The organism is Micromonospora chersina (assembly GCF_900091475.1).
Classification (GTDB): domain Bacteria; phylum Actinomycetota; class Actinomycetes; order Mycobacteriales; family Micromonosporaceae; genus Micromonospora; species Micromonospora chersina.
In genome coordinates, this window is record NZ_FMIB01000002.1 from 899,271 (window position 1) to 954,659 (window position 55,389).

Annotated in this window: 55 protein-coding genes (2 of these 55 running past the window's edge); 26 read left to right on the forward strand and 29 right to left on the reverse strand. The window is 71.7% G+C overall.

Annotated features, from left to right (window positions below):
- A protein-coding gene (locus tag GA0070603_RS04105) for a response regulator (protein ID WP_091307338.1) crosses the window boundary here: on the forward strand, positions 1-402 show its 3' portion. Its footprint begins 261 nt before the window's first position; the window shows 402 of its 663 coding nt (coding positions 262-663); its start codon lies beyond the left edge, outside the window; the stop codon is at positions 400-402.
- 21 nt (positions 403-423) lie between these two features.
- Positions 424-1,134, forward strand: coding sequence for a DNA alkylation repair protein (locus GA0070603_RS04110; RefSeq protein ID WP_091307343.1), 711 nt, complete (start codon positions 424-426; stop codon positions 1,132-1,134).
- Here the strand turns inward: GA0070603_RS04110 and map are convergent.
- Positions 1,131-1,895 carry a type I methionyl aminopeptidase gene (gene map / locus GA0070603_RS04115; protein WP_091307345.1) on the reverse strand — a complete coding sequence of 255 codons (765 nt, stop codon included), beginning with the start codon at positions 1,893-1,895 and terminating at the stop codon, positions 1,131-1,133. The two genes, GA0070603_RS04110 and map, sit on opposite strands and share 4 nt — an antisense overlap.
- A 66-nt stretch (positions 1,896-1,961) precedes the next feature.
- Between map and GA0070603_RS04120 the strand changes: the two genes are divergently transcribed.
- Entirely contained in the window at positions 1,962-2,264 is a 303-nt protein-coding gene (locus GA0070603_RS04120) for a helix-turn-helix transcriptional regulator (RefSeq protein ID WP_091307349.1), read from the forward strand.
- A gap of 129 nt (positions 2,265-2,393) precedes the next feature.
- Positions 2,394-3,677 (forward strand): D-alanyl-D-alanine carboxypeptidase family protein, encoded by a 1,284-nt coding sequence (locus GA0070603_RS04125; protein ID WP_091307352.1) that lies wholly within the window; start codon positions 2,394-2,396, stop codon positions 3,675-3,677.
- Between the two features lie 26 nt (positions 3,678-3,703).
- Here GA0070603_RS04125 and GA0070603_RS04130 read toward each other — a convergent pair whose 3' ends face one another.
- Positions 3,704-4,231 carry a hypothetical protein gene (locus GA0070603_RS04130; RefSeq protein ID WP_091307356.1) on the reverse strand — a complete coding sequence of 176 codons (528 nt, stop codon included), beginning with the start codon at positions 4,229-4,231 and terminating at the stop codon, positions 3,704-3,706.
- A 179-nt stretch (positions 4,232-4,410) separates the two neighbouring features.
- Here GA0070603_RS04130 and GA0070603_RS04135 point away from each other — a divergent pair, with 179 nt between their 5' ends.
- Together GA0070603_RS04135 and rph are read left to right on the forward strand one after the other, a co-directional pair.
- Positions 4,411-5,055 carry a DNA alkylation repair protein gene (locus tag GA0070603_RS04135; protein WP_091321512.1) on the forward strand — a complete coding sequence of 215 codons (645 nt, stop codon included), beginning with the start codon at positions 4,411-4,413 and terminating at the stop codon, positions 5,053-5,055.
- A gap of 201 nt (positions 5,056-5,256) precedes the next feature.
- A complete protein-coding gene (gene rph / locus GA0070603_RS04140; protein WP_091307360.1) occupies positions 5,257-7,854 on the forward strand; it encodes a rifamycin-inactivating phosphotransferase in 2,598 nt (865 codons plus the stop codon).
- 21 nt (positions 7,855-7,875) lie between these two features.
- Here the strand turns inward: rph and GA0070603_RS04145 are convergent, their stop codons facing one another.
- Together GA0070603_RS04145 and GA0070603_RS04150 are read right to left on the reverse strand one after the other, a co-directional pair.
- The gene (locus GA0070603_RS04145; protein ID WP_091307363.1) at positions 7,876-8,319 is read right to left on the reverse strand and encodes an OsmC family protein; all 444 of its coding nucleotides are present in this window, start codon (positions 8,317-8,319) and stop codon (positions 7,876-7,878) included.
- Between the two features lie 81 nt (positions 8,320-8,400).
- Positions 8,401-8,988, reverse strand: a complete 588-nt coding sequence (locus tag GA0070603_RS04150) for a TetR/AcrR family transcriptional regulator (protein WP_091307366.1) — start codon at positions 8,986-8,988, stop codon at positions 8,401-8,403.
- A 145-nt stretch (positions 8,989-9,133) separates the two neighbouring features.
- Here GA0070603_RS04150 and GA0070603_RS04155 point away from each other — a divergent pair, with 145 nt between their 5' ends.
- The gene (locus GA0070603_RS04155) at positions 9,134-10,153 is read left to right on the forward strand and encodes an aldo/keto reductase (RefSeq protein ID WP_091307369.1); all 1,020 of its coding nucleotides are present in this window, start codon (positions 9,134-9,136) and stop codon (positions 10,151-10,153) included.
- 64 nt (positions 10,154-10,217) lie between these two features.
- On the opposite strand, the gene GA0070603_RS04160 is transcribed toward GA0070603_RS04155, so the two are convergent.
- Positions 10,218-11,216: a helix-turn-helix transcriptional regulator gene (locus tag GA0070603_RS04160; RefSeq protein WP_091321514.1), complete on the reverse strand. Its 999-nt coding sequence runs from the start codon at positions 11,214-11,216 to the stop codon at positions 10,218-10,220.
- Between the two features lie 91 nt (positions 11,217-11,307).
- Here GA0070603_RS04160 and GA0070603_RS04165 point away from each other — a divergent pair, with 91 nt between their 5' ends.
- Positions 11,308-11,826 (forward strand): VOC family protein, encoded by a 519-nt coding sequence (locus GA0070603_RS04165; RefSeq protein ID WP_091307372.1) that lies wholly within the window; start codon positions 11,308-11,310, stop codon positions 11,824-11,826.
- Between the two features lie 22 nt (positions 11,827-11,848).
- Here GA0070603_RS04165 and GA0070603_RS04170 read toward each other — a convergent pair whose 3' ends face one another.
- From GA0070603_RS04170 to GA0070603_RS04185, 4 genes are all read right to left on the reverse strand, one after another.
- Positions 11,849-12,151, reverse strand: a complete 303-nt coding sequence (locus GA0070603_RS04170) for a GNAT family N-acetyltransferase (protein WP_091307376.1) — start codon at positions 12,149-12,151, stop codon at positions 11,849-11,851.
- A gap of 32 nt (positions 12,152-12,183) precedes the next feature.
- Entirely contained in the window at positions 12,184-12,618 is a 435-nt protein-coding gene (locus GA0070603_RS04175) for a ChaB family protein (RefSeq protein ID WP_244282386.1), read from the reverse strand.
- A gap of 24 nt (positions 12,619-12,642) precedes the next feature.
- Complete coding sequence (locus tag GA0070603_RS04180) at positions 12,643-13,086, reverse strand: phage holin family protein (protein ID WP_091307380.1); 444 nt, start codon at positions 13,084-13,086, stop codon at positions 12,643-12,645.
- Between the two features lie 117 nt (positions 13,087-13,203).
- The gene (locus tag GA0070603_RS04185; protein ID WP_091307384.1) at positions 13,204-14,034 is read right to left on the reverse strand and encodes a PIG-L family deacetylase; all 831 of its coding nucleotides are present in this window, start codon (positions 14,032-14,034) and stop codon (positions 13,204-13,206) included.
- Between the two features lie 73 nt (positions 14,035-14,107).
- Between GA0070603_RS04185 and GA0070603_RS04190 the strand changes: the two genes are divergently transcribed.
- From GA0070603_RS04190 to GA0070603_RS04215, 6 genes are all read left to right on the forward strand, one after another.
- Positions 14,108-14,821, forward strand: a complete 714-nt coding sequence (locus tag GA0070603_RS04190) for a hypothetical protein (RefSeq protein WP_091307387.1) — start codon at positions 14,108-14,110, stop codon at positions 14,819-14,821.
- 94 nt (positions 14,822-14,915) lie between these two features.
- Complete coding sequence (locus tag GA0070603_RS04195) at positions 14,916-15,341, forward strand: MmcQ/YjbR family DNA-binding protein (protein ID WP_091321518.1); 426 nt, start codon at positions 14,916-14,918, stop codon at positions 15,339-15,341.
- A gap of 52 nt (positions 15,342-15,393) precedes the next feature.
- Positions 15,394-16,797 (forward strand): Si-specific NAD(P)(+) transhydrogenase, encoded by a 1,404-nt coding sequence (gene sthA / locus GA0070603_RS04200; RefSeq protein ID WP_091307391.1) that lies wholly within the window; start codon positions 15,394-15,396, stop codon positions 16,795-16,797.
- Between the two features lie 5 nt (positions 16,798-16,802).
- Positions 16,803-17,675, forward strand: a complete 873-nt coding sequence (locus GA0070603_RS04205) for a class I SAM-dependent methyltransferase (protein ID WP_091307395.1) — start codon at positions 16,803-16,805, stop codon at positions 17,673-17,675.
- 96 nt (positions 17,676-17,771) lie between these two features.
- Positions 17,772-18,110: an ArsR/SmtB family transcription factor gene (locus GA0070603_RS04210; protein WP_208862797.1), complete on the forward strand. Its 339-nt coding sequence runs from the start codon at positions 17,772-17,774 to the stop codon at positions 18,108-18,110.
- Entirely contained in the window at positions 18,107-18,589 is a 483-nt protein-coding gene (locus GA0070603_RS04215) for an SRPBCC family protein (protein WP_091307398.1), read from the forward strand. The genes GA0070603_RS04210 and GA0070603_RS04215 overlap by 4 nt, the downstream gene beginning before the upstream one ends.
- Before the next feature lie 62 nt (positions 18,590-18,651).
- Here the strand turns inward: GA0070603_RS04215 and GA0070603_RS04220 are convergent, their stop codons facing one another.
- The 6 genes from GA0070603_RS04220 to GA0070603_RS04245 all read right to left on the reverse strand — a co-directional run bounded on the left by GA0070603_RS04220 (position 18,652) and on the right by GA0070603_RS04245 (position 24,402).
- Positions 18,652-19,443, reverse strand: coding sequence for a S1 family peptidase (locus GA0070603_RS04220; RefSeq protein ID WP_091307403.1), 792 nt, complete (start codon positions 19,441-19,443; stop codon positions 18,652-18,654).
- Between the two features lie 129 nt (positions 19,444-19,572).
- A complete protein-coding gene (locus GA0070603_RS04225) occupies positions 19,573-20,469 on the reverse strand; it encodes a bifunctional helix-turn-helix transcriptional regulator/GNAT family N-acetyltransferase (protein ID WP_091307407.1) in 897 nt (298 codons plus the stop codon).
- A 14-nt stretch (positions 20,470-20,483) separates the two neighbouring features.
- Positions 20,484-21,278 (reverse strand): class I SAM-dependent methyltransferase, encoded by a 795-nt coding sequence (locus GA0070603_RS04230; protein WP_091307411.1) that lies wholly within the window; start codon positions 21,276-21,278, stop codon positions 20,484-20,486.
- Between the two features lie 36 nt (positions 21,279-21,314).
- The gene (locus GA0070603_RS04235) at positions 21,315-22,274 is read right to left on the reverse strand and encodes a ketopantoate reductase family protein (protein ID WP_091307413.1); all 960 of its coding nucleotides are present in this window, start codon (positions 22,272-22,274) and stop codon (positions 21,315-21,317) included.
- 87 nt (positions 22,275-22,361) lie between these two features.
- Positions 22,362-22,778 carry an ester cyclase gene (locus GA0070603_RS04240; RefSeq protein ID WP_091307416.1) on the reverse strand — a complete coding sequence of 139 codons (417 nt, stop codon included), beginning with the start codon at positions 22,776-22,778 and terminating at the stop codon, positions 22,362-22,364.
- A 151-nt stretch (positions 22,779-22,929) separates the two neighbouring features.
- A complete protein-coding gene (locus tag GA0070603_RS04245) occupies positions 22,930-24,402 on the reverse strand; it encodes a M1 family metallopeptidase (RefSeq protein ID WP_091307419.1) in 1,473 nt (490 codons plus the stop codon).
- A gap of 150 nt (positions 24,403-24,552) precedes the next feature.
- On the opposite strand from GA0070603_RS04245, the gene GA0070603_RS04250 reads away from it, so the two are divergent.
- Positions 24,553-25,698 carry a hypothetical protein gene (locus tag GA0070603_RS04250; RefSeq protein WP_091307422.1) on the forward strand — a complete coding sequence of 382 codons (1,146 nt, stop codon included), beginning with the start codon at positions 24,553-24,555 and terminating at the stop codon, positions 25,696-25,698.
- 5 nt (positions 25,699-25,703) lie between these two features.
- Here the strand turns inward: GA0070603_RS04250 and GA0070603_RS04255 are convergent, their stop codons facing one another.
- Positions 25,704-26,363 carry a helix-turn-helix transcriptional regulator gene (locus tag GA0070603_RS04255; protein WP_091307424.1) on the reverse strand — a complete coding sequence of 220 codons (660 nt, stop codon included), beginning with the start codon at positions 26,361-26,363 and terminating at the stop codon, positions 25,704-25,706.
- A gap of 126 nt (positions 26,364-26,489) precedes the next feature.
- On the opposite strand from GA0070603_RS04255, the gene folE reads away from it, so the two are divergent.
- Positions 26,490-27,065: a GTP cyclohydrolase I FolE gene (gene folE, locus GA0070603_RS04260; protein ID WP_244282387.1), complete on the forward strand. Its 576-nt coding sequence runs from the start codon at positions 26,490-26,492 to the stop codon at positions 27,063-27,065.
- A 28-nt stretch (positions 27,066-27,093) separates the two neighbouring features.
- Positions 27,094-28,314, forward strand: coding sequence for an NAD(P)/FAD-dependent oxidoreductase (locus tag GA0070603_RS04265; RefSeq protein ID WP_091307432.1), 1,221 nt, complete (start codon positions 27,094-27,096; stop codon positions 28,312-28,314).
- Positions 28,315-28,363: 49 nt separating this feature from the next.
- On the opposite strand, the gene pepN is transcribed toward GA0070603_RS04265, so the two are convergent.
- Positions 28,364-30,814, reverse strand: coding sequence for an aminopeptidase N (gene pepN, locus GA0070603_RS04270; RefSeq protein ID WP_091307436.1), 2,451 nt, complete (start codon positions 30,812-30,814; stop codon positions 28,364-28,366).
- Between the two features lie 255 nt (positions 30,815-31,069).
- Here pepN and GA0070603_RS04275 point away from each other — a divergent pair, with 255 nt between their 5' ends.
- Positions 31,070-32,335, forward strand: coding sequence for a glycerophosphodiester phosphodiesterase family protein (locus GA0070603_RS04275; RefSeq protein WP_091307440.1), 1,266 nt, complete (start codon positions 31,070-31,072; stop codon positions 32,333-32,335).
- Here GA0070603_RS04275 and GA0070603_RS04280 read toward each other — a convergent pair.
- From GA0070603_RS04280 to GA0070603_RS04290, 3 genes are read right to left on the reverse strand one after another with little or no spacing between them, the layout of a single operon-like run.
- On the reverse strand, positions 32,328-33,710 hold the full coding sequence (locus tag GA0070603_RS04280; protein WP_208862798.1) for an ABC transporter substrate-binding protein: 1,383 nt from the start codon (positions 33,708-33,710) through the stop codon (positions 32,328-32,330). The two genes, GA0070603_RS04275 and GA0070603_RS04280, sit on opposite strands and share 8 nt — an antisense overlap.
- A 47-nt stretch (positions 33,711-33,757) precedes the next feature.
- Positions 33,758-34,588 (reverse strand): carbohydrate ABC transporter permease, encoded by an 831-nt coding sequence (locus tag GA0070603_RS04285; protein WP_091307447.1) that lies wholly within the window; start codon positions 34,586-34,588, stop codon positions 33,758-33,760.
- Entirely contained in the window at positions 34,585-35,550 is a 966-nt protein-coding gene (locus GA0070603_RS04290; protein ID WP_208862799.1) for a carbohydrate ABC transporter permease, read from the reverse strand. Before GA0070603_RS04290 ends, GA0070603_RS04285 begins: the two co-directional genes overlap by 4 nt.
- 137 nt (positions 35,551-35,687) lie before the next feature.
- Here GA0070603_RS04290 and GA0070603_RS04295 point away from each other — a divergent pair, with 137 nt between their 5' ends.
- The gene (locus tag GA0070603_RS04295) at positions 35,688-36,560 is read left to right on the forward strand and encodes an LLM class F420-dependent oxidoreductase (RefSeq protein WP_091307455.1); all 873 of its coding nucleotides are present in this window, start codon (positions 35,688-35,690) and stop codon (positions 36,558-36,560) included.
- Positions 36,561-36,744: 184 nt separating this feature from the next.
- On the opposite strand, the gene GA0070603_RS04300 is transcribed toward GA0070603_RS04295, so the two are convergent.
- The 6 genes from GA0070603_RS04300 to GA0070603_RS04325 form a co-directional block, all read right to left on the reverse strand.
- Positions 36,745-37,038 carry a DUF1330 domain-containing protein gene (locus GA0070603_RS04300; RefSeq protein ID WP_091307458.1) on the reverse strand — a complete coding sequence of 98 codons (294 nt, stop codon included), beginning with the start codon at positions 37,036-37,038 and terminating at the stop codon, positions 36,745-36,747.
- Between the two features lie 58 nt (positions 37,039-37,096).
- Positions 37,097-37,813 (reverse strand): copper homeostasis protein CutC, encoded by a 717-nt coding sequence (locus tag GA0070603_RS04305; protein WP_091307460.1) that lies wholly within the window; start codon positions 37,811-37,813, stop codon positions 37,097-37,099.
- A complete protein-coding gene (locus tag GA0070603_RS04310; protein WP_091307463.1) occupies positions 37,810-39,927 on the reverse strand; it encodes an ABC transporter ATP-binding protein in 2,118 nt (705 codons plus the stop codon). The genes GA0070603_RS04305 and GA0070603_RS04310 overlap by 4 nt, the downstream gene beginning before the upstream one ends.
- A 13-nt stretch (positions 39,928-39,940) precedes the next feature.
- A complete protein-coding gene (locus GA0070603_RS04315) occupies positions 39,941-40,861 on the reverse strand; it encodes an ABC transporter permease (RefSeq protein WP_091307466.1) in 921 nt (306 codons plus the stop codon).
- Positions 40,858-41,817 carry an ABC transporter permease gene (locus tag GA0070603_RS04320; RefSeq protein ID WP_091307470.1) on the reverse strand — a complete coding sequence of 320 codons (960 nt, stop codon included), beginning with the start codon at positions 41,815-41,817 and terminating at the stop codon, positions 40,858-40,860. Before GA0070603_RS04320 ends, GA0070603_RS04315 begins: the two co-directional genes overlap by 4 nt.
- Positions 41,818-41,894: 77 nt before the next feature.
- Complete coding sequence (locus GA0070603_RS04325) at positions 41,895-43,700, reverse strand: peptide ABC transporter substrate-binding protein (RefSeq protein ID WP_091307474.1); 1,806 nt, start codon at positions 43,698-43,700, stop codon at positions 41,895-41,897.
- A gap of 288 nt (positions 43,701-43,988) precedes the next feature.
- On the opposite strand from GA0070603_RS04325, the gene GA0070603_RS04330 reads away from it, so the two are divergent.
- The 4 genes from GA0070603_RS04330 (at position 43,989) to GA0070603_RS04345 (ending at position 49,255) form a co-directional block, all read left to right on the forward strand.
- Positions 43,989-45,134, forward strand: a complete 1,146-nt coding sequence (locus GA0070603_RS04330; protein ID WP_091307478.1) for an ROK family transcriptional regulator — start codon at positions 43,989-43,991, stop codon at positions 45,132-45,134.
- Positions 45,135-45,146: 12 nt separating this feature from the next.
- On the forward strand, positions 45,147-46,616 hold the full coding sequence (locus tag GA0070603_RS04335) for a M81 family metallopeptidase (RefSeq protein WP_091307480.1): 1,470 nt from the start codon (positions 45,147-45,149) through the stop codon (positions 46,614-46,616).
- A 4-nt stretch (positions 46,617-46,620) separates the two neighbouring features.
- The gene (locus GA0070603_RS04340) at positions 46,621-47,580 is read left to right on the forward strand and encodes an ROK family protein (protein ID WP_091307483.1); all 960 of its coding nucleotides are present in this window, start codon (positions 46,621-46,623) and stop codon (positions 47,578-47,580) included.
- A 130-nt stretch (positions 47,581-47,710) separates the two neighbouring features.
- Positions 47,711-49,255, forward strand: a complete 1,545-nt coding sequence (locus GA0070603_RS04345; RefSeq protein ID WP_091307486.1) for a GH25 family lysozyme — start codon at positions 47,711-47,713, stop codon at positions 49,253-49,255.
- A 378-nt stretch (positions 49,256-49,633) separates the two neighbouring features.
- On the opposite strand, the gene GA0070603_RS04350 is transcribed toward GA0070603_RS04345, so the two are convergent.
- Entirely contained in the window at positions 49,634-49,921 is a 288-nt protein-coding gene (locus tag GA0070603_RS04350) for a DUF2277 domain-containing protein (protein ID WP_091307489.1), read from the reverse strand.
- Between the two features lie 155 nt (positions 49,922-50,076).
- On the opposite strand from GA0070603_RS04350, the gene GA0070603_RS04355 reads away from it, so the two are divergent.
- On the forward strand, positions 50,077-50,631 hold the full coding sequence (locus tag GA0070603_RS04355) for an ATP-binding transcription factor AbmR (protein WP_091307492.1): 555 nt from the start codon (positions 50,077-50,079) through the stop codon (positions 50,629-50,631).
- Between the two features lie 49 nt (positions 50,632-50,680).
- Here GA0070603_RS04355 and GA0070603_RS04360 read toward each other — a convergent pair whose 3' ends face one another.
- The gene (locus GA0070603_RS04360) at positions 50,681-51,379 is read right to left on the reverse strand and encodes an SDR family NAD(P)-dependent oxidoreductase (protein ID WP_091307496.1); all 699 of its coding nucleotides are present in this window, start codon (positions 51,377-51,379) and stop codon (positions 50,681-50,683) included.
- A 333-nt stretch (positions 51,380-51,712) separates the two neighbouring features.
- Between GA0070603_RS04360 and GA0070603_RS04365 the strand changes: the two genes are divergently transcribed.
- Positions 51,713-53,806 (forward strand): amylo-alpha-1,6-glucosidase, encoded by a 2,094-nt coding sequence (locus GA0070603_RS04365; protein ID WP_244282388.1) that lies wholly within the window; start codon positions 51,713-51,715, stop codon positions 53,804-53,806.
- 173 nt (positions 53,807-53,979) lie between these two features.
- On the opposite strand, the gene GA0070603_RS04370 is transcribed toward GA0070603_RS04365, so the two are convergent.
- Positions 53,980-55,254, reverse strand: a complete 1,275-nt coding sequence (locus GA0070603_RS04370; protein ID WP_244282389.1) for a DUF1479 domain-containing protein — start codon at positions 55,252-55,254, stop codon at positions 53,980-53,982.
- 93 nt (positions 55,255-55,347) lie between these two features.
- On the opposite strand from GA0070603_RS04370, the gene GA0070603_RS04375 reads away from it, so the two are divergent.
- Positions 55,348-55,389 carry the start of an ROK family transcriptional regulator gene (locus GA0070603_RS04375; protein ID WP_091307502.1) on the forward strand. 1,098 nt of this gene lie beyond the right edge of the window, so 42 of the gene's 1,140 nt are visible here — the first part of the coding sequence; its start codon is at positions 55,348-55,350; its stop codon lies beyond the right edge, outside the window.

Here is a 55,389-nt window from a genome sequence, read left to right on the forward strand (position 1 = left end):
CTCGACTCCTACGTCTTCGCCGCCCTCCGCGCGGGCGCCAGCGGGTTCCTCCTGAAGGACGCCGACCCCGCCGACCTGCTCCAGGCCATCGCCGTCGTGGCCCGCGGCGACGCGCTGCTCGCCCCCGCGGTCACCCGCACGCTCATCAGCGAGTTCGTCGCCGGTCCCCCACCGGCCGACCCGGCGGCCGGACGCGACGTGCTGACCGCCCGCGAACAGGAGATCGTCGAGCTGGTGGCCCAGGGGCTGGGCAACGACGAGATCGCCGAACGCATGGTGATCAGTCCGTTGACCGCCAAGACGCACGTCAACCGGGCCATGACGAAGCTGCACTGCCGCGACCGCGCCCAACTGGTCGTGTGGGCGTACGAGGCGGGGTTGATCACACCGCGCCGCCGGTGACAGCGGGTAGGTTGCTCAGTCATGGCCACGAGCACGGACGTCCGGCGGGACCTCGCCCGCCTCGCCGACCCGCGCCGGGCGGAGGCGTCGAGCCGGTTCCTGCAGATCGTCCCGGGCGGCTACGGCGAGGGCGACACGGCCATCGGCGTCCCGGTGCCGGACCAGCGCCGGGTGGCCGGCCGGTACTGGCGTGACCTCTCGCTGGCCGAGACCGCCGACCTGCTGACCGGCGGCGTGCACGAGGAGCGGCTCACGTCGCTGTTCATCCTCGTGCGCAAGTTCGCCAGGGCGGACGAGACCGAACGCGGCCGGATCGTCGACATCGTCCTGGCCAACACCTGCCACATCGACAACTGGGATCTGGTGGACTCCTCCGCCCCGTACATCCTCGGGCCCTGGCTCATCGACAAGGACCGGAGCGTCCTGGACCGGTTGGCCGGGTCGAGCCTGGTGTGGGACCGGCGCATCGCCGTCATGGCGACGTTCGCCTTCATCCGGGCCGGCGACTTCGACTGGACCTTCCGCCTCGCCGACCGGCTCCTGCGCGACCCGCACGACCTCGTCCACAAGGCCGTGGGCTGGATGCTGCGCGAGGTGGGCAACCGCGACCGGGCGGCCGAGGAGGAGTTCCTGGCCTCCCGGTACCGGGCGATGCCCCGGGTCATGCTGCGGTACGCGATCGAGAAGTTCGACCCGCGGCGGCGTGGCGAGTACCTGTCCGGCGCCGCCTAGCGGGTCAGCACCTCGGCGCCGTCCTCGGTGATGGCGATCGTGTGCTCGCTGTGCGCGGTCCGGCAGCCGGTCGCGCTGCGCAGCGTCCAGCCGTCGGCGTCGGTGACCAGCTCGGCGGTGTCCGCCATGACCCACGGCTCCAGCGCCAGCAGCAGCCCGGGGCGCAGCGGGTACCCGCGACCGGGCCGCCCCGTGTTGGCGACGTGCGGGTCCTGGTGCATCGTCGACCCGACGCCGTGACCGCCGAACTCGGTGTTGATCGAATACCCGGCCGCACGGAGGACCGAGCCGATGGCATGGGAGATGTCACCGACGCGCGCCCCCGGCCCGGCCGCGGCGATCCCCGCGGCCAGCGCCCGCTCGGTCGCATTGATCAGCGCCACGCTCTCCGCGGGCTTCGCGTCGCCCACGATGAAGCTGACGGCGGAGTCCGCGACAACTCCGCCCAGGGAGACGGCGAGGTCGAGCGACAGCAGGTCCCCGTCGGCAAGCGTGTAGTCGTACGGCCGCCCGTGGAGCACCGCGTCGTTGACCGACGTGCAGATGTAGTGGCCGAACGGCCCGCGCCCGAAGGACGGCTCGTAGTCGACGTAGCAGGACTGCGCCCCGGCCTCGATGATCATGGCCTGGGCCCACCGGTCGATGTCCCGGAGGTTCGTGCCCACCGCGCAGCGACCCCGCAGCGTGCGCAGGATGTGGGCGACCAGGGCACCGGCCTCCCGGGCGCGGGGCAGTTCGGTGGGGTCCAGGATCTCGATCATGCGGCGCCTCACTCGTGCGGCCAATAAGTATCCCGGCCATACTATCCCGGTACTAGAATCGGCGTCATGGTCAGGTTGCCGCTCACTCCCGCGGAGGTCGAACGCGGTCAGCGCCTCGGCGCCCTCCTGCGGCGCGCCCGCGGGGAGAGGTCGATGCTCCACACCGCGCTGGACGCGGGTGTCTCCCCGGAGACCCTCCGGAAGATCGAGTCCGGTCGCGTGGCCACCCCTGCCTTCCCGACCATCGCCGCGATCGCCGACGTCCTCGGCCTCTCCCTCGACGCCGTGTGGGCCGAGATCAACCCGTCGGACGGCCGGGTCGAACTCGCCGGCTCGGGTCGCCACGCGGGCGAGCGGTTGGCCTCGTAGGTCGTCCGCCCGGCCACACGTGGCCCCGCGACGCCGGCGCCGCCTTGACCGGGTGACCACAGCGGTGATACCGAGATCAGCACGCCGGCGCCTGCCGGGCCGCGCGGCGCACCACACGGGGGAGACAGCATGCTCGACTCTGCGACGACCCAGGTGATCCCGCGGGTCCCGCCACCGCCACGCCGCCGCCGGCGGCGTCTCCCGGCGCTGATCAGCATCCTGATGACCCTGCTCCTGCTCGCCGCCGCGCTGGTGGCGGTCGCACCGCTGCGCCACCCGCTGCCCGCGCCGACAGTCACGCGGACGCTGCCCGCGTCGACAGTCATCCCCGGCACGGCGCCGGCCCTGCCGTGGCCGCAGTCCGGGCAGGCCGCCCTCTACGTGGAGGGCATCGGATCCATCGGCGCCTCGGGCGGCAGCCGACCGCTGCCCATCGGCAGCGTGGCCAAGGTGATGACGGCGTACGTCATCCTGACCGAGCACCCCCTGGACCGCGGCGAGCACGGCCCGAAGCTGACCGTCAGCGCGGCGCAGGCCGCCGCGTACCCGAGCGAACTCGCGCGCGGCGAGTCCCTCATCCGCGTCACCGCGGGCGCGGTCTTCACCGAGCGCCAGGCCCTCCAGGCGGTGCTGCTGCCGTCGGCGAACAACATGGCGCGGATCCTCGCCGCCTGGGACGCCGGCAGCATCGAGGCGTTCGTCGACAAGATGAACGACACGGCCGCCGAGTTCGGCATGCGGAACACCCACTACACCGACCCGTCCGGGCTCAGCCCGGCGACCGTCAGCACCGCCGCCGACCAGGTGATCCTCGCCCGCAAGGCGATGGCCCTGCCCGCGTTCGCGGAGATCGTGGCCCAGAAGAAGGCCACCCTGCCCGTCGCCGGCGAGGTCAAGAACTACAACTCGCTCGTCGGCCGCAACGGCGTCGTGGGCATCAAGACCGGCTCCACCGACGAGGCCGGGGGGTGCCTGTCCTTCGCGTTCGTCGTCACCGTCGGCGGCCGGAAGATCACCGTCGTCGGGGCCGTCCTCGGGCAGCCCGGCGCGGACACCCCCGTCCAGTTGGAGCGGGTCTTCCGGGTGACCCGCTCGCTGATCCGCACCGCCACGTCGGCGATCGCGCTGCACCCCGTCGTCCGTGCCGGCGACCCGGTCGCCACCGTCCGCGGGCCGCTCGGCGCCCGGACCACGATCCACGCCGCGAACGACCTGTCCGTGGTCGGCTGGCCCGGTCTCCGCGTCAGGCTGGACGCCGACATCCCGGCCGTGCCGGCCGACCTGCCCGCCGGCGCCGAACACGGCCGGGTCACCGCCGTCGCCGGCGGCGGCAGGCCCGTCACGACCCCGCTCCGATCAGGGGTACGCCTCGAAGCCCCCAGCACCTGGGACCGCATCCGCAGGCACCGCTGACGCGGCGGCAACCGCGGTCGGGCGGGTCAGGGCGCGGTGGGCTCGCAGTCCGCCGCGAACGTGTCGAAGGCGACCGTCACGGTGCCGTCGGCGTTGAGGGTGGTGTGGTTCGTGATCCGGAGCGTGGCGTCGTTGCCCGGCCCCGGCCCGACGATCCCGAACACCAGTTGCTGGGTGGAGGTGATCGGCAGCCCACCCGATCCCTGGTTGTAGACGAAGAGGTTGACCCGGGTGCTGACGTACCGGTCGCCGGTCGTCGCGCCGACGCCGTGCACACTGGACTGAGTCTCGACGATGTGCACGTGGAAGCCGCCGGTCTCGTCGACGGTCACGTGGTACACCTCGGAGATCGTGCCGTCGAAGTTCACGACCTCGCCGAGACCGCCGTTGGCGCACGGCAGGACGACGGAGAGGTCCATCGGGGCCTGGAGGATCCGGGTGGTGGTCTCCGCGGCGTACGCCGGTGCCGGCCCCGCCACGAGCACGAGTGACGGCGCGAGCAGCGCCACCGCCGAGGCGGTCCGGGCCCGGCGGGTGAGCCTGATCTTGTGCATGGCGATCGTCCTTCCGCGTGGACGCCCCGGCCGCGACCGACCGGGCTCACCGGGAATGTCCTCGCGGTGGGTGAGGGTGTCAATACGGCCCCGCGTGTCGTGCGCGTTTCCGTCATAGGCTGCGTCTCGCACGCGACGGGCGGGAGGTTGAGGTGGCCGACACCAGGCTGGCCGAGGTGATGGCCGAGCTGGCCGCGCTGGAGGACCCGAAGGCGCGCCAGGTGAACGCCAGACACGGTGACGACCACGGCGTGAACCTCGGCAGGCTGCGCACGCTCGCGAAGCGGCTGAAGACGCAGCAGGACCTGGCGTGCCAGCTCTGGCAGACGGGCGACACGGCGGCGAGACTGCTGGCGATCCTGGTCTGCCGGCCGAAGGCGTTCGAGCGGGACGAGCTGGACGTCATGCTGCGCGAGGCGCGCACGCCCAAGGTGCACGACTGGCTCGTGAACAACGTGGTGAAGAAGAATCCGCACGCCGAAGAGCTGCGCGTGGCCTGGTCCGCCGACCCGGACCCGGTGGTCGCGAGCGCCGGTTGGGCGCTGACCGCCGAACGTGTGGCGAGGAGGCCCGAGGGCCTCGACCTCGCCGCCTTGCTCGACGTCATCGAGGCGGAGATGAAGGACGCCCCGGATCGCCTGCAGTGGGCGATGAACAACTGCCTGGCGCAGATCGGGATCGACCACGCCGAGCACCGCGCCCGCGCCATCGACATCGGCGAGCGGCTGGCGGTGCTCAAGGACTACCCGACCTCGCCGGGCTGCACCTCGCCGTACGCGCCCACCTGGATCGCCGAGATGGTGCGCCGCCAGCAGGACCACTAGGAGAGCGTCGCTCGCAGGAGGAAGAGCCGAATGCGCCGGTTCCGCTTCTGCGGGAAATGAATTCGGGCCGCGGCTGCGGAATGACGGCAGAAGATCGCTCCCACTTTAACGTATATCGCACCGGGGGTCTTGCCGCAAGGCCGGGGTCGTGACGCAGAATCGTCGGCCGGACCCGGGAACGGGCGAAGAAATGGGGCGCGAATGAGCGAGCGGTACGTGGTGGGTTTCCAGGAGGTCGACGAGACGTGGGTGGCGATCGTCGGTGGCAAGGGCGCGCACCTCGGGGCGTTGGCGCGGATCGACGGCCTCCGCGTGCCGGACGGCTTCTGCGTGACGACGGACGCCTTCCGCCGGGTCCTGGCCGACGTTCCGTCGGTCGACGACCGGCTCGCTGAACTGTCGCGCCTGAACCCGGACGACCGGGAGGCGATCCGAACGCTCAGTGCGGACATCCGCCGGAGCATCGCAGAGGCACCGGTCCCAAACGACGTGGCGGCGGCGATCACCCGGGCCCTTGCGGAACTCGGGGAGGACGCCGCGTACGCCGTCCGGTCCAGCGCGACGGCCGAGGACCTGCCGACGGCATCGTTCGCGGGCCAGCAGGACACGTACCTGAACGTCATCGGGGTGGCGGCGATCCTCCGGCACGTCAGCCGCTGCTGGGCCTCGCTGTTCACCGAGCGGGCCGTGACCTACCGCCAGCGCAACGGCATCGACCACCGCGCGGTCCACATGGCCGTTGTGGTGCAGGAGATGGTCTTCCCGCAGGCCGCCGGGGTCCTGTTCACGGCCGACCCCGTCACGTCGAACCGGACGGTCGCCTCCGTGGAGGCCAGCTTCGGCCTCGGGGAGGCTCTGGTCTCGGGGCTGGTGAACGCGGACGCCTACCGGGTGCGGGACGGTGAGATCATCCACAGGGCGATCGCCACCAAGCGGCTCGCCGTCCACGCCCTGCCGGACGGCGGCACGCGGGAACGGGCGATCGACCCGGAGCGGCAGGACAAGCCGGCGCTGACGGACGAGCAGGTCCGGCGACTGGTGCAGCTGGGCCGGCGGATCGAGACGCACTTCGGCCACCCCCAGGACATCGAGTGGTGCCTGGTCGACGACGGCTTCCAGGTCGTCCAGAGCCGGCCGATCACGACACTGTTCCCGATTCCCGAGGCCGGCGACGGAGAGAACCACGTCTACCTCTCCGTCGGTCACCAGCAGATGATGACCGACGCCATGAAGCCTCTGGGGCTGTCGATGTGGAAGATGACGGCCATGGCGCCGATGCACGAGGCCGGCGGCAGGCTGTTCGTGGACGTCACCCCACACCTGGCCTCGCCGGCGCGCCGCGCCGGTTTCCTGGAGATGGCGGGGCGGGGCGATCCGCTGACCAGGGACGCGCTGGAGACCGTCATCGACCGCGGCGACTTCATCCCGTCACTCCCCGACCAGGCTCCCCCGAGGCCGCCCGCCGGCGGCACGCCCGCCCCGATCGAGACCGATCCGGCCATCGTCGCCGACCTGATCGCACGCAGCCAGGCGTCCGTCGCCGCCCTGCGACGCGACATCGGGACGAAGTCCGGGCCCGCGCTGTTCGACTTCCTCCTGACTGCCTTCGCGGAACAGAAGCGGCTCCTCAGCGATCCGCGCAGCATGCAGGCGATCATGGCGGGGATGGACGCCACGTGGTGGCTCAACGACCAGTTGGAGGCGTGGCTGGGCGACAGGAACGCGGCGGACACGCTCACGTTGTCCGCGCCCCACAACATCACCTCGGAGATGGGGCTGGCGCTCCTGGACGTCGCCGACGTCATCCGCCCGCACCCGGAGGTGGTGGCCTTCCTCCAGGGGGTCGAGGACGAGAGCTTCCTCGACGAGCTGGCCAAGCTCCCGGGCGGTCCGGAAGCGCGCGACGCCATCGGGGCCTACCTCGACAGGTACGGCATGCGCTGCGTCGGCGAGATCGACATCACGAGGCCCCGCTGGAGCGAGCGCCCCAGTACCCTCGTGCCCGTCATCCTCGACAACGTCAGGAACTTCGCGCCGGGCGAGAGCACGCGGCGCTTCGAGCAGGGGCGCCGGGAGGCGGCGAAGAAGGAACAGGACGTCCTGGCGCGGCTGCGGGCCCTGCCGGACGGGCAGCGCAAGGCCGACGAGACCAAGCGGATGATCGACCGGGTCCGCACCTTCATCGGCTACCGGGAGTATCCGAAGTACGCCATCATCAGCCGCTACCTCGTCTACAAGCGGGCCCTGCTGGAGGAGGCCGAGCGCCTCGTGCGGGCCGGCGTGCTCGGCGCGCAGGAGGACATCTTCTACCTCACGTTCGCCGAGCTTCACGACGTCGTCCGCACGCACCGGGCGGATCACCGGCTCATCCAGCGGCGGAAGGACGAGTTCCGGTGGCATCAGACGCTCACACCGCCCCGGGTGCTCACCTCCGAGGGTGAGGGCATCGCCGGGGCGTACCGGCGCGACGGGGTGCCGGCCGGCGCGCTGGTCGGCCTGCCGGTCTCCGGCGGGATCGTCGAGGGTCGGGCCCGCGTCATCCTGGACCTGGCCGAGGCCGATCTCGGACCGGGTGACATCCTGGTCACCCCCTACACCGACCCGAGCTGGTCACCCCTGTTCGTGGCGGTCGAGGGACTGGTGACGGAGGTGGGCGGCCTCATGACCCACGGGGCGGTGATCGCCCGGGAGTACGGCCTGCCCGCCGTCGTCGGCGTGCAGGGTGCGACCAGGCTGATCCGGGACGGTCAGCGCATTCGCGTGCACGGCACCGACGGGTACGTGGAGCTCCTGCCCTGACCGCCCAGCACGTCCCGGCCCTCAGTCCTCGACGGAACCCGCAGTGTCGACGATCGTGACGGGAGTGCCGAGTTCGACGGTACGGGAGACGGTGCAGAGCCGGTCGTGCGACTGCTGCAACGATCGGGGCAGCGCCTCGCGTGCCCTGTCGCCGTCGGCGCCCGCCGGGAACGTCACGGTGAACTCGACCTTGAGGTTCTCCATCCGGTTCCCGCCGGCCTCGTCCCGGATCTTGTCGCCGGTGACCTCGACGGCGAACCGGGTGGGCTCGGCGCGGCGGCTGGTGATGTAGTCCACGTCGATGGCCGTGCAGCCGCCGATGGCAGCCAGAAGGAGCTCCACCGGCGTGAAGGCGCCGTCCTCGCCCGTGCCCATCGGCAGCGATCCGCCGCGGACGTTCCGTGCGACGTAGTTCCCCATGCTGGTGCGCTCGATCTCCACCGAGCGGAAGGTGTCCTCACTCATGACAGGGAAGCTACCGAGGCCGGCCGGTCCCCGGGCCACCGGCCCGGCCGGCCGGTCGCTTCTTCTGTCGTGGGTATGCCCTCAGCGGACCCGAAGTCCGGCGAGGAGGAGCTGGACCAGGCGGCGCGCGTCGTACCGGGGGTCGTTACCGGCGCCGATGCAGAGATTGCCGACGCCGCGGAGCAGTCCGTACGCGTCCAGGTCGGGACGGATCTCGCCGGCCGCGACCGCGGCGTCGAGCAGTTGGTCGCACACGGGGACCAGGCGGTCGAGGAAGTAGGCGTGCAGGGTCTGGAAGGCGGCGGCGTCGGACTGTAGCGCTTCGGCGAGCCCGTGTTTGGTGGTCAGGAAATCGACGAACAGGTCGATCCACCGCACCAGGGCGGTGTGCGGTGTGCCGCTGTCGGCCAGCAGGGCGGGGCCCGCCTCGGCACACGCCTCGATCTGGTGCCGGTAGACGGCGACGATGAGGTCGGCTCGGGTCGGGAAGTGGCGGTAGATGGTGCCCACCCCGACGCCCGCCCTGGCGGCGATGTCGCGCACGGGCACGTCGACGCCGGAGGCGACGAATGCCGCGGAGGCGGCATCCAGCAGGGCTTTCTCGTTGCGCCGGGCGTCGGCGCGCTTGCGCGGGGCCGCTTGCTCGGCGCCGCTGTCGATCTCGGCCAAACCGGGTTACCCCCATCACACCACTTGGCATCCGGAACACTGTTCCGTATGTTGGTTATCGGAACGGCGTTCCGCTTGGTGAGCTTACCGGGCCTGCCGGTCGCCGCCAAACGATGCACCGCCGCACGTCTTCAGGAGGACAGCCATGCAGTACCGCAGCTTGGGCCGCACGGGTGTGCAGGTCAGCACCCTCGTACTCGGCGCGATGAATTTCGGCAGGATCGGCAACACCACCCAGGAGGAAGCCACCGCCATCGTCGACGCGGCGCTCGACGCGGGGATCAACCTCATCGACACCGCCGACGTCTACAGCGGCGGCCAGTCCGAGGAGATGGTCGGCAGGGCCATCGCCGGCCGCCGGGACGACGTCGTGCTGGCCACCAAGGCGACCCTGCCGATGGGCGACGAGCGCAACCGTCGGGGTGGTTCGCGCCGCTGGCTGGTCACCGCGCTGGACAACAGCCTGCGCCGCCTCGGCGTCGACCACGTCGACCTCTACCAGATGCACCGGTGGGACCCGACGACCAGCGACGAGGAGACGCTGTCGGCGCTGACGGACCTGCAACGCGCGGGAAAGATCCGCTATTTCGGCTCCTCGACCTTCCCGGCCTACCGCGTCGTCCAGGCCCAGTGGACGGCCCGGGAGCGGCACCTGAGCCGTTACGTGACCGAGCAGCCGAGCTACTCGATCCTGCAACGCGGCATCGAGACCCACGTGCTGCCGGTGACGCAGGAGTACGGCATGGGCGTGCTCGCCTGGAGCCCGCTGGCCTCGGGCTGGCTGTCCGGCGCGATCCGTGCCGGACGGGAGATCACCACCAACCGATCGGGCTTCATGCGGCAGCGCTACGACATCAGCGTTGCCGCCAACCGGGCCAAACTGGAGGCCGTGGAGCGACTGGCCACGGTGGCCGACGAGGCCGGGCTCAGCCTGATCCAGCTCGCGCTCGGATTCGTCACCGCGCACCCGGGCGTCACCAGCGCGATCATCGGCCCCCGCACGGCGGACCACCTTCGCTCCCAGCTCGCCGCCGCGGACACCGTACTCTCCACCGACGTGCTGGACGCGATCGACGCGATCGTGGCGCCCGGCGTCGACCTCGCCCCCGACGAGAAGCACGACACCCCGCCCGCCCTGCTCGACCCGGCGCTGCGCCGCCGCTGATCCGCCGGCACCATCACGGACGTACGACATCGCACGGAGGCCCACCGCCGCGGAGCGTGCGCGGTCACGCGGGGTCCGGAGCCGCCACACCGTCGTGACGGCCCTGGTGGTCCGGCCCCGCGGTGGCGGCCTGGAACAGCGCGGCGGTCGACCTGAGGTGGGCGGCCAGCTCGGGCGGACCGCCCACCTCGAACGGCAGCCCGATCGACGCCAACCGGAGCGCATGCCATTCCAGGGTGTCCGGCGGCGCGAGCCACCGGCAGGTGCCGCCGGGCTGTTCGGTCAGCGTGCCCGGCGGCGGCCCGCCGAGGCGGTCCACCACCTGGGCGGCCGGCGCGTGGATCACGACGTCGGCCGCGTACGTCGGCGCCATCTGCATGGTCCGGCGGGCGACGAAGGCGGCGACGTCCCCGCCGGGCACGTCCCTCGTGACCGCCCGGGCCCCGGTGGCGGCGGGATTCGTCACCCGGTCCAGCCGGAAGGTCCGCCAGTCGTCGCGGTCCAGGTCGAAGGCGAGCAGGTACCAGCGCCGCCCGGCCGTCACCAGGGCACGCGGCTCCACGTGCCGGCCCTCGTCACGGTAACGGAACCGCAGCCGCTCGTGGTTGGCGACCGTCGCGGCGGTGACGACAAGCGTGTCGGGGTCCACCGGCTCCCCGGCCAGGGAGAACGGGTGGGCCACGGTGGAGGACGACAAGGTGTCGACCCGGCGCCGCAGCCGGGCCGGCAGGACCTGAAGCAGCTTGCCCAACGCCCGCACCGCCGCCTCGTCCACCCCGGCCACCGGCTGCGCCGCGGCGGTACGCAGCCCGATGGCCACGGCGACCGCCTCGTCGTCCTCCAGCAGCAGCGGCGGCATGGCCGCGCCTGCGGTCAGCTGGTAGCCGCCCAGGCCGCCCTGCTCCGCACGCACCGGATAGCCCAGCTCCCGTAGTCGGTCGATGTCGCGCCGCACGGTCCGGCCGGACACCCCGAGCCGCTGCGCCAGCTCGCTACCCGGCCACAACCGAGGGGTCTGCAACAGCGACAGCAGGGACAGCAGTCGGGCACGCGCGTCGGACATGACCGCCATTCTGGCGCTCGGTTAGGACGGGACCTGACCTATACCTGACCTAGCGTGGCCGCAGTTCGTCACGACACGAGGGAGATTCGCCATGAACAGCACCGCGCCCGCCGGGTACACGAACGTCGCGCCGTGGATCGTCACGCCGGACACCGGGCAACTGCTGGACTTCGTCACCACGGTGTTCGACGGGGTCGAGCTCGGTCGGGTACGGCTGGAGGACGGGACCATCGGCCACGCCGAGATCCGCGTCGGCGACACGATCCTGCTGGCGTTCGACAGGCGACCGGACTGGCCGGCCATGCCGTCGCTGCTGCGTGTCTTCGTCCCGGACGCCGATGCGGCGACCGAGCGCGCGGTCGCCGCGGGAGCCCGCGTGGTCACCGCACCGGCCACCCACGCCTTCGGTCAACGGGGCGGCCGGGTGCGCGACCCGTTCGGCAACGTCTGGTGGATCAGCGCTGTGGTCGAGGACGTCGCACCCGAGGTGGGCATGCGGCGGCTCGCCGAACCGCGGTACGCCGAGGCGATGCGCGACGCGCAGGAGACGCTGGACCGGGAGCTGAGCGGCCGCACCGACAGCGTCGTCAGCCGACCCCTGATCGGCTGACCCGGGGTGGGGGTGCCGGGAGCTATTTGAGCTTGCGGGTCGACCGGGCCACGATGCCGTCGTACTCGGGATGCTTCTCCAGCCAGCCACTCAGGAAGGGGCAGATCGGCACCACGGTCCGGCGGTTCGCCCGCGCGTGGTCCATCACCGCGCGGGCCAGCGTCGACCCGACGCCGCGTCCCTCGAATTCCGGGGCGACCTCGGTGTGGGTGTAGGCGATGATGGTGCCGGTCAGCTGGTACGTCACCACGCCGGCCGTGGCGCCCGCCTCGTCCCGCGCCTCGAACCGCTCCCGCTCCGGCACGTCCACCACCGTGAAACCCATTCGCCCATCCAACCATGCCCCGCGCTCGGCGTTCACCTCCGCCGGGCGCGGGCGGTGGCCCGGGCGTTGGCCTTCTCGATGGCGCGGACCAGCTCGTCCCGGTCCAGGTTCTGCGGGTCGGCGACGCCCACCCGCCGGGCCACGTCCACGAGGTGCCCCGTGCTGGCGTTGGCGTCGACCCCCTGGGCTGTCGGGCGGCTCCGGTCGCGCGAGGCCGGGGTGCCCAGGGCCGCCTGCGGATCCGACGGCCCCGGGTGCTCCTTGGGCTCCCAGTGGTCGCCGACCTTCTCGTGGGTGTGCTTCAACGACGCGAACGCCGTGCGATGCGCCCGCTCCCCGTCGCCGTAGGTCTCCTCCGCCGACTCCAGCGTCTTCTTGTACGTGCGGACCGCCTTGTCGTCGGAGCGCGCGACGGTCGACGGCACGTCGTCGCGCATCTGCTCGGCCTGCTCGTGCTTGTCCGGCATGAGATCCCTTCCGTCCGGTCCCCGTTACCGGCCCAGCTCGTCACGGGCGGCGTCGGTGCCGGCCGGGACGACCCGGGAGGCGGTCGCCGACACCATGTCCCGCACCTCGTCGGCGAGTCGGGCTGAGCTGCCCCCTGCCGCGCGCAACTGCTCCAGCCCCATCCCGCCGAGGACCACCGCGGTGGCCAGGTAACCGGCGGTGAGGCCGGCGGCGGCCAGCCGGCGAGGCAGGAACGCCTCCAGCAGGCGCAGGACCGTGGTGGAGGCCGCGCCGGCGCCCAGAACCAGGCAGCCGCCGGCGGCGGCCAGCAGCACGATCCCCAGCCCGGCCGGGCGAGCCGCCTCGGTGAGTTGCCCACGGACGGCACGAACCTCCTCGCGGACGACGTCCGCGACGTCCTGCGCCAGACGGTCCGTCGGGCTGCCGATGTGCCCGTTGCGGCCCGGACGCCCGATCGCGTCGCTCATGCGCGCCTCCCCTGACCTGGTTGCGGGCCCTGCGGGTACCCGGGTGGCCGGGCAACACACCGCGGGAGTCGCGTTTCCTCGGTCGTCAGGCGGGCGTGCGCGGGTGAGCGGGGCCGGTCAGCGCAGTCCGGCGAACAGGTCGTCCTCGGGCGTCGGCGCGTCGGTGGTGTCGCGGACCCGGACGAAGGTCTCGACGCCCATGAGTTCGGTGAACCGGTCCTGACCCAGCTGCAGGAAGAAGATGTTCTCGGCCTGGCTGGCGTGCGCCGCCAGGGATTCGAACTTCTGCCCGCCGTAGCCGCTCGTGTCCACCCAGGTGGTGATCTCCTCGTCGGGCAGGCCGAGCTGCGGCATCTCCTCCGACGGCCCGTCCGGCTCGGGAAACTCGACGCCGATCTCCTTCATGACGCGGCCGAACTCCTCGAACGCGCTGCGCGGGACGGTCGTCCAGTAGACCTTCGCGGGGATGCCCGTCCGCTCGACGGCGGCCATGGTGATGCGGTGCGCCTGGATGTGGTCCGGGTGGCCGTAGAAGCCGTTCTCGTCGTAGGTGACCACGACGTCGGGCCGGTAGCGCCGGATCAGCTCGGCCAGCCGCTCGGCGGCCTCCGCCACGGGCGTGTTCCAGAACGCGCCGGGCAGGTCGTTTGTCGCCCAGCCCATCATCCCGGAGTCGGCGTAGCCGAGCGTCTCCACGTGGGTGACCTTCAACGCCTCGCAGCTGGCCGTCAACTCGGCCGCGCGCATCGCCACCACGGCCTCCGGGTCGTGCCCCGGGTCACCCGGCTTCACCCCGCCGGGCCCGTCGCCACACCGCCCGTCCGTGCACGTCACCAGCACCGTCGTGATGCCCTCCGCCGCGTACCTGGCGAGGACGCCACCGGTGCTCGTCGCCTCGTCGTCGGGGTGCGCGTGCACCGCCATCAGGGTCAGAGATCGCTCAGCCACCCCATCACCATACGAGAGACGACCGACGCACTAGCATTGCCGCGGTTCGCGACGGCTGCTGAAACGAGGCGAGATGCGTTGGCTCCGGCAGTTGCTGGGTGGCAGGCGGGTCCAGCTCGATCCGGCGCGGCAGCAGGCGCTGCTGCGCGACGTCCAGCACCGGTACGGCGCCCGGGCCCAGATCCGGTTTCCCGACCAGGTCGAGGCGGTCAGCCGGCTGCTCGCCGACGACGACGGCCTGGTGGTGGCGGCCCGGATAGTGAGTGAGGCCGCCGAGGAGGCCCACGCCGACCTGCGGGCCCAGGCCCACGACGTGTACCGGCGGACGGGCCGGCGGCTCCTGGTGCACCGCGGCAACTACCGGCCGCTGTGGAAGGAGGCCGGCCCCATGCTGCGCTGGCCCCTGTTCGCGCTGCCGAGCGGCTTCCACCCGTACGCCCAGGTGGCCGCCGCCGTCGCGGTGGTCGGCGGCGGGGCGCCCCGGCTCGACCGGGTGACCGACCCGAACCCGCTGGTGACCCGCGTGTTCGAGCTGCTCGACCTCACCACCGCCGGCTGGGAGTTCGGTCGGGTGCGGGTGGACACCGACGCGGCCGCGCTGGCCGATCGTCTGATCTCGACCGCCGGGCAGGTCCTCGCGGCCATGGACGACCCGCCCCGGCTGCCGCCGGCGGTCCGCGAGCTGATGCGCCGCAACAACACCCTGGACGTGTACGACCCGGCGAGCCCCCGGGTGGTCGGCCGGATCAATCCGGGCGCAAGGATGCGCGAGACCCTCCTGGCCTGAGGCCGCCGCGAGAGGCCGTCGTCATCCGCGTGGGTGGTCGTACCTGGGCAGGAGGAGCGCTGAACTGTCGGAGGGGCCGCGTACCGTGCGCCGCGTGACCGATCGTGGCGACGTCCCACCCGAGATCCTCGGTGAGCTCCGGCCCGCCTGCCTCGGCCTGCCGGAAGCCTACGAGGAGCCGGCCTGGGTGGGCACCCGGTGGCGGATCCGCAAGCGGACCTTCGCCCACGTGCTCACCGTCGACCCCGACCACCAGGCCGCCTACGCCCGGGCCGTCGCCAGCGACGAGCCCATCTGCGTGCTGACCTTCCGGTCCCCCGGCGACGAGATCGCCGGGCTGCTCGCCGGCGGCCACCCGTTCTACAAGGCCGACTGGGGCACCGACGTCGTCGTCATGGTGCTCGACGACGGGGTCGACTGGGCCGAGGTCGGCGAACTGCTCACCGAGAGCTACCGCGTCCTGGCCCCGAAGAAGCTGGCCGCGCTTGTCGACCGGCCGGCCGGGCCGCCGCCGCGCTGACGCCCCGGATCGCCTCTGGCGCGCGCCGGGACATGCTGCCACGCTGACGGGTGTGTACGACTACGACCTGCTGGTGCTGGGCTCCGGACCGAGCGGTCAGAAGGCCGCGATCGCCGCGGCCAAGCTCGGCCGGCGGGTCGGCATCGTGGACCGCCGCGACATGATCGGTGGGGTGTGCATCAACACCGGCACCGTCCCCTCCAAGACACTGCGCGAGGCCGTCCTCTACCTGACCGGCCTGAGCCAGCGGGACCTCTACGGCAGCAGCTACCGGGTCAAGGAGGAGATCACGGTCAGCGACCTGGCCGCCCGCACCCAGCACGTGATCAGCCGGCAGACGGACGTCATCCGCAACCAGCTGGCCCGCAACCGGGTCGCGATGATCACCGGCACCGGGCGGTTCGCCGACGCGCACTCGGTCTGGGTCGACGGCGGCTCCGGCCGCGAGTCCCGGGTCACCTTCGACAAGATCGTCATCGCCGCCGGCACCCGGCCCGCCCGCCCGGACAGCGTCGACTTCGACGACCGGACCATCGTGGACTCCGACGGCGTCATCAACCTCCAGGCCGTCCCCCGCAGCATGGTCGTGGTGGGCGCCGGCGTGATCGGCATGGAGTACGCGTCCCTGTTCGCCGCCCTCGGCACCAAGGTGACAGTGGTCGAACGCCGCGACCGGATGCTCGACTTCTGCGACGAGGAGATCGTCGAGTCGCTCAAGTACCACCTGCGGGACCTGTCGGTAACCTTCCGTTTCGGCGAGGAGGTCGCCGCCGTGGAGAAGCACCGGACCGCCGCCCTGTGCATCCTGAAGAGTGGCAAGAGGATCGTCGCCGACACGGTGATGTACTCCGCCGGCCGGCAGGGCCAGACCGACGACCTGGCCCTGGACGCGGCCGGCCTGGCGGCGGACCACCGGGGCCGGATCCAGGTCGACGGGACCTACCGCACCGCTGTCGACAACATCTACGCCGTCGGCGACGTGATCGGCTTCCCGGCGCTGGCGTCCACCTCGATGGAGCAGGGCCGGCTGGCCGCGCAGCACGCCTGCGGCGAGCCGGTCCGCGCGATGCCCGAGTTGCAGCCGATCGGCATCTACACGATCCCGGAGATCAGCTTCGTCGGGAAGACCGAGGAGGAGCTGACCGACAGCTCGACCCCCTTCGAGGTGGGCATCGCCCGCTACCGCGAGCTGGCCCGGGGCCAGATCGTGGGTGACTCGTACGGCATGTTGAAGTTGCTCGTCTCGCCGGACGACGGGCGGCTGCTCGGCGTGCACGTGTTCGGGACCGGCGCCACCGAGATCGTCCACGTGGGGCAGGCGGTGATGGGCTGCGGCGGCACCGTCGACTACCTGGTGGACGCGGTGTTCAACTATCCGACGCTGGCCGAGGCGTACAAGGTGGCCGCCCTGGACGCCGCCAACAAGATCCGCAACATCACCCGGATCGACGGCTGACGGCGATGTCGGGAGCTCCGCGGGCGAGCCGCACCGCCGTGCTGGTGTGCCAGGGTCGCGCCGCCGCGCATGCCCTGATCGCGCCCGGCCGCTTCGCGGATCCCACCGCCCTGGCCCTGCTGCGTCCGGACGAGCGGGAGGCCGTCCAGTGGGTACGCGACGGTGTGCCACCGCGGGCGTGGCGGCAGCGGGTCGACTACGAGACGGTACGCGCCGCCGCCGTACTCATGGCGCCCCGGACGATCGCCATCGACGACGCGATCCGCGCGCACCCGTCCCCGCAGGTGGTGATTCTCGGCGGCGGGCTGGACGGCCGCGCCTGGCGGATGCCGGAACTCGCGGGGGTGGCCGTCTTCGAGGTCGACCAGCCGGCCACCCAGCAGGACAAGCGCGAGCGCGCCGCGGGCCTGTCCGGCACGCCGCCCCGGTACGTGCCGGTGGACTTCGGCCGTGACCGGCTGGCCGCGACGCTGGCGGACCACGGGCACCGCGCCGACCTCGCCACGACCTGGGTCTGGGAGGGCGTCGTGCCGTACCTGACCCGGGCGGCGGTGGCCGCCACGGTCGCGGACGTCGCGGCCTGCTCCGCGCCGGGCAGCCGCCTGGTCGTCAACTTCCAGAGCCCCGCCACCTCGACGGCGCTGGGCCGCGTCGTGGCCCGGCTGCTGACGGCGTCCACCGGCCGGTCGAGCGTCTGGGCGAACGAGCCGTGGCGCTCGACCTGGACCTCCGGCGCCATGACCGCCCTGCTCACCCGCCACGGCTGGACCGTGACCCGCGACGAGGACCTGCTCGACACGGCGCGGGCCCTGGCTCTCCCGGTCCGTCGCGGCACGTCGCTGCGTCACAGCCGGGTGCTGGTCGCCGACCGCCTCTGACCGCCGGCGACGGTCCGCCACCGCCACCACCTGTAGATCCCCTCCCCGCCCTCGCCATCGTTGACATGTGACCATCTGGTCACCTATTCTGGTCTCGTGAGCGACGATGACGATCTGGTGTTCAAGGCGCTCGCCGATCCGACCCGACGCGCCCTGCTCGACCGGCTCTTCGTCCGCGACGGCCAGACGTTGACGGAGCTGGAGTCCGAGCTGGCGATGACCCGTTTCGGTGTCATGAAGCACCTGCGCCTGCTGGAGGACGCCGGTCTCGTGGTCACCAGGCGGCAGGGCCGGGAGAAGCTGCACTTCCTCAACCCGGTGCCGATCCGGTCGATCCACGATCGGTGGATCGACAAGTACACCGAGCACCACACCGCGACACTGCTGGACCTCAAGGCGGAACTCGAACGCGACGACCCGAAGGAGAAGTCATGACCACCACGACGACGACCGGGACGACAAAGGTCTACCGGGTCTACATCAAGGCCACCCCGCAGGCGATCTGGGACGCCATCACCAAGCCGGAGTGGACCCGGAGGTACGGCTACCAGGGCATCGCCGAGTACGACCTGCGGCCGGGCGGCGCCTACCGGGCCCGGGCCATCCCCGAGCACGTGGAGACGGGCATGCCGGAGGTGCCGGTGGAGGGCGAGGTGATCGAGGTGGACCCGCCGGTCCGGCTGGTCCAGACCTGGCGGCCGACGTGGTTGGACGAGCCGGCCACCCGGTTGACGTACGAGATCGCGGAGCGGGGCAACGGCGTCACGTCGCTGACGGTGACCCACGAGCTGGAGGGCGCCCCGCAGACCATGGCGCAGGTCAGCGGTGAGGTCGAGAGCGCCGGCGGCGGCTGGCCCGAGGTCCTCAGCGACCTGAAGTCGCTGCTGGAGACGGGCACGTCGCTCTACGCCTGACCCGTCCCGCAGGCAGGGCGGCCCGGCCGGTCGCAGGCCGGGCCGCCCGTCAGGCCGCGCGGTCAGCCGCCGAGGCTCGCCGCGGCCGACGCGATGGCCGAGGCGAAGTAGCTGACCTGGGTGTAGACACCGGGGTAGTTGGGCCGGGCGCACCCGTTGCCCCAGCTGACGATGCCGACCTGGATCCAGGCGTTGCTGGCGTCGCGGCGGAACATCGGGCCGCCCGAGTCACCCTGGCAGGTGTCCACGCCGCCGCCGGCGTACCCGGCGCAGATCTCCTCTGCGGGGATGATGTCGCCGCCGTAGTTGGCGCTGCAGGTGGCGTCGCTGACGAACGGCACTGTCGCCTTGAGCAGGTACCGCTGCTGCCCGCCCCCTTCGGTCGCCGCGCCCCAGCCGGCGATCGTGAACGTGCCGTTGTCGTAGGCGGTGGTGTTGGCGATCTTCAGGGTGCTCAGGCTGGTGACCGGGGTGGCCAGCCGGATCAGCGCCCAGTCCTTGCCGCTGCCGTTGTAGCCCGGCGCCCGGTAGACGTAGTTCGAGCGGACCGTGATCCGGCTGGACGACTGGAGGTCGACCACGCCCAGGGTCGCCGTGATGCTGGTGTTGGTGCCCGTACGACCGACGCAGTGCGCGGCGGTGAGCACCAGGCGCGGGCTGTACAGCGCGCCGCCGCAGCCCATCGAGAGCCGCACCATGAACGGGAACTCGCCCTGCGCGGCGCGGGTGCCGCCGACGACGTACGGCGTGGGACCCGTGTCGGCGACGGCGGGTGCGGCGAGGGTGAGGCTGCCCGCGGTCACCGCGGCCAACGCGGCGGCCAACAGGCCGGTGAGGGTGCGCCAGCGAACCATGAGTTCCTCCGCATCAGGACCGGTGCGCCTCGGGGAGCGCACCTGGGTCGGGATGGCGGACAGCATATTGATATCAATTGATTCGCCGGCCATACTCTTCGGGTCGTATCGCCCCGATATGCACACCCGTCAGGGCGTCAGGCGCTTCTCGAACCAGTGATGCGCGTAGGGCTCGTCGTTGTACGGCGCGATCTCCCGGTAGCCGGCGGCGCGGTACATGGCGATCGCCTCGGTGAGGTTGCGGTTGGTGTCCAGCCGGACGGCGGTCCAGCCACGCTCGGCGGCGTACCGCTCCAACCGGTCCAGCAGCCGCCGGCCGACGCCGAGCCCGCGGACGCCGTCGGACACCCAGACGCGCTTGATCTCCGCGGGCGCGCCGGCGTGGAGCTTGACCGCCCCGCAGCCGACCGGCTCGCCGTTGAGGGTGGCGAGCAGGAACACGCCGGCGGGCGGAACGAGTTCCTCGTCGCGGACCGGCTTGCTCAGCGCCGGGTCGAACCCGTCGTCGAAGCGCTGCGCGATCTCGCGGGCGTACGCCCGCACGGAGGCGCGGGCCCGGGGGTCCGCCGGTGGGCAGGGCTCGACGACCACCATCGAGCCGACGAGCAGCCGCTCCACCTCGGCCATCGCCGCGACGAGGCGCTCGCGGCGCCGGTCGCTGAGCGGGTCGAGGATGGACCGGGCCAGGTCGTCGGAGCGCTCGTCCAGTTCCGCCCACTCCGACCGGCCGGCCGCGGTGAGCGTGGCGACGCGTACCCGTCCGTCACCGCCGGCCGGGTCGGCCGGGCCGACGCGCACGAGCCCGTCGCCCTCCAGGGTGCGCAGGAGCCGGCTGAGGTACCCGGAGTCCAGCCCGAGCCGGGCCCGCAGGGCCGCGACCTCGGCGCCGTCGGGGCCGATCTCCCACAGCAGCCGCGCCTGGGCGAGGGGCCGGTCGCGGGACATGTACTGGTCGTCGAGAGCGCCCACGCGTTGGGTGACCGTCCGGTTGAACCGCCGCACGGTGGCGATGAGTTCCGGGTTCATATGCCTGACCTTAGTCAGGCTTCATCGCCGGCCGTCCGCGGCCCCGCTCGTCCCACGAGGTGGAACACCCGGCTGAGCTGCCGGTAGGGGTCCCGGACGCTCGCTTCCAGCTCGACTGCGGCCACGGCCGCCACGTCCGTGCTGCCGGACGGCAGGTCCAGCCAGTCGGAGAACAACCAGACGCCGTACCAGTCCTCGGGGTCCACCCCGCCCTGCCGCAGCAGGAGGGACAGGCCCTCGACGGTGTCGCCGCGGGTGCCGACGCCGAGCACCCCGACCTCGCCCGTAGCGTCGAAGGCGGCCAGGGCGTCGGCCCAGCGGCGGTCGAGGGCCGGGCGGACGGCCAGCGTGCGGGCGTTGAGCGCCATGACCGAGAGGACACCTCCGGGTGCGGTGCGGCGGCACAGCGCGGACACCAGCGGCTCGGGCCGCTCCACGTACATGAGCACGCCGTGGCAGAGCACCGCCGCGAACCGCCGCCCACCGGTTGCCGCCTCGGCCTGCTCGCCGGGCGCCTCGACCAGCCGGACCCGCCGCCGGACGTCGGCCGGCTCGTCCCTGAGCCGCTGCTCGGCCTTGGCGAGCATGGCCGGTGACGGGTCCAGGACCGTCACGTCATAGCCGAGTCGGGCCAGCGGCAACGACTGGTGGGCCGCTCCCCCGCCGACGTCGAGGACGCTCGCCGGTGGCTCGGGCAGGTGCCGCAGCAGTTGCGCGTGGAGGACGTACGTCCGCACCTGGCCCTTGACCGAGGCGTACGCGCCTTCCAGGAACGGGTTCGCCAACGCGGCCCAGGGGTCCGACGGCATGGGGGGATTGTGGCATCCGGTCCCCGCCCGCAGGGTTCAGCGTGCCGGCGTGGAGGCCACAGTCGCGATCGTGTCGTGACGTTCGAGCCGCTGTTCGTGCACGCGCAGGGCCACCGTCGTGGCGTCCAGCAGAGGAGTGGGTACGCCGAGCGCGCGGGCCCGCGCCGTGAGGTCACCGAAGATCTGCTCGGCCTCGGTCGGCTGCCCGGCGACCAGGTCCCGGTAGAGCGAGGCGGTGTCGGCCGAGCCGGGCCGGGTCATGAAGGCCCGGACGGTGTCGAGGGTCTGCGTCGGCACCGGATACCCGGCCGCCGCGGCGACGGCCGCGGCCTCGGCGGCGATCTGCGGGCCGAGGCGGTCGCCTCCGGGGGCCGCCATGGCGTCGCCCACCGAGCCGCGCACCAGGGTGTTGAGGGCGCCGAGCGTGCTGATGAATACCCACTTGTGCCACATGGCGGCACGGATGTCCGGCGAGACGGACAGGTCGAAGCCCGCCCCGGACAGCACCTCGGCGATCTGCGCGACGCGCTGCGACGTGCCGCCCCGCTGTTCGCCGACGACGATCTCGGCCAGGGCGCCCAGCCGGACGATGTCACCCTCGGCGTCGAGCGTGGTGAGGACGCGGACCACCCCACCGAGCACCGCGTCCTGCCCGAACCGCTCGTTCAGCGCGTCCATGTGCGCCATGCCGTTCAGGAACGGGATCACCGTGGTACGCGGACCGACCGCGGCGGACACGTCGTCGAGCGCCGCCGGCAGCGCGGTGGCCTTCACCGAGACGAGGACGATGTCGTAGTGCCCGTCGACGTCGGCGGCGGTGAGCAGCCGTGGCGTGAGCACGGTGTCGGTCCCCAGGCCGGTGATGCGCAGTCCCCGCTCGCGGAGCACGTCGGCGCGCCGGGACCGGACGAGGAAGGTGACGTCCCGGCCGGCCTGCTGGAGCTGGGCGCCGAAGTAGCCTCCGGTCGCTCCCGCCCCGACGACAAGAATCCTCACTGCTGGACCTCTCCTCCGGCGTCTCGTGGTTCAGGTGTGCTGCGGAACGGGACGCGTCGTGGCCGACTCCACCACGGCGGCCACGCGTCAGGCGGCGAGCTGCGCGCGCAGTCCCCACCTGTCGATCTGGATCCAGTACTCCGCGATCCTCCCGTCGGCGACCCGGTACACACAGCTGGTCACCTGAGTGACGGGCCGGCCGGTGGGGGCGATGTCGTCGACGTTGCCGACGTGGACGCCGTTCTGGGTCCAGCGCGCGTACACCTTGTCGCCGGAACCGAACAGCTCGTCGATCTCCAGGCGGAACGGACCGTAGGCCGCGAGCATCTCCTCGACGTGCTCGGCGTACTCCCGCGGCGTGCGCGTGATCGTCGCCGGGTCCTCGGCCTGCACCTGGTGGGCGATCACCGTGGTCGCCATCAGCCGGTCGGCCTGGCGCGGATCGGCTCCCGACCGGACGACCCGCAGAAAGTCCCGCACCACCGACACCGGATCATGGCTCATGCGTCGATTCTGGTCGACGTGATCGTTCCGGCAAGGCCGGCGATGCGATATGTGTGTGCCGTCACCAGCCGGCCCGGAGATCGGCCGGCGGCCGGCGAGGCACCGTGGCCCCGCCGGCCGTTGCGGCGTCGTCGTTGTCGGGCGGCCCCGGTCAGGTGGCCTTGATCGGCTTCGGCGTGGTCTTCGAGTCCAGCCAGGTGTTGATGAGCTTGGTGAAGTCGCGTCCGGTCTGCTTGTTGACGAAGGCGATGAACGACGCACGGTCCTGCTGGGTGTTGCGCTGGTCCTGCACCCAGGCGCGGGCCAGCGCGAAGAACGCCTTGTCACCCAACTGGCGGTGGATCTCGTGGAGCATGGCCTCCGGGCACAGGTAGACGTTGCCCTCGGCGAAGTTCTTCGGGTTGGGCTTGCCGGGCGGGCCGAGCTTCTTGCGCATGGCGGCGTCGGCGTCGCGCAGGTACCGGTCCAGGCTGGCGTCGCTGAGGTGCAGGGTCTCCTTGGTGTACAGGTCCTGGGCGTACTGGGCCCAACCCTCGTTCAGCCACAGGTCGGTCCAGGTGGTCGGCGTCACCGAGTCGCCGAACCACTGGTGGGCGTACTCGTGCAGCAGGTCACCTCCCCAGCGGTCCCGGCGGGCCTTGGTGTTCTCGATCTTCCGGCCCATCGTGATCATCTGCTGCGTCTCCATCCCGGACGCCGAGTCCACCACCACGACCCCACCGGACGGGAACGGGTACGGCCCGAACTTCTTCTCCAGCCAGGCCAGGTACTGGGGGGACTTCTTCAGGTACGGCAGCAGCTTGTCGTCGGCGCCCTTGCGGTACCAGAAGGTCAGTGGGACGCCTCGGGGCCCCTTGGCGGTCAGCTTCTGGTACCTCCCGACCGCCAGGGTGGTCAGGTAGGACGCGACAGGGTCGGCGCTGCGGTAGGTGAACGTGGTCCCGGACTGCCCGGCCGGGGTGCCGCTGGCGATCGCGGACCAGCCCGCCGGGACGGTCACCTTGATGTCGTAGAGGGCCTCGTCGGACGGCTGGTCGTTGGCCGGGTACCAGGTGAAGGCCCCGAACGGCTCCTGCATCGTCCAGAGGCCGCCCTCCTTCGTGACGGTGAGGCCCAGGGCCTCCACGTCCTTGCGGTGCGACGGCATCGGCGTGGTCTTCGGCGTACCGTGGTACTTGACCACCAGCGTCACCGGCTTGTCGGCGACGACCGGCGCGGTCACGGTCAGCTTCTCCTTGGCGACGGCGCCGGTGACCGTCGCGTCGTCCAGCGTCACCCCGTCGACCTGGTAGGGCATGAAGTCGAGGACCAGGCTGGGAGCGTCCTTGGTGGGCCGGATCCGCAGGGTGGCGGTGCCCGTGAGGGTCTTCGTCGTGGGCGCCCAGTCCAACGCGAGGTCGTAGTGCAGGACGTCGAGGGCATCCGTGCCCCGGGCCGGGTAGATCGTGTCGGCCACCGGAGTCGAGCGCCCGGCCTGCCAGGCGGTGTAGTCGACCGCGGGCGCGGTGGGGCTCGGCGTGGTCGTGGGGGTGGACGGGCCGGCGGCCGGGGCGGCCGGATCGCTGGTGCACGCGGTGACGAGCAGCGGTGCGAGGAGCAGGGTCAGGGGTACGCGGCGACGCATCAGCGCACCATACGGCAGAGATCCACTTCCGTGGGGGGCCCTCGTCGGTTGGCGCCTTTTGCGGCTTTGCCAGATTGGCACAACCCCTCTGGCCAGCGGGCACGTCCCGCAGCAGGATGAGGGCGAGGCTCTGATGGGCGGGTGGTTCCCATGGTCGGCACCGACCAGACAGTCCACAACTTCCGCCGGTTTCCCGTGGCGGCCCGGCGGTCGGCGGAGGCCGCGGCGGAGGAACGTGACAAACGCCTGCAGGCGGTCACGAAGAAGCGCAGCCGCAGGGCGGCGAAGCTGTCGGCGGAGGCGAGCCGGCGGCTGCGACGCCTGCTGGGCGACGACGACTGGGCGGAGCTGCGCGAGTTGATGCGGCAGGAACGGATGACCGTTCGTGACCTGATCCAGCCGCCCGAGGGGTTGACGACGAGCTACGACGCGGTGAACCGGGCCCGGCGACGGAAGGCCAGGGCGTTCCTGCGCAGCCGTGACATCCGGCGTGAGGCGATCGTCGCCATAGCGGCCGACTACCACGAGGCCCTTGCCGACGTGTTCGCCGCCGACGAGAACGTCGGTCCCGGCTTCCACCTGGGGCACCACCTCGACACGTGGTTGAACCTGTCCCCCTTCCACGACCGCGCTCTCCCCTGGGGTGTCTTCGAACCGGACGACAGCGACGACCCGCACCGGTGGGAGGTCTTCCGGCCGCCCTTCTTCGGGTTCAATCTCGGCTTCGTCCCGGTGCGCAACGACAACTTCGTGGTCGACCGCGTCCACACCCTGAACCCGTCGGTCGGGGACGTGGGCATCTCTATCACCATGAAGGACGATGACGCCGGCGACTTCGACTACGCGTCCGGTGACGGCTTCAGTGCCATCGCGTTCGCGTTCGTCCCGCCGACGACGGGTCTGGTCGAGGTGCTCATCGACGCGCAGTGCGTCGAGGCGACGCACCGGCTGGACACCACCGACGAGTGGGGCTGGTCGAACTCCCACACCAGCCAGCAGAACTTCCTCATGCTCGACGTGCTGCACCCCGACGTGGCCGAGCCGTCGTACGCCGCGATGTCGACCCTGGACGAGACCACCGACGACGACGAGAGCTTCCACCAGGAGAAGCTGACCCGCGGCACCCACTACTTCGCGCAGCTGTTCAGCGCCGGACCGGTGCCGGCGGGCGAGTCGGTGATCGTCTGCGCCGGCACGCGCTCCTTCGACAAGAGCGGCACCAACGACGTGTCCATCGACAGCACGTCCGACTTCCGGTGGTACATCAGCTCGGTCGAGGTGCGCATCTCACCGTGACCGGCTCAGCTGCCCGGGACACCGTCCAGCCGGACGCAGCAGGCCCCGGGACGCGGCGCGAGCCGGGGCAGCAGGTCGCCGCGCCCCGCGCCGTCGACCAGGCCGGCGAGGAAGGCGTGGTTGAGCCCGCACACCAGCGCGGTCTGCCGGGTGGCCAGGACGTGGAACGGGCAGTTGCCCAGCAGCACGTGCTCGTCGAGCGCCTCGGGCTCGAAGCCGAGGCCGGCGAGCGCGGCGACGAGGTCCTCGCCGGAGTCGCGTACCCGTGCTCCGATCTCCTGACCGCGTCGTCGGGCGTGCCGGCGCGCCGCCTCGGGGGCGTCGTGGGGGTCGTCGGCGACCGCGTCGGCGAGGATCTCGGCGATGAGTTCGTAGCGCCGCTCGGGAACGGTGATCGCCACGCCGTCGCCGGTCGCCTCGTAGACCTTCGGCGTCCGGCCGCGGCCGCGGGGCTGGTCGGCCGGTGTCCCGTAGCGGGCTCGGAGGAGGCCGGACTCGACGAGCTTGTCGAGGTGGAACGCCGTGAGGTTGCGGGACATGCCGTGCGCCTCGGCGGCCTCCTCGCGGGTGACGGGGTGGTCGGCGCGGCACACGTAGTCGTAGAGCGCCCGTCGGGACCTGTCGACGAGCGCGGCCATCGCGTTCCAGCGCTCGCCCGTGCTCATGCCGAAAGGTTATCACCAATGAAGGCTATTGAAATTCGGGACGCGGTGGGGCAGCATGATCGCTATCACCAATGAGCGTTGGTGAAAATCTCCTGGGGGGTCCGAGTGACTGTCAGCGCGCTCCGAGTGCAGCACCAGCGTCCGCGTCGCGATCCGGCCGCCGCGGAACGGGCGGCGGCGGAATTCCTGGCCGCGCTCGGCGTGGACCTCTCCGCCGACGGGCTCGCCGACACCCCGGGGCGGATGGCCCGCGCCTACGCCGAACTGCTCACCCCGCGCGAGTTCCAGCTGACCACCTTCGCCAACGACGAGGGCTACGACGAGCTGGTGCTCGCCCGGGCCATCCCGATCCGGTCGCTCTGCGAACACCACCTGCTGCCGTTCGTCGGCGTCGCGCACGTCGGCTACCTGCCCGGCGAGCGCATCCTGGGGCTGTCCAAACTGGCCCGGGTGGTCGAGCTGTTCGCCCACGGCCCGCAGGTCCAGGAGCGCCTGACCAAGCAGATCGCCGACTGGCTGACCGGCCAGCTGCGCCCGCGCGGGGTCGGCGTGGTCATCGAAGCCGAACACCTGTGCATGACGCTGCGCGGCGTCCAGGCGGTCGGCAGCAGCACCATCACCTCCACCCTGCTCGGCACCCTGCGCGACGACCACCGCTCGCGCGCCGAGTTCTTCACCCTGGCCGGGGTCGGCCCCCGCTGACCGACGTACCCCGAAAGGAGCTGGACCGATGTCGAACACCGGCACGTTCGTGATCGTGGGCGCCGGGCTCGCCGGCGCGCGGGCCGCGCAGACGCTGCGGGAGGAGGGCTTCGACGGCGGCATCGTCGTGATCGGCGAGGAGCCGGAGCGACCGTACGAGCGGCCGCCGCTGTCCAAGGGCCTGCTGACCGGCGGCGCCGAACCCGACAGCGTGTACGTGCACGACGCCGGGTGGTACGCCGCGCACGACGTCGACCTGCGCACCGACACCCGCGCCGTCGCCGTCGACCGGTCCGCCGGCGAGGTCCGGCTCGCCGACGGCCGGCACCTCCGGTTCGACAAGCTGCTGCTGGCCACCGGCGCCACGCCCCGCGACCTCGCCGCGCCCGGCGTCGACCTGGACGGGGTGCTGCGGCTGCGTACGCTCGCCGACAGCCGCCGGATCGCCGCGACGCTTGTCGACGGCGCGCACCTCGTGATCGTCGGCGCCGGATGGATCGGCCTGGAGGTCGCCGCGGCCGCCCGGCAGCGCGGCGTCACCGTCGACGTGGTCGAGACGGCCGCCCTGCCGTTGCGCCGCGTCCTCGGCGACGAGATCGCCCGGGTGTTCGCCGACCTGCACCGGGACCACGGCGTCACCTTCCACTTCGGCGCCGAGATCCACGAGATCCGCGGCGCCGGCCGCGTCTCCTCGGTCCGGCTGGTCGACGGCACCGAACTGCCGGCCGACGCCGTGGTGGTGGCCGTGGGCGTACGGCCGAACACCGACCTGGCCGCGGCGGCGGGCCTCACCGTCGAGAACGGAATCGTCGTCGACGCGTCCCTGCGCACCGCCGACCCGGAGATCCACGCCGCCGGCGACGTCGCCAACGCCTACCATCCCGTGCTGCGCCGGCACCTGCGCGTCGAGCACTGGGCCAACGCCCTGCACGGCGGCCCGGCGGCGGCCCGCGCCATGCTGGGACAGCCCGTCAGCTACGACGCTCTGCCCTACTTCTACACCGACCAGTACGACCTGGGCATGGAGTACGTGGGACACGCGCCGCCCGGGGCGTTCGACCGGGTCGTCGTCCGGGGCGACCTCGCCAAGCGGGAGTTCATCGCCTTCTGGACGGCGCGCGGACGGGTGCTCGCCGGCATGAACGTCAACGTGTGGGACGTGGTCCCGTCGATCCGGCGGCTCGTCGCGGCCGGTCCCGTGGACCTCGACCGGCTGGCCGACCCCGACGTGCCGCTCGACGAGCTGTAGCCGGCCACGCATCGGTGACCCGGCCGGCCGATTCCGCGCGCCCGGTGCCCTACCCGCGTCGGGCCCTCAGCATCCGGCGCAGCTCGTCGACGCGCTCCCGCACGCTCTTCGACACCAGGGCGCTGACGCCCTCGCGATCCGCCGTCTCCTCGAGCCGGTCGGCCACCGAACCGTCCACTCCGACCGCGGGGAACATCCCCGACGACAACACCAGCGCCCACAGCATGCCGCCCTCGTGCATCGAGGGCACCGCCGCGATGTAGGCATCCGCGAACGGGCGGAGCACGTCTCCCGCAGACGGGCGCCAGAAGGCACGACCCGCCTCTCGCATCATTCCCGCAGGCACCCGCCGCTGCTCGACGAGCGCCTCCCAGGCTGCCCGCTTGGCCTCGGGAGTGGGTTGCGCCGCCCGCACCAGCACGGCCTTGATCCAGGCATCGGGATTGGGGTCCTCGCGCTCCAGAGCGTCGACCTCGGCCGGATCGACCTGGCCGAGTTCGGCCAGCCGGGACAACCTCCGCCACCTCAGGTCCGGCGTGGTCGCCCGCTCCGCGAGCTGCGACAACTGCTGCGGCGTGGTGGCGGTCCGGGCCAGCGTCCGCAGCGCCACCTGCTCCCGGGCCGGGTCAGTGGCCAGGGCGAGACAGGTGTCCGCGATCGAGGCGAGCAGCTCGTTGCGGGTGCTGTCGGGCGACCAGTACTCCCCCGCCCGCACGGCGAGCGTCAACAGCGGCTCCACCACCGCGTCCGTCGACTCCCGCAGCAGCGCTCCGGTGGCACAGCGCACGAAGTCCTCCGTGGCGACCTCCCCGGTGGTGAGCATGTCCCAGACCGTGGTGACCGCCAGCATCCGCGCCGTCGCCGTCGGAAGCTGGCCGGCGCGGTCGACCAGGGTACGGAGGGTGGAGGGCTCCGGCCGGACCGAGGCGAACGTCAGGTCGCCGTCGTTGAGCAGCACCAGATCCGCCTCGTCGAGAGAGAGCGGCGTGAACTCCGCGCGGACCTCCACCGGGGCGGACGCGCGGAGCGTGAAGGTGTCCTCCCGGCCGTCGTACAGCCCGATCCGCAGCACGTGCGGTCGCGGCTCGGCCCCTGCGGGCCCGACGGCACGCAGTGCCAGGTTGTCGCCGTGCCGCTCCAGCGTGAGCCGGTCGGTCCCGGAGGTCTCCAGCCAGGTCTTGCGCCAGGACGCCAGGTCGCGCCCGCTCACGCCCTCGAGTTCGGCGAACAGGTCCTCCAGCGTGGCGTTCCCCCACACGTGCCTGCGGAAGTACGCCCGCAGCCCTTCGACGAACCGGTCCTCACCGACGTACGCGACGAGCTGCTTGAGCACGCTCGCACCCTTCGGATAGGTGATCGCGTCGAAGGTGGCGGCGGCCGCGTCGGTGTCCGCGATCGGCTGCCGGATCGGATGCGTGGTCGGCGCCTTGTCGGCGAGGTAGGCCGACTGCTTGTCGTTCGCGAGGAACGTGGTCCAGATGCCGGTGAACTCCGTGGCGTTCGCCGCCGACCAGGCGCAGGCCCAGTCGGCGAAGGACTCGTTGAGCCACAGGTCGTCCCACCAGCGCATCGTCACCATGTCGCCGAACCACATGTGCGCCATCTCGTGCAGCAGGACCTGGGCCCGCAGCTGACGCTCCACGAATGTGGGCGGCTCCCGGTAGACGAAGACGTCCGACCAGGTGACGCACCCGTAGTTCTCCATGGCGCCGCCGAACTCGGGCATGAACACCTGGTCGTAGCGGCGCTGCGGAAACGGCAACGCGAACCGCTCCCCGTAGAAGGCCAGCCCTGCCGCCGTGATGGCGAACAGCTCCTCCGCGTCCCGGTCGAGCATCGACGCCAACGACGCGCGCGCGTAGAGGCCGAGGTCGTAAGCCCCTCGCTGCGAGCGCAGCTCGTGGAGCGGCCCGGCGTTGACGACCGGGATGTACGTCGACATCGGCGGCGTGTCCGGGAAGGCCCACGTCCTGGCGCCGTCCGACGGCTCACTCACCGTGGGGTCACCGGAGTTGCTCAGCACCGTCCAGTCGACCGGGGCGGTGACGGTGATCGCGAAGGGCGCCTTCAGGTCGGGCTGGTCGAAGCACGCCCAGGCTCGGCGAGCGTCGTCGGGTTCGAAGGTCGTCCAGACGTAGACCATGCCGTCCGACGGGTCCACCGCCCGGTGCACCCCCGAACCGCGGTCGGTCTGACGCTGCACGGAGGTGACGACGAGAGTGTTCCGCTCCGTCAGGCCGGTCAGGGCGATGCGCCCGTCCCGGACGGTGTCCGGGCCGATCGGCTCGCCGTTGAGCGTGGCCTCTTCCACCTCGGCGACACAGTCGACAAACGTCCCGGCGCCGGGCGTCAGGCAGCGGAAGGTGATCGTCGAGGTCGCCCGGAACTCGCCCCCCGCCAGCATGCCGGTGAGATCGACGGCGATGTCGTACCTCTCGACCGTGAGCAGCGCGGCACGTTCCCGCGCCTCATCCTGCGTCAGACTGGCTGCCCCCGCCATGCTGTGCCCCTCTCACGTCTTGGACCGCTCACACGCTATGGCCCGGCGAGGATGCCTGTCGAGGCTGTTTGTCCCGGGGCAGAACCGCTCGCTGCGCGCCGGCCGGCTGATCCCGCGGCCGCCCGCACGTCCGCGGCACGTGCCCGTCGACCAGGTCCGGCTGGCCTCGGCGGTTCCTCGTGGGAGGTCCACGCCGAATCTCGGTAGGGTCGGACGGTAGCCGGAGGCGTCGGCCCGTTCGCAGGGAGTTTGTTCATGCACACGAGTCCGTCATCGGGGCCCGGCCTCCGGGCCGGGCCGGCGACGGCGCCGGCTCCCCGGGCGGGCTCGACACCGCCGGCCAGCCGTGGCGGCCGGCGCGCCGCGACGTACGCGCACCGCGGGTCGTCCGGAATGGCGCCGGAGAACACCGCGGCCGCCTTCGAGCTCGCGATCGCCGAGGGCGCCGACTACGTCGAGACCGACGTCCAGCTCAGCGCCGACGGGGAGCTGGTGATCATCCACGATGTGACCCTCGCCCGCACCACCGACGCACAGCGGGTGTTCGCCGACCGCCCACCCTGGAACGTGCACGACTTCACCCTCGCCGAGCTGAGGAAGCTCGACGCCGGCGGGTGGTACGCGGCCGAGTTCACCGGCCAGCGCATCCTCACCCTCGACGAACTGCTCGACCTGCTCGGGGACCGGGTCGGGCTGAACCTCGAACTGAAGTCCCCCGCGGTGAATCCCGGGCTGGCGCGGGCGGTCGTCGCCCGGCTGCGCCGACGCCGAGACTGGCTCACGCCGGGCGCCCGCCCGCGGCCGCTGATCGTCGGGTCCTTCGACGAGCAGGCCCTCCAGGACGTCCACACGCAGCTGCCCGACGTCCCGGTCTCGCTGATCACCTACGACGTGCCGGCGGGCGGGAGGTTGACGGACCTCGCCGGGTGGATCTTCTCGGTCAACCCGGACATCCGCCGGCTGCGGCCCGAGGACGCGGCCCGTGTCGTCGAGGCGGGCCTGGCCCTGGTGCCGTGGACGGTCGACTCGCCGGAGCTCTGGCGGTGGGCCCTGGACCTCGGCGTCGACGGCATGATCACCAACTATCCGTCCGCCCTGAACGACCTGCTGGACGGGCGGGGCCCGGCACGGGGCGCGACGGGCGTGGTCATCGAGGACATCCGGTACCACTCCCCCGGCGAGCACGCCGTGCTGCGCAACGTCTCCGACCAGCCGGTGGACGTCAGCGGCTGGTACCTGCGCAACCAGGCGTCCCACCGGATCGTGGTGGGCGACAACCACGTCATCCCGCCGGGCGGGCTGCTGCGGGTGCACACCGGCCCGGGCGACGACGACTCGACCGCCTACCACGACGGGCGTGCCAGCGCGTTCTGGAACAGCACCAACGGGGACTCCGCCGGGTTGCACCGCGCCGACGGCGTCATCGTCGACCTCTACGCCTACGTCATCCGAGCCGACGGAGACACGGAGTGGGGCCGGCTCCCCGGAGCCGGCCCCACTCACGACCCGCCGGTCAGCTGACCGACTTGTTGTAACTGTCGATCGCGGGCTTCACGCTCGCCGCGGCGTCCTTCATGGCCTGGTCGGCCGGCTTGCTGCCGACGATCGCCGCCTCCAGGCCGTCCTCGGACGCCTTGCGGGCCTGCGGCATGACGCCGAGCAGGCAGCCGGCCGACGCGACCGACGGCGGCAGGGCGTGCAGCTGGTCCACGGCGGTCTTGAACTGCGGGTACTGCGCCACCCAGTCCTTGTCGATCTGCTCGTCGAGCGCCTTGGCGTTGACCGGCACGTAGCCCGTGCCGGTGTGCCACTTGGCCTGCTGGGCCGGGCTCGAGGCGAACTTCACGAACTCCCAGGCGGCCCGCTTCTCCTTGTCGCTGTGCCCGACGCCGTTGATCCACAGGGAGGCGCCACCGATGATCGGCCCGCCCGTGGCCGAGCTGCTCGCCTTCGGGTACGGCGCGGTGAGCACGGTGAACTTGCCCTTCGCCGCGTCGATGTAGCCCCGCATGGCGCCCGTGGACTCCAGGTGCATGGCCACCGTGCCGGCCTTGAAGGCGGCCTGGGCGTCGTCGGTCTTGCGGCCGGTGTTCGTGGCGTAGCCGCCCTTCACCAGGTCCGCCCACCACTGCGCGACACGCACGCCGGTCTCCTGGTCGAACTGCACCTTCGTGGCGAGGCCCTTGCGGCCGTTGCCGTTGTCGCAGTACTCCTTGCCGTCGGTGGCGATGAGCTGCTCCACCAGCCAGCCGTAGATGGCCGCGCCGAAGCCGTACTGGACGGTCTTGCCGCCGGCGTCCTTGATCGTCAGCTTCTTCGCCAGCTCCCCGATCTCGTCGAGGTTCTGCGGCGGCTTCGTCGGGTCGAGGCCGGCCTTCACGAAGGCTTCCTTGTTCAGGTACAGCAGCGGGGTGGAGGTGTTGAACGGCATCGACTGGAGCTTGCCGTCGATCGAGTAGTAGTTGGCGATGTTCGGTTCGATGTCGCCCGCGTTGTACTTGTCCTTGTCGATGAACTTGTACATCGGCACGGTCTGCTTGGAATCGACCATGAAGCGGGAGCCGATGTCGTAGATCTGCACCAGCGCGGGGGTGTTCTTCTGCTGCACCGCCGCCTTGTACTTCGCGATCGTCTCGTCGTAGTTGCCCTGGAAGACGGCCTTGACCTCGACCTTGCCACCGCTCTGGGCGTTGAAGTCGGCGACCAGCTTGTCGATCGCCGCGGCGTTGGCGCCCTTCATCCCGTGCCAGAACTCGATGGTGGTCTTGTCGGTGGCCTTCTCGAGCACCTCCGCGCCGGGCGCTTCGAGGGCGTCCTTGCCGGAATCGGTGCCGGACCCGGACCCACCACACGCCGTCAGCGCGGCGGCGGCGACCAGGGCGACGAATGCCGTCATGCTCCGGCGGAGCCTAGGTTGTCTCACGGGTTTCTCCTCTTTGAGAATTAACGCAGCGCGCCGGCCGTGAGGCCGCGGACGATGTAGCGCTGGCCGAACAGCACGACGGCCAGGGTGGGGAGCAGGGACAGCGCGACGCCGGCGAGGACCAGGCCCGGCTGCGCCACCTCGGCGTCGTTGAGCTGCGAGATGCCGATCTGCAGGGTCTGGAAGTCGGAGTCGCGGATCAGGATCAGCGGCCAGAAGTACTGGTTCCACGCCGAGAGGAAGACGTAGACCCCGACCGCGGCGATCGACGGCTTGGACAGGGGCACGATGACCCGCCACAGCAGGCGCCAGTGGCCGCACCCGTCGATCACCGCGGCGTCCCGCAACTCGGTCGGGAACTGCAGGAACGCCTGGCGCAGCAGGAACGTGCCGAACGCCGAGGCGAGGAAGGGCAGCACGAGGCCGAGGTAGGTGAGGCCGCCCCGCGCCAGGCCCCAGCCGGAGATGGCCAGGTAGTTGGGGATGATGATCGCCTCCCACGGCACCATGAGGGTGGCGAGGAACAGCGCGAAGGTCACCGCCTTCGCCGGCAGGCGAAGGAACGCGAAGGCGTACGCGGCCAGGATGCTCGTGACGATCTGGGCCACCGTGATGACCCCGGCCTGGACGGCGGAGTTGACGTAGAAGCGGCCGAGCGGCACCGAGTCGAAGACGTCACTGATGTTCTTCCAGTGCAGTTCGTGCGGCACCAGCGCGGGTGGGTAGGTCGCCAGGTCACCGGGGCCCATCACGGCGCCGACGAAGCCGTAGTAGATGGGGAACAGGACCGGGATCGCGGCCAGGCCGAGCACGACGTAGACGGCGACCTGCCCGAAACTGAGCTTCTTCATCGATAGTGGACCCGCCGCTCGAGGATGCCGAACTGGACGGCCGTGCAGGCGAGCATGACGACCAGCAGCACGACGGCCTGGGCGCTGGCTGATCCGAAGTCGGAGGACCCGAAGGCGAACGCCTTCTCGTAGATCGAGTAGACAAGCGTCGTGGTGGCCTGGTCCGGGCCGCCCTTGGTCAGGATGTGGATCTGCCCGAAGCTCTGCAGCGCGTGGATCGTGGACACCACGACGAGGAAGAACAGCTGGGGAGACAGCAGCGGCACGGTGATCCGGGACGCCAACCGCCAGCCGGTCGCGCCGTCCAGCCGTGCCGCCTCGACCACCTCGGGTGAGATCGCCGCGACGCCGGCGGAGAGCACGAGGACGTTGTAGCCGAAGTTCATCCACACCGTCGCGGCGGCCACGGCGGGCAGCGCGATCGACGGGTCGGTGAGCCAGTTGACCCGGTCTATCCCGACGGATCCGAGCACGCCGTTGGCCACGCCGATCGCCGGGTTGTAGATGACGGCGAAGACGACCGACGCGGTGGCCACCGAGAACGCGAACGGCAGCGCGAACGCGGTGCGCAGCACGCGTACGCCGCGGATGCGCGCCTCCAGCAGCAGCACCACGACCAGCGCGCCCAGGACGGCCGGCACCACGGAGAACAGCGTGAACAGGCCTGTGGTGGCGAGCACCTTGCCGAACTCGGCGGACAGCATCTCCCGGTAGTGCTCGGCGCCGACGTACACCGACGGGGCGCCGAAGAGGTCGTTGCCGTGCACGGACAGGTAGAGCGTGCGTCCCAGCGGCCAGAACACGAACAGCGCGAAGACGACGACCGACGGGAGCAGGAGCAGCCAGCCGAGACCGGTTTCGGCGAAGCGCGCCGGCTCCCGTCGGCGGACGGTGGAGCGTGTGGACTCTGTGGTCGGCGCGCGGTCGTCCGGTGGGGCGCTGACGGTAGGCGGGGGCGGCACGGCAGCACAGTATCGAAACAAATCCTTCTGCGCAGGACTCGGAGCTGGAAGTTCTTTCCGGCGGCGGTCCCGTTGGGCACCGCGGAGGCCGAGTGCCCGGCATAATGCCAGGTGGCCCAGGGACGAGGGAGTCATCGATGAGGCTCGGTCTGCACTACTGGAACTTCTCCACGCCCGCCGACCCGTCCGAGATGGCCGGGACCCTGGCGGAGACCGCCCGGATCGCGGAGCAGGCCGGGGTGTCCGCGTTCAGCGTCATGGACCACTACTTCCAGATGGAGTTCACCACCTCCGCCGAGGAGCCGATGCTGGAGGCCTACACGACGCTCGGCTACGTGGCGGGCCGGACCGAACGGATGACGCTCGGCGTCCTGGTCACCGGCGTGATGTACCGCTACCCGGGCCTGCTCGCCAAGATCGTGACCACGCTGGACGTGCTGTCCGGCGGGCGGGCACGGCTCGGCATCGGCGCGTCCTGGTACGACCGTGAGCAGCGCGGCCTCGGGGTGCCGGTCGTCCCGGTCGCGGAGCGCTTCGAGCGGCTCGAGGAGACGCTGCGGATCTGCCTGCAGATGTGGAGCGACGACAACGGCCGGTTCGACGGCAGGCACTACCAGCTGGCCGAGACGCTGAACGTGCCGGCGCCGATCAGCCGGCCGCACCCCTCGATCATGATCGGCGGTGGCGGCGAGCAGAAGACCCTGCGGCTCGTGGCCCGCTACGCCGACGCCTGCAACCTGTTCGGCAACAGCCCGGCGGAGGTCGCGCACAAGCTCGACGTGCTGCGGGAACACTGCGCCGCCGAAGGCCGGGACTACGACGGCATCGACAAGACCGTGCTGGTCATGCGACCGCCCCTGCCCGACGTCGACGCGTTCGTGGCCGAGGTGGCCGAGTACGCGGCGCTCGGCGTGACCGAGGTGCAGACGATGCCCGACCGCCACCCGGTGGAGTTCGCGCGGGAGCTCGCCGAGCAGCGGGTGGCCGCGCGGCTCGCCGACCTCGCCTGATCCGAGGGTCCGAGCGGCCGTCCGATCTCGTCGTGGCCGGCGTACGTGAGTGAGTAGACCCGGTCACGGCCGTTGCCGGCCCGCTCGGCGCGCAGCTTCCCGGTGGTGTCCGGCGCGCCGGTCGCGAAGTCGCTGACCTCCGCGGCGTCACCCCCGCTCACGCCGGCCTGCCCGTCGCCTGGCGTCAGGACGCCGCTTCGATGATGCGCAGGTCCCGGTCGGCCCCGTCCCCGAGCGCCCGCAGCGCCTCCTGGTAGGCGGGGGTCTCGTGGGCGGCGAGCGCGGCGTCGACGCTGTCGAACTCGATGAGCGTCGTGCGCTCCATCCGGCCCGACTCGAACGCGTACGACGGGAGGCCGCGCGCCAGGAACGTGCCGCCGGCGGCGCTCAGCGCCGGGCCCGCCAGCTTCGCGTACGCGGCGACCTTCTCCGCGTCGCTGATGGACCGGTAGGTGGTGATCCAGTAGGCCTTCGGCACCGTCGCTGACTCCCGCTCATGTAGATCGGCACTCCCCCGCTGGGCTGCCCTATGCAGGTTAACGGTCCTCGACCGGTGTGCGGTCACGCGCGGCGTCGACGACCCGCCGTACCTCGGTGCCGTCCGTGGCCTCGCGCCCGTCCCGCCGCACCGGCGCGCGCAGGTGCACCTCCCGCGCCCCGGTCTCCGCGAGCACCTGCCGGACGTTGTGCGACCGGATGCCGCCGCCGGCGATGACCCGCAACCGGTCGCCGGCCCGCTGCCGCAGTGCCGCGATACGTGGGGCGCCGGCAAGCGCGGTCGGCGCCCCACCCGAGGTGAGCACCGCGTCGGCGCCGAGGTCGACGAGCTCCTCGATCGCCCGCAGCTGGTCGCCGACCTCGTCGAAGGCCTTGTGCACCGTCACCGGCAGCGGCCCCGCCGCCTCGATGAGGCGCCGCAGCACGGCCAGGTCGAGGCCGCCCGCGGCGGTGAGCGCACCGACCACGACCCCGACCGCGAGACCGTGCGGATTGGGCAGGCCGCGGATGGCCGCGATGTCGGCGAGCATGACCTGCTCCTCGACCTCGCTCACCCGGAAGTCACCGCCACGGGGGCGGACCATGACGCGTACGGCTGCCCGGCGCAACGTCCGCAGCGCGACCTCGACCGTCCCCAGGCTCGGGGTGGTGCCGCCCTGGCCGAGATCGGCGCACAGCTCCAACCGGTGGGCGCCGGCGGCCTCGGCCACCAGCGCCGTCGGCACGTCGCTGACGCAGATCTCGACGGTGGTCACGCGGCCGCCCCGGCCCGGGCGGACGCCGCGGTCGACTCCGGGCGCAGCGGGAAGTGGCAGGCCACCTGGTGCGCGTCGCCGGCAAGCGGCGGCTCGGTCGCGCAGACGTCCTGGGCCAGCGGGCAACGGGTCCGGAACCGACACCCGGTGGGCGGGTTCAGCGCGCTGGGCAGCTCGCCCCGGATGGTCACCCCGTCACGCGCGGCCGCGGGGTTCGGCGTGACGGTGGGGACGGCGTCGATGAGGGCCTGCGTGTACGGGTGCCGGGCGGCGCGGACCACGTCCCGGGCGGGCCCGACCTCGACGAGCTTGCCGAGGTACATGACGCCGATCCGGTCCGCCATGTAGTCGACGACGGACAGGTCGTGGCTGATGAAGACGTACGCCAGGCCGAGTTCACGCTGCAGGTCCCGCATGAGGTTGAGGACCTGCGCCTGGATGGACACGTCCAGCGCGCTCACCGGCTCGTCGCCGACGATCAGCCGGGGCTGCAGGGCCAGCGACCGGGCCAGCCCGATGCGCTGCAGTTGGCCGCCGGAGAACTCGTGGGGGTAGCGCTCCAGGACCCGCCGCGACAGCCCCACCTGGTCGAGCAGCGTGGCGATCCGCGCCCGACGCTCCGCCGTGCCGCCCACCTTCTGGATCTCCAGGGGTTCGGCGAGGATGGCGTCGACGCGCATCCGCGGGTTCATGGCGGCGTAGCTGTCCTGGAACATGAGCTGGACCTGCCGGTGCATCCGGCGGCGTTCCCGTCCGGCCAGGCCGGCGATGTCCGTGCCGTCCAGCAGGATCTGCCCGGCGGTCGGCTGCTCCAGCCCGACGGCCAGCCGGCCCACTGTGGACTTGCCGCAGCCGGATTCGCCGACCAGCCCGAACGTCTCGCCCGGGCCGACGTCGAACGACACACCCGCCACGGCGCTGACCTGCCCGGCGGTCCGGCGCAGCAGCCCGCGCCCGTGCGCGGCGTAGTTCTTGACCAGGTTCCGCACCGACAGGACCGGCTCCGCCGCCGGCTCACCGGGGCCGGCCGCCGCGCCCGCCGGTTGCGGCACCGGCTCGACCCGTACCGGGGCGGGCGGGCTGACCGGCGCTGCGCTCTCCGCCGGCACCGGGTGCAGGCAGGCGTGCTGGTGCGCGCCGGCGGACAGGGTCACCTCGGTGCTCCGGCACTCGTCGGTGACGTGCCGGCAGCGTGGCGCGAAGCGGCAGCCGGTCAGCGGCCGGGACAGGTCCGGCGGCAGGCCCGGGATGCTGTAGAGGCGGGCGTGTTCGCCGGACTCCCGGACCGCCGACTCGGGGAGCGCCTGCATGAGCGCCTGCGTGTAGCGGTGCCGCGGCGAGCGGAACAGCTCCGCGGTCGCCGCGGTCTCGACCACCCGTCCGGCGTACATGACGGCGACCCGGTCGGCGCGGCCGGCGATCACCCCCAGGTCGTGGGTGACCAGGACGACCGCCATCCCGAACTCTTCCCGGAGGTCGTCGATGAGTTCGAGGATCTGCCGCTGGGTGGTGACGTCGAGCGCGGTGGTCGGCTCGTCGGCGATGAGCAGGCGCGGTGAGCAGACCAGCGCCATCGCGATGGCGACCCGTTGCCGCATCCCGCCGGACAGCTCGTGCGGGTAGTTGTCGACGATCCGCTCCGGGCGCGGCATCCCGACCCGGCGCAGGATCTCGATGGTCCGCTCCCGGGCCTCCGCCCGGCCGACCCGCTCGTGCACCCGCAGCGGTTCGCCGACCTGGACGCCGATGCGCATGGTCGGGTTGAGTGAGGTGAGCGGGTCCTGGAAGACCATGCCCATCCGGACCCCGCGGATCCGGCGTACCTCGTCGGGCGGCAGCGCGCGCAGGTCACGGCCCTCGAAGAGGATCTGTCCCCCGGCCACCTGGCCACCGGGTGGCAGCAGGCCCATGATCGAGAGCGCGGTCATCGTCTTGCCGCTGCCCGACTCCCCCACGACGCCGAGGGTCTCCCCCGGCATGACCTGGAGGCTGACCCCGTCCAGGGCGTGCACGGTGCCCCGGCGCAGCGCGATGTCGGTGTCGAGGTCGCGCAGTTCCAGCAGGGGCTGGACTCCGCCGGCTGCCGGCGTGTGCCGGCCGGTCGATTCGCTCATTTTCTGCTCCTGGTCAGCGTCGCCGGAGGCGGACCTCGAAGGCGTCCCTCAGCCCGTCGCCGATGAAGTTGAAGGCGAGGACGATGAGGATGATGGCGATGCCGGGCGGGTAGTGCAGCCACCAGTGGCCGCTGTAGGTGTCCGCCAGGCCGTCGGAGAGCATCCCGCCCCAGTTCGCCGCCGGCGGGGGGACGCCGAGGCCGAGGAAGGACAGGTACGCGACATAGAGGATCGCGTCGGCGACCTGGAAGGTCGCGTTGACGATCACGGTCCCGATGGCGTTCGGCACGATGTGCCGGCGTACCGCCCGGCCGCCGGTGCCACCCATCCCCCGCATCGCCTGGACGTACTCGCGGGAGCGCAGGGTCAGCGCGTCACCCCGGACCAGCCGCGCCGGGCCCAGCCAGGCGAAGGCGCCGATGATGACGATGAGCATGGGCACGCTCGGCGTGACGATGGCGGCGAGCAGCATGAAGAGGAACAGCGACGGGATCGACATCATGGCGTCGACCACCCGCATCATCGCCGAGTCCACCCAGCCGCCCGCGAACCCGGCCACGGCGCCCCAGATCGTGCCCACGGCGGTGGCGAGGATCCCGGCGGCGAGCCCGACGATGATCGACGTCTGACCGCCGAGCATGAGCCGCCCCAACTGGTCGTAGCCGACCCCGTCGGTGCCGAGCGGGTGCCCCTGCTCGCCGGGGGCCAGGTGGACCGCCGTGAGGTCGGTGTGCACCTGGTCGGTGTGGTAGAAGAGCGGGCCGAGGAAGCAGATCCCGGCCAGCAGGACGAACAGGCCCAGGCCCACGAGGGCCAGCCGGTTCTCGCAGAAGACGACCAGCCCCTGCCGCCAGAGGCCGCGCACCGGCGCCTCGGCGTCGGCCGGCTGGTCGGGGACGGCGCCGGGGCGGACCGCCTCGGAGAGTGTGGTCATGACGCGCTCCGCTGGAGTCGGACCCGGGGATCGACGGCGGCGTAGAGCAGGTCGGCGACGAGCGCGCCGACCACCGTCGCGATCGAGATGATGACGGTGACCCCGAGCAGGATCGGGAAGTCACGCTTGAGCGCCGCCTGCCAGAACAGGTGTCCCATGCCGGGGAAGTTGAACAGCGACTCGACGACCAGCGCGCCGCTGAACAGCGCGGGCAGGTACATCCCGAGCAGCGCGATGACCGGGAACAGCCCGTTGCGCAGGGTGTGCCGCAGCACCACCCGCCGCTCGGAGAGGCCCTTGCTGCGGGCGGTGCGGACGTAGTTCTCGTTGAGGTTGTCGACCATGGCGGAGCGGACGTACCGCGAGTAGACGGCGATGGTGACGATGGCGAGCGTGATCGTCGGCAGGACCAGCCCGGCCGGGTCGGCGAGCACCTCCGCCACGGTGAACCCCTGCGGCGCCTCGGGCGGCAGGATCGGCCAGACCTGCGAGAACACGATGATCATCATGAGGCCCAGGAAGAAGATGGGCGTGGCGTACGCCAGCAGCGACAGCGAGGTGATGGCGTAGTCGGGCCACCGGTTGCGGCGTACCGCCTGGATCACGCCGAGCGGGATCGCCAGCACGACGGCGAGCACTGTCGACAGCAGCGACAGCACCATGGTCTTCGGCAGCCGCTGGCTGATCGCCTCGACGACCGACTGGTTGAGCTGGTACGAGTAGCCCAGGTCGCCGCGCAGCAGGCGGTGCACGTACATGCCGTACTGCTGGATCCAGGGCCGGTCGTAGCCCATGTCGTGGTTGAACGCCGCCAGCTGCTCCAGCGTCGCCTCCTTGCCGAGGGTGGCGCGTGCCGCGCCGCCGGGCAGCAGGTGCAGGATGAGGAACGCGATCACCGTGACGAGCACGACGACGACGAGGGCCTGGCCCACGCGCGTGATGAGGTACCGGACCACCTGGGCCCCGCCTCCTCCCCGGTCGGGACCCCGGCGGCGCGGTGGGCGCCGCCGGGGCCGGGACGATCAGTGGTCGGTCACTTCCAGGACCAGTCCTGGAAGTACATGAAGTTCATCGGGTCCTGCGGCTCGACCCCCTGCAGGCCGGACCGGTACGCCGAGACCTGGAACACCGGGTTCGGCATCCAGAGCACCGGCAGGTCCTTGGCGAGGAAGTCGTTGTACGCCTTGAGCGCGCTCTCGTCGCCGGAGAACTGGGTGGCCTCGATGAGCTTGTCGGCCTCCGGGTTGCTGTAGCTGCCCAGGTTCACCGGGGCGCCGGTGGCGAAGAGCCGCTCGCCGCTGGCGAACGCCGGGTAGTACCAGCTGCCCTGCGAGCCGAAGAAGGACATGTCCCACGAGCAGGTCGCGTCGGTCGGCTTGCAGGCCGGGGTGACCGCGACCGAGTCGGGCACCTCCTTGATGGTCAGCTGGATGCCCAGCTTGGCCATCTGCGACTTGATCTCGGCGAACATCTTGGTCGTGGCGGCGAAGCCGGTCTGGCTGGTCACGGTGAGCTTCAGCGGAGTGCCGGCGGCGATGCCCTCGCCGCACTGGTTCGGCCCGCTGCCCGGCGTCTGGCAGGTGGTCTGCCCGTCCGGGGTCACCTTCCAGCCGTGGCCCTCCAGCAGTTCCTTCGCCTTCGCCGGGTCGAAGGAGTAGGCGCAGCCGGCGGCGTCGGTGCCGTTGGCGCCCGGCTTGGCCGGCACCGGGCCGCAGGTCGGCGCGGCCGTGCCGGACCAGATCACCTTGCTGATCGTCGGCTGGTCGATGAGCATCTGCAGCGACTGCCGCAGGTACGGCTGCTTGAACAGCACCCCGGTCTTCGGGTTGTTGAAGTTCAGCTGCAGGTAGGTGACGGACCAGCCGTACCACGGCGAGACCGTGTAGCCCTTGGACTTGAGGTAGCCCTCCTGCGAGAGGTTGGCCGCGGGCACGTAGCCGTAGTCGATGTCACCGGCGCGCAGGACGTTGAACTCCGCGTCGTCGCCGGTGAACGGCCGCAGCACGATCTTGGCGAGCTTCGGCTTGTCCGTGCCGGAGTAGTTCGGCTGTGCGGCGAGGGTGACCTCGCCGTTGGGCACGTACTTCGCCAGCTTCCAGGGGCCGCTGGTGACCTTCCACAGCTCGTTGGAGTCGTAGGTCTTCGGGTCCTTGGCGGCCGCGGTGAGGAAGTCGAAGACCTTCTTCGCGCCCGCCGGGGTGCTGGCCAGGTCGCTGACGGCCGCGGTGGCGGAGTCCTTGTCCCAGGCGTGCTGGGGCATCGGGGTGATCTTGTTGAGCTGGTTGTCGACGAACCAGGCGGTGTTGAAGACCTTCGTGGTGGTGATCGAGAAGGTCTTCTCGTCCTTGACCGACCACCGGGCGATGTTGTCCGGGAGGCCGCCGGCCCGGTAGGACGCCCACTTGTCCTTGTTGGCCCTGACCAGGTCGTACCAGAACTGGATGTCCCGGGTGGTGACCGGCTTTCCGTCGGACCAGGTGTTGTCCTTCAGCGTGATGGTCAGCGTCCTGCCGCCGTCGCTGACCACCGGCGCCTCGGCCATCGAGCGCTGCGGGTCGATGTTGTACTGCGCCGTGCCGTCCAGCTTGTACTGGTAGAGGGACCGGTACAGCGCCTGGCCGAAGATGGCGTTCTCGCCCTGCGTGAAGCCGGGCGCCGAGATCGGCAGGATCCAGTTGGGGGTACGGAAGGCGACGGTCGCGGTGTCCTTGCCCTGACTCCCGCCGTCCTTCGACGAACCGCTGCCACCACCGCAGGCGACCAGACCCGCCCCGAGGGCGACGGCGCTGGCTACCGCGACCGCGCCGCGGAGGGCTCGCCGGGGAAATCTGCTCCTCATGAATCTCCTCGATTGATGTGACCTGCCCCGCGTCTCCGGGCGCTACCGGCGGTGTCCCGCGTTCGGCCACCTGGTGCTGCTCCTCGACGTTCGACGCGGAGAATGTATCCGGGCCGAAGTGTTGAGTCAACGAAAGTTACCCTCTTTATTCGGCTACTTCGGCCAGGGTACGATCTAAGTCGGCGAAGCATCGACCGAAACTCTTCGCGTGGGCTCCGGGGCGCACCCCGCCGGGCACTGCGACACTGAGGCGGCGCCGGAGGACCGCCCGAACAAGGAGAGGCACCCTTGGAACCTTCGATCTCCGCCACGCTGCGAGACCAGACCCTGAGCCTGCTGGCCAGCGGCACGGTCACCTCGCGCGCCGACCTCATCGAGGCGTTGCAGGTCGCCCCCTCGACCGTCACGAGCGTGGTGCGCCGGCTGCTGGAGGAGGGCGTCATCCTCGAGGAGGGGGTGGGCCGGTCCACCGGCGGACGACGCCCCCGGATCCTGCGCCTGCGGGAGACCAACGGGATCCTCGCCGTCGCGGAGCTGGGCGGCCGGCACGCCCGGGTGGGGTTGTGCGCGCCCGACGGAGGCCTGCGCGCCACCGAGGAGGTCGCCATCGACATCGCCGCCGGACCGACCGAGGTGTTCGAGGTCGTCGCGGCGACGGTCGACCGGCTCCACGCGGCGACCGCGCCCGGCCAGGAGCTGCTCGGGGTCGGCGTGGCCCTGCCGGGTCCGGTCGAGTTCCCCGGTGGACGGCTGATCGGCCCGGCCCGGATGCCCGGCTGGAGCGGCGTCGACGCGAGGGCCCGCCTCACCGAGCGCTTCCCGGTGCCGGTGGTCGTCGACAACGACGCCAAGGCGGCGGCCATCGGCGAGTACGTCACCCGGCGCAACGAGTTCGGCGACATGATCTACGTGAAGGCCGGCACCGGCATCGGCGCCTGCCTGGTCAGCGGCGGTCAGATCTACCGGGGCGGGCGCGGCCTCAGCGGCGACGTCACCCACGTCCGGGTGGCCGACAGCGGCGAGCGGGAGTGCTCCTGCGGCAGCCGGGGCTGTCTGGAAACCGTCGCCAGCGGCGCCGCCCTGGCCCGCCAGTTGGCCGAGCAGGGGTCGTCGGCGACCACGATCCGGCACATCGTGGCGGCGGTCAGCGACGCCGACCCGACCGTCGTGACCATGGTGCGCCACGCCGGCAGGCTGCTCGGCGTCGCCCTCTCCGGCCTTGTCAACTTCCTCAACCCCGACGCCGTCGTCATCGGCGGCGCACTGTCCAGCCTCGACGTCTACGTGGCCGCGACCCGCGGGATGCTCTACGAGCGCTGCCTACCGTCCATGACCCAGTCCCTGACCATCGAAGCCAGCGTCGCGGGCCCGGATGCGGCCCTGGTCGGCCTCGGGCACCTGCTGCGCACGACGACCGACGTACGACCCTCCTGAGGAGCAACACCCGTGCCCCGTCCCCTCCGCGTCGCCATCGGCGGCATCCACATCGAGTCCAGCACGTTCTCGCCGCACCTGAGCACCGCCGACGACTTCGAGGTCACCCGGGGCGACGCGCTGCTGGCCCGGTACGACTGGCTCTCCCCCGCCCAGCCCTGGGCCACCGACGTCGAGTGGATCCCGCTCGTGCACGCCCGGGCCCTGCCCGGCGGGGCGGTGGACCGGGCGACGTACGAGGCCTGGGCCACCGAGCTGGTGGAGAAGCTGGCCGCGGCCGGCCCTCTGGACGGCATGCTGCTGGACTTCCACGGCGCCATGACCGTCGTCGGGAGCGACGACGCGGAGGGCCACCTCGTCGCCGCCATCCGGTCGGTGCTCGGGCCGGAGCCGTTCGTCTCCGCCGCGATGGACCTGCACGGCAACGTCTCCCAGGTGCTCTTCGACGCCTGCGACCTGCTCACCTGCTACCGCACCGCCCCGCACGTCGACGTGTGGGAGACCCGGGAGCGCGCCGCCCGCAACCTGGTCGAGGCGCTGCGCCGGCAGCAGCGCCCGCACAAGGCGCTGGTCCACGTGCCGATCCTGCTGCCCGGGGAGATGACCAGCACCCGCGAGGAGCCGGCCCGGGGCCTCTACGCGCGGATCCCCGACATCGAGGCCCGCGACGGCGTCGTCGACGCGGCGATCTGGATCGGGTACGCCTGGGCCGACCAGCCGCGTTGCCGGGGCGCGGTCGTCGTCACCGGCACCGACGCCACCGCCACGGCCGAGGCGGCCCGCGAACTCGGCGGGCACTTCTGGGCGGCCCGCGACGAGTTCGCCTTCGTCGCTCCCACCGGCTCGATGGACGAGTGCCTCGACACCGCCCTGGCCGCGGTCGCCGATCCGGCCCGGCGGCCGTTCTTCATCAGCGACTCCGGTGACAACCCGGGCGCCGGCGGCGCCGACGACGTCACCTTCGCCCTGGAACGGATGCTGGCCCGCCCCGAGATCCGCGACGGCTCCCGCCGTGCCGTGTTCGCCTCGCTGGTCGACCCGCAGGCCGTGGCCCAGGTCGCCGACCAGCCGCTCGGCTCGCCGGTCCGGGTGACCGTCGGCGGGCGGATCGACTCCCGGAGCCCGGGGCCGCTGCCGCTCGACGGGATCCTGGAGGCGGTCGCCGACGATCCCGACGGCGGGCGGTGTGTCAGCGTACGGGTGGGCGGGCTCAGCGTCTTCGTCACCTCCCGCCGGATGCAGTACCGCCTGCTGGAGTCCTACGCACGGCTGGGCGTCAAGCTCGATGAGGTGGATCTCGTCGTGGTGAAGATCGGCTATCTCGAACCCGAGCTGTTCGACGCCGCCGGAGACTGGCTGCTCGCCCTGACGCCGGGCGGCGTCGACCAGGACCTCGCGCGACTGCCGTACCGGAAGGTGGTGCGACCGCTGTTCCCCCTGGACCGCGACTTCACCGCGGACCTCGCCGTGGTGACCGGGTGATCGCGTGACCCAGCCCGAAGACCAGTGCGTCCTTGCCGTGGACGTCGGCGGAACGACCATCAAGGGGGCCGTGGTCGGCGAGGACGGCCGGCGCCGGCACACGCTGACCGTGCCGTCGCGCGCCGACGACGACCCGGTCAAGGCGGTCCGCTCCCTGTGCGTCCAACTGCGCGACGACGCGCTCGATCTCGGCGCCACACCGGCCGCGATCGGCGTGGTCACGCCGGGCCTCGTCGACGAGACGAACGGGGTGGTGCGGTACGCCGCCAACCTCCGGTTCCGCAACGTGCCGCTCCGCGCCCTCGTCGGGGACGACCTCGGGCTCCCGGTGGCGGTCGGGCACGACGCGCGGGCGGCCGGCGTCGCCGAGGCGGTGGCCGGGGCGGCCCGCGGGCTGGACAACTTCCTGCTGCTGCCGCTGGGCACCGGCATCGCCGCGGCGGTGGTGGTGCACGGCGAGCCGGTGCCGGGCGCGACCGGCTCGGCCGGCGAGGTCGGCCACATGCCGGTCCACCCCGGCGGCGAGCCGTGCAGCTGCGGGCAGCGGGGCTGCCTGGAGGTCTACGCCTCCGCCGGCGGGCTGGCCCGCCGCTACGCCCGGCTCGGCGGAACCCCGGGCTCGGACAGCCGCGCCATCGCCGATGCGGTGGCCACCGACCCGGTCGCCGCCGTCGTCTGGAACGACGCGACCCAGGCGCTGGGGACCGCCCTGGCCACCCTCACCCTGACCCTCGACCCGGCCCGCATCGTTCTCGGCGGCGGGCTGGCGGACGCGGGCGAGTTGTTCTTCGACCCGGTACGCGACGCCCTGCGCGCGGCCCTCGCCTGGCGGACCCCACCCCCGGTGCTGCGCTCCGCGTTCGGTGCGCAGGCCGCACAGATCGGCGCCGCCGTCCTGGCCCGACGGCTCGCCGGCCTGTCCGTTCCCGACGGCTGGGGGGCACCGGAGCCAGAAGAAGGCTGACGTCGTCCCATCCCGACCCGGCCCCACCACCTGCGGCTATGGACGAGCGGCCCATGCCCGGGCGTCCGCGACGCGCTTACGCTTCGTATGGACGCGGCGTCGCGCCTTGGCTGGTGTCGGGAGGCGAGCCATGGTACGCAGAGGTCTGGCTGTGCTGCTGGGTGCGGCGGTGGGGTTCGTGGGGCTTGCCGGAGGCGCGTCGCCGGCCCAGGCGCTGCCGACCCCGAGTGGATACGCGATCACCGGCGTCGACGTGTCCTACTTCCAGGGACCGTCGCTCGACTGGGCGGCGACCGCCCGGGGCGGCGCGAGGTTCGCCTACATCCGGGTCAGCGAGCAGGACGGCCGCGCGGTGCCGCACAACAACCCCGATCCCTACTACGCCACCAACCACGCCGGCGCCCGGGCCAACGGCCTGTACACGGGGGCGTACCACCGAGCGCGTCCGGACCTGAGCAGCGGCAAGCAGCAGGCGGATGTCCTGCTCGGCTTCGCCCCCTACGTCGCCGACGGACGCAGCCTGCCGCCGATGCTGGACATCGAGTGGCCCCGGGCCGACTGGGGTCTGAACGACTGCTACAACATGACCCCCGCGCAACTGGTGGCCTGGATCCGGGACTTCGTCACCGAGATCGCCGTACGCACCGGCCGGCAGGCCATGATCTACACCAACACGAACTGGTGGAACCCCTGTACGGGAAGCAGCCAGAGCTTCGCGGCGAACCCGCTGTTCATCGCGAACTACTCCCAGAATCCGCCGCCGTTGCCGGCCGGCTGGTCCTCCTTCACCGTCTGGCAGCACGCCGCGGGAGCACCCATCCCCGGCTCCGACTTCTCCACGCCCGACCTGGACGTCTTCAAGGGCGACCACGCGTCGCTGGCCCGGCTACTCGGCGGGCCCGCGACGAGTTGGCTGGCGACGGTGAACAACCGGTACGTGACCGCGGAGGCGGCCGGCGCCTCGGCTCTGATCGCCAACCGGACCGCCCTCGGCCCCTGGGAGCAGTTCGACCAGATCGACGCCGGGGGCGGGTTCGTGGCGTTGCGCGCCCGAGTCAACGGCCGCTACGTCACCGCCGAGAACGCCGGCGCCGCACCGCTGATCGCCAACCGCACCGCCGTCGGGTCGTGGGAGAAGTTCCGCGTCATCACCAACGCCGACGGCACGACCAGCCTGCTGGCCAACGCGAACAACAGGTACGTGACCGCGGAAAAGGCCGGCGCCCTGCCGCTGATCGCCAACCGGACCGCCATCGGCGCCTGGGAGAAGTTCCGCGTCGTCACGCCGCCGGCCCTCGTCAACCTGCTGGCCACCGTGAACCTCCGGTACGTCACGGCGGGCGCCTCAGCCCTGATCGCCGGCCAGACGGTGGTCGGCCCACCGCAGCAGTTCGACGAGATCGACGTGGGCGGCGGGTTCGTGGCGTTGCGCGCCCGGGTCAACGGCCGCTACGTCACCGCCGAGAACGCCGGCGCCTCACCCCTGATCGCCAACCGCACCGCCGTCGGGTCCTGGGAGAAGTTTCGCGTCATCACCAACGCCGACGGCACGACCAGCCTGCTGGCCAACGCCAACAGCAGGTACGTGACCGCGGAAAAGGCCGGCGCCCTGCCCCTGATCGCCAACCGGACCGCCATCGGCCCCTGGGAGAGGTTCATCCGCCTGACCAGTTGACCGGAGACCTTGACGCTGCCCGTCCACGTGCGGGTGGATGGGGCGTACGCATCGACGACCAGCGGTGCGACGGCAGTCCAAGGGAGAGAATCCACATGGCAGTCCCACAGTTGCGCGGTGCCGCGCTGGCCACGGCAGCCCTTGTGACCATCGGGTCGATGGCGGTACCGGACGCGGCGGGTGCGGCACCTGGCAATCCCGGCGCCCCTCGCTACTCGGCCGGCGCGGCGAGCGTCGGCGACCCGTACTTCCCGGACGAGGGCAACGGCGGATACGACGTCCAGCACTACGACATCGACTTCTCCTACGACCCGGCGACCCGGTTCATGGCCGCCACCGCCACCGTCACCGCGATCGCCACGCAGGATCTCGGCGCCGTCAGGCAGAGGTTGAGCCTCGAGGACCGTACCGTTCGGCGGCGCGCGCCTTGGCCTTCGCGGCCTCCACCTCGCGGTCACGGGGAGGCGCCTTCGTCACGAGGCTGTCCAGCAGGGTCCGGGTGGCCGCCGTGACGACGCGGACCGCCTCGTCGAACGCCTCCTCGTTGGCGGCGGAGGGCAGGGTCGCGCCGCTCACCTTGCGCACGTACTGGATGGCGGCGGCCTCGATCTCGTCGTCGGTCGCCGGCGGTTCGAAGTTGTGGAGCACTCGAATGTTCCTGCACATCCCCCCACCATGCCAGGCCGGATCGGACATCGACAGATGCGGTGTCCGCCGTTGCCCGTCGCCCCGCCCACCGCCGTTTCGCGCTGAGCGAAAGACCATCCCGCCCATCCTCGTAATCATGTAATCATGTAATCCGAGACTGGAGGAGGTCGGGAATGTCCCCTCGTACCGCCCCGCACGGGGCACGACAGGATCCACCCGCCACCGACGACGCCGCCGGCTGGATCACCGGAGCGACGCCGGACGGATGGTTCTCCGAACCCCCGCAGGTCGTGATCGACCGCGACGAGATCATCATCTGGGGGCGCCTGCCCGAGCCCCGACTGGCCGAGGACGCCACCGACGCCGACCGCACCGCCGCCCAGGCAGGGCGGATACACCAGTTCCGCGAGGACACCCGCGACGACCGCATCCGTGTCGCCCGGCAGGTCGAGCACCGCTACCAGCGCAAGGTGAGCTGGGGTCTGCGGTGCGGCGGCAGCGAGCAACTGTTCTCCCACCTTGCCGCGCCGGTGATGACCCGACTCCGTCAGCCGGAACGGCAGATCCTCGACACCCTGGTCGACGCGGGCGTCGCCCGTTCCCGCTCCGACGCGCTCGCCTGGTGCGTCAGACTCGTCGGCCGGCACACCGACGACTGGCTAGGCCAACTGCGGCAGGCCATGGCCACGGTGGACGACCTGCGCCGGCAGGGCCCGGACGGAGTCTGAAGCCCGCCGCGTCGACCCGGTTGCCGGCCCACGCCAGCATCGGAAAGCTCTACCAGGGCAACGGGCGGCGGTCGCGGAAGAACCCGCCGGTGGGTCCGTCGTCGGGAAGCGCCGCCGCCCACACGACGCCCGCGGCCCCGTCGGCCACCGGCCGACCGCCGGCGCCGCCCATGTCGGTGGCCACCCAGCCGGGACAGACCGCGTTAACCAGTACGCCGTCGGCGCGCAGCTCCGCGGCGAGCATCCGGGTCAGGGCGTTCAGCCCCACCTTGGAGCTCTTGTACGCGGGGGTGCCGCCGCCCATGCCGGCCAGGGAACCGGCCTCGCTGGAGACGTTGACGATGCGGCCGTGGCCGCTGACGCGTAGCAGCGGAAGCAGCGACTGGGTGACCGCCCAGGCGCCGAACAGGTTGGTCTCCAGGGCCTCCCGAACGGCGTCCAGGTCGGCGTCACTGGCGTCGGCCCACGTGTCGTAGGAGATCGCCGCGTTGTTGACCAGCACGTCCAGCCGGCCGTACCGGTCGCGGATGGTGGCGGCGAGAGCGGCCGCCGCGCCGGGATCCGTGACGTCGAGCAGGTGTGGCACGACGGTGCCACCCGCGCGGCTCAAATCGTTTGCGGCGGCTGCGGCCTTGTTCGCGTCCCGTGCGGTGAGGATGACGGTGTCACCGCCTTCGGCGAGCTGCCGTGCCACCTCCTTGCCGATACCCCGGTTGGCGCCGGTGACCACAGCGATCCGCTCGGCCACTCCTGACCCTCCTCGTCGGCCGGTTTCCGGGAAGTCTGCGGGTCTGTGAGTGGAGAAGAGGCGGACTCGAGCCTCGGCTCAGCGGGATCCAACCCCGCCCAGGCTGCTTGTGGGAAAGCGCCGTAGGGGGCGAATCGTGACGGCACGCGCTGTTGGTGGGCGGCGACCGAGGCGATTGGCGGTGAACCGGCCTCATCGGCCTGACCGTTGGTTCTAGCCTGTGGGCAGGGCGGATGGTCCGCGCCACACGACCGGCAGGGGGCGCCGGTGAGGTCGGGTGAACCGCGGCCGACACCGGCCGACCCCTTTCGAGACACGGACGCGCCGCAGCGGGTGCCCAGCGGCGCCTGCCGGGATCTGCCACCCGAGCTGGGACCCGACACGGTCGGCGTACTCGAGGGCCGCACCTTCATGTTCTCCGATGCGGCAGGGAACGTGCCGAAAGGCTCGATCGGCGGACTCGTGCACGACGACACGCGGTACCTGGACCATTGGGAGTTGGCCATCGACGACCGGCCACTGCTGGTCCTGTCCTCGGGCACGGTCGATGCGTACTCGGCGGCGTTCTTCCTGGCCAACTCCGAGCTGCCCGACCTACCGGCGAACCGGGTGGGCATCCGACGACAACGGGTCGTCGGCGACGGAATGTACGAACGGGTCGAACTGCGCTACTTCGGCGCCGAGCCGGTGTCGCTGCGGCTGCGCCTCGCGGTCGGCACCGACTTCGCCGATCTGTTCGAGATCAAGGAGACCGGCCGGGACCGGGCGTCGGACATCGTCCGCCGGCACGAACCGGATGGCTCCGGGCTGTCGTTCAGCTACCGGAACGGCGACTACGCCGCGCTGGTTCGCGTCGAGGCCGATCCGCCGGCCGACCACGTCGACGGCGACAGCCTGGTCTGGCACCTGCGCCTGGAACGGGGGCAGCGGTGGAGCTGCGCGATCCGGGTGCCACTGAGCTCCGGCGAGGAGAACTACCGCCCGGTTCTGCGCGGGTTCGGGGAGTCCTTCGACCATGGGCCGGACGACGCCGCGACCAGGTGGGCCGCCGGTAAACCGCACCTGCACGCTGACCGTGACATGCTCGCCAGCATCTACGAGAGGTCCGCGCTCGACCTGGTCGCCATGCGCATCGAGAAGACCATCGCGGGTGAGCCGGTGGTGTTGACCGCCGCCGGCCTGCCCTGGTTCCTGACCGTCTTCGGCCGTGACACGCTGATCACCGCCTACCAGACGATGATCTGCGGCCCGGACGTGGCCCGAGGCGCTCTTATCGTGATGGCCGCGCATCAGGCGACGACGGCGGACGACTTCACCGACCGGGAACCGGGCAAGATCTTCCACGAGTACCGCTCGGGCGAGTTGACCCGACTCGGCCTCAAGCCGTACAAGCCCTACTACGGAGGCGCGGACACCACGGCACTCTGGCTGATCCTGCTCTCGGAGTACTGGCGGTGGAGCCGCGACGACGCGCTGGTGCGCCGCCTTCAGCCGAACGCCGACGCCGCGCTCGCCTGGATCGACCGGCACGGCGATCTCGACGGCGACGGGTACGTCGAGTACCAGACCCGGTCCAGTCAGGGGTTGGGCAACCAGTGCTGGCGCGACTCCCCCGACGGTATCCAGTTCGCCGACGGCAGCATCCCGGTGCTGCCGATCGCCACCTGCGAGACACAGGGCTACACCTATGACGCGAAGCTGCGCGCGGCGGAGCTCGCGGACGGCCCGTGGCAGGACCGGAACCTGGCCCGCCGACTGCGGGACGAGGCAGCCCGGCTGCGGGAGCGGTTCAACCGCGACTTCTGGATCGCGGAACGCGGCGGGTACTACGCGGTGGGCCTGGACGGCGACAAGAACCGGATCGACTCGATGACCTCGAACATGGGGCACCTGCTGTGGAGCGGCATCGTGCCCGCCGACCGCGCCGAGCAGGTCGCGCGGCAGCTCATGTCCGACGAAATGTTCTCGGGCTGGGGTGTGCGTACGCTGTCCGCCGCCGACGGCGGCTACAACCCGATCGGCTACCACACCGGCACCGTGTGGCCGCACGACAATTCGCTGATCGCCGCGGGTCTCGCCCGCTACGGCTTCCGGCAGGAGGCGAACCGGATCGCCATGGGGCTGCTGGAGGCCGCGACGCACTCCAACTACCGCCTTCCCGAGGCGTTCTCCGGCTACGATCGGTCCTTCGGGCGGAAGCCCGTTCCCTACCCGACCGCCTGCGACCCGCAGGCCTGGGCGAGCGCGGCTCCCCTGCTCCTTCTGCGGACGCTGCTGGGCCTAAAACCGGAGGGCGACGGGCTGGCGGCCGACCCGCATCTGCCGGGGCACCTCGGCCAGATCCGCTTGCACGACGTCCAAGCAGGCGGCCGCCGCTGGAACGTGACGGCGGAGCAGAAACAATCCACCGTCGTCCCGGCCGACTAGGTGACCTCACCCCATCTCTGCGCTCCTCGAAGCGCGGCAACAATGCACCGTTCGGTTATCCCGAGCTCAATCGGTAACAGCGCCTTTCGATCCGCGGACCGCTGCGACGGGCTTGTGGCGCACCGCTACGGATCGCCCTGCCGATGTCCAGCCCCTGGCAGATTGGCGCGCACTCAGTCGAGGCCGAGACCGCGGCGGCCGATCTCGTTGAGGTCCTCGACCCGGAAGCGGTTGGGCCAGTCCCGCTCGTAGTGCTCGGCCGGGAAGTCGCTCGGGCTCGACCCGGTCAGGAACGCCTCTCGCACCTTGGCCGCGTACTGCTCGTTACGCGGGCACCAGGGCGCGGCGGGGATGTACATGACGTTGCCCCAGCCCTTCTGGTTCTCGACGGGGGCCACGCTGTGGATCATGTCGCAGTGCCACCAGACGGAGTCGCCGGCCCTGACGTCGGGGATGCCGGCGAGGGCCTCCATGAGCGGGGCGTGCCACTTGTGGCCGGCCGGGAAGACCTGGTTGACGGTGACGCCGCACATGTCGTCGTCGGGCACGTCGTCCAGCAGCGGGCGCAGCATCAGGTAGGCCATCGCCTCGGGGATCGGCACGGTGTGCAGGACGCCCTGGTCGTGGTCCATGTCGGAGAGGGCGGTCCATCCCTGGAAGGTGCGGAAGGCCGAGCACATGGTGGAGCCGGGGTACTGCGGCCCGGCGGTGCGGTGGGCGGCGTCCCACGGGTCGTACCGCTCGACGCTGCCGTCGAACAGGTGACGGAAAGCCTGCTGGTAGGCCCGGGTCATCCACAGGTCGAGTGTGCCGGGGTCGAGGTGGGTGCCGAGGCCGGCTGAGTCGGCGCCCTCGGGGCGACGGCGGATGCGGTCGGGGTAGAGCGAGTCGCGGTCGGGGTCGAACCACCGCACGCCGTCGGACTCGTGCTTCCACTGGCCGTTGAGGAACGCCTGGACGGTGGCCATGCGCTCGCTCTGCCGGGCCTGCATCTGGGCGGGCGACCAGTAGATCGGGTAGATCTCGGGCTTGGAGCCGACGCTGCCGAAGAAGTCGTCGCCGGGACCCCGGTAGTTCTCGAAGAAGTGGTTGCTCTCGACGTAGTCGACGATGTCCCGGTCCCAGGCCAGGGCCTGATCACGGTCGAAGTGGCCACGCACGACCAGGCAGCCGCGGCGCCGCAGCAGGGCGACCTGCTCGTCCGGGACGGCGCCGGCGGCGATGTCGGCGTAGTCGATGACCGGCCAGACCGTCTCGCCCCGGCGGCGGGCCGCGGAGATGTCGTCGACCGCGGCCTGGACCCGCTGCTCGACGACCGAGAAGACCTCCTCGACCGTCCGGCCGGAGGCGGCGATCCGCTCCCGCAGCGCCTTCTTGATCTCGCGGGTCGCGGCCCTGAGGTCGGCCGGTGTCTGCTCCCAGTGCGGCAGCGCGGCAGTCGTCGGCACGGCAGCTCCATTCAAGTCAACCCTACTTACTTGAAACGCAACTGTAGGCGCCGTCCTCGCTTCAAGGCAAGGTCCCTGACTAGAATCGCGGCCGTGGAATCCGCCAAGCCGTCAGTGGATCTGGTCCGGTCGCTG

What these genes read in the sequence shown, in the direction of transcription:
- GA0070603_RS04265 (WP_091307432.1), top strand. Translation starts at nt 27,094, where the DNA reads ATGTCGAACACCGGCACGTTCGTGATCGTGGGCGCCGGGCTCGCCGGC.
- pepN (WP_091307436.1), bottom strand. Translation starts at nt 30,814, where the DNA reads ATGGCGGGGGCAGCCAGTCTGACGCAGGATGAGGCGCGGGAACGTGCC.
- GA0070603_RS04285 (WP_091307447.1), bottom strand. Translation starts at nt 34,588, where the DNA reads ATGAAGAAGCTCAGTTTCGGGCAGGTCGCCGTCTACGTCGTGCTCGGC.
- GA0070603_RS04345 (WP_091307486.1), top strand. Translation starts at nt 47,711, where the DNA reads ATGGTACGCAGAGGTCTGGCTGTGCTGCTGGGTGCGGCGGTGGGGTTC.
- GA0070603_RS04205 (WP_091307395.1), top strand. Translation starts at nt 16,803, where the DNA reads ATGTCGGGAGCTCCGCGGGCGAGCCGCACCGCCGTGCTGGTGTGCCAG.
- GA0070603_RS04355 (WP_091307492.1), top strand. Translation starts at nt 50,077, where the DNA reads ATGTCCCCTCGTACCGCCCCGCACGGGGCACGACAGGATCCACCCGCC.
- GA0070603_RS04180 (WP_091307380.1), bottom strand. Translation starts at nt 13,086, where the DNA reads ATGAGCGACGCGATCGGGCGTCCGGGCCGCAACGGGCACATCGGCAGC.
- GA0070603_RS04315 (WP_091307466.1), bottom strand. Translation starts at nt 40,861, where the DNA reads ATGACCACACTCTCCGAGGCGGTCCGCCCCGGCGCCGTCCCCGACCAG.
- GA0070603_RS04230 (WP_091307411.1), bottom strand. Translation starts at nt 21,278, where the DNA reads ATGCCGTCGGACCCCTGGGCCGCGTTGGCGAACCCGTTCCTGGAAGGC.
- GA0070603_RS04145 (WP_091307363.1), bottom strand. Translation starts at nt 8,319, where the DNA reads ATGAGTGAGGACACCTTCCGCTCGGTGGAGATCGAGCGCACCAGCATG.
- GA0070603_RS04135 (WP_091321512.1), top strand. Translation starts at nt 4,411, where the DNA reads ATGGCCGAGCTGGCCGCGCTGGAGGACCCGAAGGCGCGCCAGGTGAAC.
- GA0070603_RS04155 (WP_091307369.1), top strand. Translation starts at nt 9,134, where the DNA reads ATGCAGTACCGCAGCTTGGGCCGCACGGGTGTGCAGGTCAGCACCCTC.
- GA0070603_RS04165 (WP_091307372.1), top strand. Translation starts at nt 11,308, where the DNA reads ATGAACAGCACCGCGCCCGCCGGGTACACGAACGTCGCGCCGTGGATC.
- GA0070603_RS04325 (WP_091307474.1), bottom strand. Translation starts at nt 43,700, where the DNA reads ATGAGGAGCAGATTTCCCCGGCGAGCCCTCCGCGGCGCGGTCGCGGTA.
- rph (WP_091307360.1), top strand. Translation starts at nt 5,257, where the DNA reads ATGAGCGAGCGGTACGTGGTGGGTTTCCAGGAGGTCGACGAGACGTGG.
- GA0070603_RS04295 (WP_091307455.1), top strand. Translation starts at nt 35,688, where the DNA reads ATGAGGCTCGGTCTGCACTACTGGAACTTCTCCACGCCCGCCGACCCG.
- GA0070603_RS04220 (WP_091307403.1), bottom strand. Translation starts at nt 19,443, where the DNA reads ATGGTTCGCTGGCGCACCCTCACCGGCCTGTTGGCCGCCGCGTTGGCC.
- GA0070603_RS04175 (WP_244282386.1), bottom strand. Translation starts at nt 12,618, where the DNA reads ATGCCGGACAAGCACGAGCAGGCCGAGCAGATGCGCGACGACGTGCCG.
- GA0070603_RS04125 (WP_091307352.1), top strand. Translation starts at nt 2,394, where the DNA reads ATGCTCGACTCTGCGACGACCCAGGTGATCCCGCGGGTCCCGCCACCG.
- GA0070603_RS04225 (WP_091307407.1), bottom strand. Translation starts at nt 20,469, where the DNA reads ATGAACCCGGAACTCATCGCCACCGTGCGGCGGTTCAACCGGACGGTC.
- GA0070603_RS04245 (WP_091307419.1), bottom strand. Translation starts at nt 24,402, where the DNA reads ATGCGTCGCCGCGTACCCCTGACCCTGCTCCTCGCACCGCTGCTCGTC.
- GA0070603_RS04190 (WP_091307387.1), top strand. Translation starts at nt 14,108, where the DNA reads ATGCGTTGGCTCCGGCAGTTGCTGGGTGGCAGGCGGGTCCAGCTCGAT.
- GA0070603_RS04275 (WP_091307440.1), top strand. Translation starts at nt 31,070, where the DNA reads ATGCACACGAGTCCGTCATCGGGGCCCGGCCTCCGGGCCGGGCCGGCG.
- GA0070603_RS04215 (WP_091307398.1), top strand. Translation starts at nt 18,107, where the DNA reads ATGACCACCACGACGACGACCGGGACGACAAAGGTCTACCGGGTCTAC.
- map (WP_091307345.1), bottom strand. Translation starts at nt 1,895, where the DNA reads ATGATCGAGATCCTGGACCCCACCGAACTGCCCCGCGCCCGGGAGGCC.
- GA0070603_RS04280 (WP_208862798.1), bottom strand. Translation starts at nt 33,710, where the DNA reads ATGACGGCATTCGTCGCCCTGGTCGCCGCCGCCGCGCTGACGGCGTGT.
- GA0070603_RS04160 (WP_091321514.1), bottom strand. Translation starts at nt 11,216, where the DNA reads ATGTCCGACGCGCGTGCCCGACTGCTGTCCCTGCTGTCGCTGTTGCAG.
- GA0070603_RS04130 (WP_091307356.1), bottom strand. Translation starts at nt 4,231, where the DNA reads ATGCACAAGATCAGGCTCACCCGCCGGGCCCGGACCGCCTCGGCGGTG.
- GA0070603_RS04110 (WP_091307343.1), top strand. Translation starts at nt 424, where the DNA reads ATGGCCACGAGCACGGACGTCCGGCGGGACCTCGCCCGCCTCGCCGAC.
- GA0070603_RS04120 (WP_091307349.1), top strand. Translation starts at nt 1,962, where the DNA reads ATGGTCAGGTTGCCGCTCACTCCCGCGGAGGTCGAACGCGGTCAGCGC.
- GA0070603_RS04250 (WP_091307422.1), top strand. Translation starts at nt 24,553, where the DNA reads ATGGTCGGCACCGACCAGACAGTCCACAACTTCCGCCGGTTTCCCGTG.
- GA0070603_RS04240 (WP_091307416.1), bottom strand. Translation starts at nt 22,778, where the DNA reads ATGAGCCATGATCCGGTGTCGGTGGTGCGGGACTTTCTGCGGGTCGTC.
- GA0070603_RS04310 (WP_091307463.1), bottom strand. Translation starts at nt 39,927, where the DNA reads ATGAGCGAATCGACCGGCCGGCACACGCCGGCAGCCGGCGGAGTCCAG.
- GA0070603_RS04350 (WP_091307489.1), bottom strand. Translation starts at nt 49,921, where the DNA reads ATGTGCAGGAACATTCGAGTGCTCCACAACTTCGAACCGCCGGCGACC.
- GA0070603_RS04255 (WP_091307424.1), bottom strand. Translation starts at nt 26,363, where the DNA reads ATGAGCACGGGCGAGCGCTGGAACGCGATGGCCGCGCTCGTCGACAGG.
- GA0070603_RS04170 (WP_091307376.1), bottom strand. Translation starts at nt 12,151, where the DNA reads ATGGGTTTCACGGTGGTGGACGTGCCGGAGCGGGAGCGGTTCGAGGCG.